Annotated in this window: 36 protein-coding genes and 1 pseudogene; 9 read left to right on the forward strand and 28 right to left on the reverse strand. The window is 65.7% G+C overall.

Annotation, left to right across the window (positions count from 1 at the left end):
- The first annotated feature begins 66 nt into the window (after positions 1–66).
- A complete protein-coding gene (locus tag BMI01S_RS27900) occupies positions 67–990 on the forward strand; it encodes a LysR family transcriptional regulator (RefSeq protein ID WP_028230141.1) in 924 nt (307 codons plus the stop codon).
- Between the two features lie 367 nt (positions 991–1,357).
- On the opposite strand, the gene BMI01S_RS27905 is transcribed toward BMI01S_RS27900, so the two are convergent.
- From BMI01S_RS27905 to BMI01S_RS27940, 8 genes are all read right to left on the reverse strand, one after another.
- A complete protein-coding gene (locus BMI01S_RS27905) occupies positions 1,358–1,747 on the reverse strand; it encodes a hypothetical protein (protein ID WP_042291246.1) in 390 nt (129 codons plus the stop codon).
- Positions 1,748–1,781: 34 nt separating this feature from the next.
- Positions 1,782–2,777 carry a hypothetical protein gene (locus BMI01S_RS27910; RefSeq protein WP_244145288.1) on the reverse strand — a complete coding sequence of 332 codons (996 nt, stop codon included), beginning with the start codon at positions 2,775–2,777 and terminating at the stop codon, positions 1,782–1,784.
- A complete protein-coding gene (locus BMI01S_RS27915; protein WP_081723318.1) occupies positions 2,774–3,196 on the reverse strand; it encodes a potassium channel family protein in 423 nt (140 codons plus the stop codon). The genes BMI01S_RS27910 and BMI01S_RS27915 overlap by 4 nt, the downstream gene beginning before the upstream one ends.
- Complete coding sequence (locus tag BMI01S_RS27920) at positions 3,193–4,239, reverse strand: DUF2955 domain-containing protein (RefSeq protein ID WP_028230143.1); 1,047 nt, start codon at positions 4,237–4,239, stop codon at positions 3,193–3,195. The genes BMI01S_RS27915 and BMI01S_RS27920 overlap by 4 nt, the downstream gene beginning before the upstream one ends.
- Positions 4,240–4,248: 9 nt before the next feature.
- The gene (locus tag BMI01S_RS27925; RefSeq protein ID WP_028230144.1) at positions 4,249–5,373 is read right to left on the reverse strand and encodes an HlyD family secretion protein; all 1,125 of its coding nucleotides are present in this window, start codon (positions 5,371–5,373) and stop codon (positions 4,249–4,251) included.
- Positions 5,370–6,938 (reverse strand): TolC family protein, encoded by a 1,569-nt coding sequence (locus tag BMI01S_RS27930; RefSeq protein WP_028230145.1) that lies wholly within the window; start codon positions 6,936–6,938, stop codon positions 5,370–5,372. Before BMI01S_RS27930 ends, BMI01S_RS27925 begins: the two co-directional genes overlap by 4 nt.
- 65 nt (positions 6,939–7,003) lie before the next feature.
- Complete coding sequence (locus BMI01S_RS27935; protein ID WP_042291251.1) at positions 7,004–8,110, reverse strand: AI-2E family transporter; 1,107 nt, start codon at positions 8,108–8,110, stop codon at positions 7,004–7,006.
- Positions 8,111–8,492: 382 nt separating this feature from the next.
- On the reverse strand, positions 8,493–8,876 hold the full coding sequence (locus BMI01S_RS27940) for a hypothetical protein (protein WP_238327722.1): 384 nt from the start codon (positions 8,874–8,876) through the stop codon (positions 8,493–8,495).
- A gap of 518 nt (positions 8,877–9,394) precedes the next feature.
- On the opposite strand from BMI01S_RS27940, the gene BMI01S_RS27945 reads away from it, so the two are divergent.
- Positions 9,395–10,135, forward strand: a complete 741-nt coding sequence (locus BMI01S_RS27945; protein ID WP_042291253.1) for a type IV pili methyl-accepting chemotaxis transducer N-terminal domain-containing protein — start codon at positions 9,395–9,397, stop codon at positions 10,133–10,135.
- 23 nt (positions 10,136–10,158) lie between these two features.
- A complete protein-coding gene (locus tag BMI01S_RS27950; RefSeq protein ID WP_028211191.1) occupies positions 10,159–11,562 on the forward strand; it encodes an MFS transporter in 1,404 nt (467 codons plus the stop codon).
- A gap of 108 nt (positions 11,563–11,670) precedes the next feature.
- Here BMI01S_RS27950 and cobA read toward each other — a convergent pair whose 3' ends face one another.
- A complete protein-coding gene (cobA, locus tag BMI01S_RS27955; RefSeq protein WP_036044323.1) occupies positions 11,671–12,468 on the reverse strand; it encodes a uroporphyrinogen-III C-methyltransferase in 798 nt (265 codons plus the stop codon).
- 626 nt (positions 12,469–13,094) lie between these two features.
- On the opposite strand from cobA, the gene nirB reads away from it, so the two are divergent.
- The 3 genes from nirB (at position 13,095) to BMI01S_RS27970 (ending at position 20,312) form a co-directional block, all read left to right on the forward strand.
- Entirely contained in the window at positions 13,095–15,659 is a 2,565-nt protein-coding gene (gene nirB, locus BMI01S_RS27960) for a nitrite reductase large subunit NirB (RefSeq protein ID WP_028230148.1), read from the forward strand.
- 30 nt (positions 15,660–15,689) lie between these two features.
- Positions 15,690–16,037, forward strand: a complete 348-nt coding sequence (nirD, locus tag BMI01S_RS27965) for a nitrite reductase small subunit NirD (protein WP_028230149.1) — start codon at positions 15,690–15,692, stop codon at positions 16,035–16,037.
- 96 nt (positions 16,038–16,133) lie between these two features.
- Positions 16,134–20,312 carry a bifunctional nitrate reductase/sulfite reductase flavoprotein subunit alpha gene (locus tag BMI01S_RS27970; RefSeq protein ID WP_028230150.1) on the forward strand — a complete coding sequence of 1,393 codons (4,179 nt, stop codon included), beginning with the start codon at positions 16,134–16,136 and terminating at the stop codon, positions 20,310–20,312.
- On the opposite strand, the gene BMI01S_RS27975 is transcribed toward BMI01S_RS27970, so the two are convergent.
- Positions 20,266–20,568 carry a hypothetical protein gene (locus tag BMI01S_RS27975; RefSeq protein ID WP_028230151.1) on the reverse strand — a complete coding sequence of 101 codons (303 nt, stop codon included), beginning with the start codon at positions 20,566–20,568 and terminating at the stop codon, positions 20,266–20,268. The two genes, BMI01S_RS27970 and BMI01S_RS27975, sit on opposite strands and share 47 nt — an antisense overlap.
- Positions 20,569–20,767: 199 nt before the next feature.
- On the opposite strand from BMI01S_RS27975, the gene cynR reads away from it, so the two are divergent.
- Entirely contained in the window at positions 20,768–21,664 is an 897-nt protein-coding gene (gene cynR / locus BMI01S_RS27980; RefSeq protein ID WP_244145289.1) for a transcriptional regulator CynR, read from the forward strand.
- Between the two features lie 20 nt (positions 21,665–21,684).
- Here cynR and BMI01S_RS27985 read toward each other — a convergent pair whose 3' ends face one another.
- Entirely contained in the window at positions 21,685–23,073 is a 1,389-nt protein-coding gene (locus tag BMI01S_RS27985) for an alkaline phosphatase family protein (RefSeq protein WP_028230153.1), read from the reverse strand.
- A 102-nt stretch (positions 23,074–23,175) separates the two neighbouring features.
- Positions 23,176–23,394: a hypothetical protein gene (locus tag BMI01S_RS27990; protein WP_036018596.1), complete on the reverse strand. Its 219-nt coding sequence runs from the start codon at positions 23,392–23,394 to the stop codon at positions 23,176–23,178.
- Positions 23,395–23,702: 308 nt separating this feature from the next.
- Here BMI01S_RS27990 and ilvD point away from each other — a divergent pair, with 308 nt between their 5' ends.
- Positions 23,703–25,562, forward strand: a complete 1,860-nt coding sequence (ilvD, locus tag BMI01S_RS27995) for a dihydroxy-acid dehydratase (RefSeq protein ID WP_028230154.1) — start codon at positions 23,703–23,705, stop codon at positions 25,560–25,562.
- Between the two features lie 130 nt (positions 25,563–25,692).
- Here ilvD and BMI01S_RS28000 read toward each other — a convergent pair whose 3' ends face one another.
- The 10 genes from BMI01S_RS28000 to BMI01S_RS28045 all read right to left on the reverse strand — a co-directional run bounded on the left by BMI01S_RS28000 (position 25,693) and on the right by BMI01S_RS28045 (position 38,672).
- Complete coding sequence (locus BMI01S_RS28000) at positions 25,693–27,936, reverse strand: NADP-dependent isocitrate dehydrogenase (protein WP_028230155.1); 2,244 nt, start codon at positions 27,934–27,936, stop codon at positions 25,693–25,695.
- Between the two features lie 555 nt (positions 27,937–28,491).
- Positions 28,492–29,316: an alpha/beta fold hydrolase gene (locus BMI01S_RS28005; protein ID WP_028230156.1), complete on the reverse strand. Its 825-nt coding sequence runs from the start codon at positions 29,314–29,316 to the stop codon at positions 28,492–28,494.
- A 384-nt stretch (positions 29,317–29,700) separates the two neighbouring features.
- Positions 29,701–30,015 carry a hypothetical protein gene (locus BMI01S_RS28010; protein WP_028230157.1) on the reverse strand — a complete coding sequence of 105 codons (315 nt, stop codon included), beginning with the start codon at positions 30,013–30,015 and terminating at the stop codon, positions 29,701–29,703.
- Between the two features lie 551 nt (positions 30,016–30,566).
- Complete coding sequence (locus tag BMI01S_RS28015; RefSeq protein WP_028211203.1) at positions 30,567–31,307, reverse strand: aspartate/glutamate racemase family protein; 741 nt, start codon at positions 31,305–31,307, stop codon at positions 30,567–30,569.
- A complete protein-coding gene (locus BMI01S_RS28020) occupies positions 31,304–32,521 on the reverse strand; it encodes an S-methyl thiohydantoin desulfurase domain-containing protein (RefSeq protein WP_028230158.1) in 1,218 nt (405 codons plus the stop codon). The genes BMI01S_RS28015 and BMI01S_RS28020 overlap by 4 nt, the downstream gene beginning before the upstream one ends.
- The gene (locus BMI01S_RS28025) at positions 32,511–34,829 is read right to left on the reverse strand and encodes a sigma-54-dependent Fis family transcriptional regulator (RefSeq protein WP_028211204.1); all 2,319 of its coding nucleotides are present in this window, start codon (positions 34,827–34,829) and stop codon (positions 32,511–32,513) included. Before BMI01S_RS28025 ends, BMI01S_RS28020 begins: the two co-directional genes overlap by 11 nt.
- A 35-nt stretch (positions 34,830–34,864) precedes the next feature.
- A complete protein-coding gene (locus tag BMI01S_RS41110) occupies positions 34,865–35,101 on the reverse strand; it encodes a hypothetical protein (RefSeq protein ID WP_154671146.1) in 237 nt (78 codons plus the stop codon).
- A gap of 646 nt (positions 35,102–35,747) precedes the next feature.
- Positions 35,748–36,782 (reverse strand): sulfonate ABC transporter substrate-binding protein, encoded by a 1,035-nt coding sequence (locus tag BMI01S_RS28035; RefSeq protein ID WP_028230160.1) that lies wholly within the window; start codon positions 36,780–36,782, stop codon positions 35,748–35,750.
- Between the two features lie 160 nt (positions 36,783–36,942).
- Positions 36,943–38,067: a CmpA/NrtA family ABC transporter substrate-binding protein gene (locus tag BMI01S_RS28040; protein ID WP_028230161.1), complete on the reverse strand. Its 1,125-nt coding sequence runs from the start codon at positions 38,065–38,067 to the stop codon at positions 36,943–36,945.
- A gap of 20 nt (positions 38,068–38,087) precedes the next feature.
- Positions 38,088–38,672: an ANTAR domain-containing response regulator gene (locus BMI01S_RS28045; protein ID WP_028230162.1), complete on the reverse strand. Its 585-nt coding sequence runs from the start codon at positions 38,670–38,672 to the stop codon at positions 38,088–38,090.
- A 421-nt stretch (positions 38,673–39,093) separates the two neighbouring features.
- On the opposite strand from BMI01S_RS28045, the gene BMI01S_RS28050 reads away from it, so the two are divergent.
- Complete coding sequence (locus BMI01S_RS28050; RefSeq protein WP_042291265.1) at positions 39,094–40,860, forward strand: SulP family inorganic anion transporter; 1,767 nt, start codon at positions 39,094–39,096, stop codon at positions 40,858–40,860.
- A gap of 29 nt (positions 40,861–40,889) precedes the next feature.
- Here the strand turns inward: BMI01S_RS28050 and BMI01S_RS28055 are convergent, their stop codons facing one another.
- The 6 genes and pseudogenes from BMI01S_RS28055 to BMI01S_RS42610 all read right to left on the reverse strand — a co-directional run.
- Positions 40,890–41,909, reverse strand: coding sequence for an alcohol dehydrogenase (locus BMI01S_RS28055; RefSeq protein WP_028230163.1), 1,020 nt, complete (start codon positions 41,907–41,909; stop codon positions 40,890–40,892).
- 164 nt (positions 41,910–42,073) lie between these two features.
- Positions 42,074–43,240 carry a GGDEF domain-containing protein gene (locus BMI01S_RS28060; protein WP_028230164.1) on the reverse strand — a complete coding sequence of 389 codons (1,167 nt, stop codon included), beginning with the start codon at positions 43,238–43,240 and terminating at the stop codon, positions 42,074–42,076.
- Between the two features lie 493 nt (positions 43,241–43,733).
- Positions 43,734–45,536, reverse strand: a complete 1,803-nt coding sequence (locus tag BMI01S_RS28065) for a chloride channel protein (RefSeq protein WP_028230165.1) — start codon at positions 45,534–45,536, stop codon at positions 43,734–43,736.
- 6 nt (positions 45,537–45,542) lie between these two features.
- Positions 45,543–45,956, reverse strand: a complete 414-nt coding sequence (locus BMI01S_RS28070; RefSeq protein WP_028230166.1) for a MarR family winged helix-turn-helix transcriptional regulator — start codon at positions 45,954–45,956, stop codon at positions 45,543–45,545.
- A 119-nt stretch (positions 45,957–46,075) separates the two neighbouring features.
- On the reverse strand, positions 46,076–47,233 hold the full coding sequence (locus tag BMI01S_RS28075; protein ID WP_028211212.1) for an HPP family protein: 1,158 nt from the start codon (positions 47,231–47,233) through the stop codon (positions 46,076–46,078).
- 287 nt (positions 47,234–47,520) lie between these two features.
- Positions 47,521–47,720 (reverse strand): annotated as a pseudogene (locus BMI01S_RS42610) (hypothetical protein); the annotation flags it as partial.

Below are 47,720 nucleotides of genomic sequence, written 5' to 3' on the forward strand. Positions count from 1 at the left end.
CAGGGTTTATTGTTCTGATAAGCCACCTTATGGTGGATGGGATATGCCGAAAATCAGGATAATCAAATGCATCGCACAGGGATGACGGAACTCCAAGTGGTACTGGCAGTCGCGCGGCGCAACAGTTTCCGTGGTGCGGCGCAGGAACTCGGTATGTCCACCACGGCGGTAAGCAGCGCCGTGGCCGGGCTGGAGGCGCGCCTCAAGGTCCGCCTGTTCAACCGCTCGACACGCAGCGTCGCGCTGACCGATGCAGGGCAGCGTTATGTAGAGCGAATTGCGCCAGCGCTGGCCGAAATCCAGAGCGCCGGTGAAGAGGCGGGCAGCGGGCCGGATATACCGAGCGGCACGCTGCGGATCAACGCACCGCAGGGCGCGGTGCTACTGCTGATGGAATCCTTGATCGGCGAGTACGTGCGGCGCTACCCGCAGGTGCGCGTGGATATCGTGAGCGAGTCGCGGATGATTGATATTGTCGGCGAGGGCTTCGACGCGGGGATTCGCCTCGCCGAGTCCGTGCCGCAGGACATGATTGCGGTGCCGCTGACTGGCGACGTCCGCATGCTGGTGGTGGCAACGCCCGAGTATCTGAAGCTTCATGGCACGCCCATTCATCCGCGCGATCTGCTCGGGCATCAGAGCATCGGCATGCGTATGTCGCACGGCGGCATCTACCAGTGGGAGCTTGAGCGCGACGGCGAGAAGCTGCAGATGGATTTGCCGGTGCGGATGGCGTTCAACGAATTGCCGGTCATCAAGGAAGCGGTGCTGCAGGGACACGGGATCGGTTTTATCGCCGAATGGCTTATCGAGTGGGAACTGGCCTCAGGCGCGCTGGTACCGGTGCTGACGCCATGGTGCCAGCCCTTTGGCGGATTGCGGCTTTACTATCCAGGACACCGCTTCGTGCCCGCGCGTCTGCGCGCACTCATCGAACTGGTTCACGAACTGCGTCCAGCGGGAGCAGTACGCACGCCGGAAAAGCGCTGACCTTAAAATGGTCTCCAGCAGATTGGAGGGCTAGCCCCGGGTCGCCTCCGCCACGCTGCGTCGACGAGCCCCTCGTCTCAGCGATGCACGTGCTCAACCGAGGTGGCAAACGTATTTACATGCGACTCGATTGAGTGTCCGCATTCCGGCTGCGACGGACGCCGCAATCTCCGGTTGACGCTCACGGTTAATGACGCATGGTGGCCGGACTCTGACGAAGAGCATCGTTCGGCGATGCCTCGCCTTGTCACGGTTCCGTCGAACGTGGGTTGGTCGCACAAGCTTTGCCCCCAATGGCCGCAAAACTAAGGCACCAGTCGCACACTCTGGCAGCCCCACGACTGCGCGTTCGCCAAACGCGCAACATCTAGCGGCCCATCCGCCGATCGTAGCTGCGCGAAATCCGCGGGAGCAGCGTGGGGTCGCGCGCGTCGGCGCTGTTGAACTGGACGATCACGCTGCCATCGGCTTGCTGCTGGACGTTCGCCGTCACGGTGCCGCCGTCGCTGGTGCCGGCAATCGCGCCCCTGCCGGGGTCCTGGACCGTGATTGCGAGGCCTTCATCGCGCATGGCGCCCGCGGCGGCGGAAAACGACCGGTCGTAGCTGGCCGGTGTCATGACGACGGTTCCCGGCGGCGGCGCGTAATAAGGGCAGCCCGCCAGTGGCAGCAGGCCGGCGCACGCGCTGGCGAGCATGAGGCGCCGCGCCCAGAGACTGCTCGCCGAATGCAATCGACGCTTACCCGGTATGTCCATCGTCGCTCTCCTCGAATCGATTTTGTATGGCATCCTAAAAGCTCACTGCCAGGCCAAACGACACGCCATGGACGTTGCGGCCAAACACATAGCGCACCATCGCCCGCGTGCGCGTAATGATGATGGGGTAGGTGCTGCTGTCGAGTTCGAGGCCTACGCCCAGTGATGTGAGGTCGTTGAATCCGAGCACCCCGGCGCTGTCGCCGAAATAGTGCGAATAGGCGAACTCCAGCACGTAGCGCACCGGCTTGTCCAGCGCATGCCAGCCGGTTGGCGCGCGCCAGCGCGTCCAGAGGCTCAACTGCTGCGCCGTGGCGGAGCCCTGAACCGCTTCCGCGCTGCCGCCGAAGCTGCGCAGATAGATATCGGTCGCGCGCAATTCCGCGTCGATTTCGTAGTTCTCGCGGTAATGCTCCCAGTCGAGCATCAGCGAGCCGCCGTAGCCATACGCGTCCAGATAACCGTTGTTGAGGAACTGGAGATTGCTGTCCGTGACGTGGTTGATCAACGTCTGTCCGACGCGCAGATCGCTCGATACCCGCCCGAGCGTGCCGTTCAGGATGGGCCGAAACACGAGCTCGTTGGTGAGGCGGAAATCCCAGCCGATTCCCACCGTGCCGCTGAACGTGTTCCACTTCGTGGGCAGCGCCCGCTGGTCGGCGCCGTCGGTCGCGACGAACGTCGGGTCGTAGCGGCTATAGGCGATCGTGCCTTCCATGTACAGGGGAAACGTCCGGCTGAGCGTGAATCCTCCCCCCAGCTGTGTCTGACCGAATCCGGGGTTGCCGGTAGCGCCGTTATTGATCGAAAGCGAACTGGTGGTGACATCCGGTACCGTCGTGTACGACATGATGGACAGCACGGCATCCGCATGCCGCTTGATGTTGCCGCCTATCACGGTCTGGTTCGAGAGTTGGCCGGACACGCTCTGCGCATGCGGTTGCAAAGGTGCAAGCGCCACGAGCAGGGTCAGGGCGGTTCGTGCGGCGTGATCGCGCAATCTGGGCCGGCGGACAGTGGTTTTCGTCATGTTCGATCCCGTCGGGTCTCAATGCCCGTTGCGTCCGGTTGCGTGTGATCGCGCGGCTCGTGCGACGCTTCCTGCACGCCGCGCACGAAGGCTGCCACGATCAGTCCGGTAAACACGACGCCAATCAGCCCAAGCAATACGGCGTCGATGCGCCCGAGCGCAGTGGTCGGCACGACGTCGCCGTAGCCGATGGTGAGGGCCGTGATCGCGCAGAAATACAGGGTCTCGCTCAGGCGCGACGGGGTGCGGTTCAGCGTTTCGACAGCGCCGCCGAAGTAGTACATCAATACTGTCAGGACGACGAATATAACCATCAAGCCCGCCAGGAGCAGCCGCAAGTACCAGATGGTTCTTCCCGATTCCAGCAGGATTTCGCGCGCTCGCGGCGCATGGGGCTTGTCTTTCGCGGCATGGTTCATGGCGTATTCCTCTCACGCGCTGCAGCGCCACGCTGCGCGCGCCACTCGAAGATCTGAAGCATCAGGCACGCGTAAGCCGTGACCGCCAGAAATAACGTCATGCGCACGGCGAACGCGCGGTAGACGTCCTTGCCGGCCGCGCTGTCCTGCACTGACTGACCGAGCAGAATGATCATCGTGACGAGGCCGTTCAGCCAGAAGCCGGGCGAGTAGCGCGTGGGGCTGATGCGAAAGAGCTTGCGTCCCACCATCAAGCCGAACAGCAGCATCCACAGATAGAACATCCCGATGTTCACGAAGAGCCGCAGCGCAAACCAGAACGCGATGGCGAGCAGCCCGCCAAGCGCCGTGGAGCCCAGCAGTTCGCGCGCGGCACCGCGAGCCGACGTCGTGCAGCTCTGCCGGCCGAGGCTCACTGACTTCATGATGATCGGCATGTAGCTGGCCGGATCGTTCATTGCCAGCAGCCAGGCGGGCATCACCACGAGCGCGGCCTGCAGCGCAATGCGCGCGGCGAGGCCCGGCGCCATGACACGCGCGACGGGTTTCGCGCCCGTGGGCGCCGGCTCGGAAAACAACGCGTGGCTCACGATCGAAACGAGCACGGCGAGAAGCACGCCCTTCACGAGTGCGCCCACCACCGTGGCCGCGAGTTCCTGATCGGCTACGCCTGCCGCCGAGATCATCGTCAGGCCCGCCGCGAGGAAGGTCGCCACGAGGTTGTTGCCGCCGCTCAGGCCGAAGCGAAAGGCGAGGAAGAGGCAGAGGCCGACGAGTAGCACGCCCGCGATCGGATAGTAGCGAAGCAAGGGGACGAGCAAGAGGCCGCTGCCCGTCGTCCCTGCCACGACCAGCGCCAGTGCGAGTGCCGTCTTCAGCGAGAGCGGCTGGTTTTGCGTGGCGAGCAGAAAGAGGGCGAATACCGGCGCGATCACGGGAACCGGAAAATCGAGCGCGAAGCTGACAGCGAGTGCGAGCGCCGTACCGGTGGCCACGCGCAGCGCACGCTGGCCGGGAATCGAAAGGCTCGTTAGCGTGGGCATGGGCGCGGCTCAGTAGAGGTAAGAGAGCCAACTCATCACGTGCAGGAACACGCGCCCGAGCGGATTGAGCGGATTGCCGGCACCAGGAAACGCCATCACCTCGGCCTGGCCGCCCACGCGGACGTTGCGCAGCCGCGCGCGCTCGTTCGGGTCGAACTCGACGATCACGGGAAAGCGCTGCGCGGGCCGCAGCCAGTCGCGGCTGTTCTGTACGGTCGGCAAGCTGCCGGGCGGCGTGCTCTGGCCTACGCTCACGCCATAGCCAATGCTCCTGATGCGGCCTTCGAACACCTCGCCCGGCAGCGCGTCGAGCGCGATGGCGACGCGCGTGCCCGGCTGGAGATGGGCCAGATTGTTCTCGGTCATGTCCGCGCTGACCCAGACATCGTGGATGGCGATCAACGTCATCACCGGCGCTCCGGCTGCCGCGAATTGCCCGACTTCGGTGCGCAGGTCGGTGATGACGCCCCCGGAGCGCGCGCGGATACGCGTATTGGCGAAGTCGAGTTGGGCCTTCTCCAGCACGCCCGCTGCGCTGCGCAATTGCGCGTTCTCCGCTTCGTTGCCGCCCTGTTGTTCGCGCGCGCGCTCCACTTCGGCGCGGGCGGCTTCGACCTGGCTTTGTGCCTGAACGTGCGTCGCACGCGCCACTTCCAGCCGGCGCAGCGAGACGGTGCCCTGATCTTCGCGATACAGCCGTTCCAGGCGATCGCTGTCCTGGCGCGCCTTGACCTCGTTGGCGAGGGCCGCGCGCAGCGAGGCTTGTGCCGAGTCGATGCCGGCGGTGCTCGCGCCGATCTGCCGGCGCGTGGATTCGAGGTCCGCGCGCGCGCGGTCGGCGGCAATTCGGTACTGCTCGTTGTCGATCTCGAACAGCACGTCGCCCGCCTTCACCTCCTGGTTGTTGCGCACGAACACGCGCGTCACGCGTCCCGAGACCTCGGCCGCGACCGGTACGACGTACGCCTGGACGCGCGCCTGCTGCGTATACGGCGTGAAGCGATCGGCAAGGAGATACCAGATCAGGCTCACGACGATCAGGACTACGATCCACTTTAGCGCCTTGCCGGAAGGCTCCGCGGCGGGCGGCGCCTGGGGTGGCGCATTCGTGGACGGTTCGGTCGCGTTGCTCATTGTGACGGACCTTCGTGCTGGTTAGAGACAGCAGGCGAACCCGGGGCGCCCGAAACGTTGTGGGCCGCAGAGGGCAGCTTCGATTCGTCGAGCAGATCGCCCCAGTCGGTGCGGTGTTGCATCTGCGCGCGGGTTGCCGGGTCGAGGAGCGGTTGCCCGGTGTACCAGCCGCCCCCCAGGGCCTTGTAAAGCGAGATCAGGCTGCTCACGGCGTTGCCGCGATTGACGACGTACGCGTCCTGCTGGGCCGAGAGCGCGCGCTGCGCGTCGAGCACCCGCTGGAAGTCCGAGTACCCTTCGCGATAGATCGTGTTGGCAAGCGTGAGCGAGCGTTGCGCAGCGTCTTGTGCGTCGTGCAGGATCGTGTCCCGCTGCAGTGCCGCGATAAGCGCCGTTGCCGCGTCGTCGGCCTCGCGCGCCGCCTCGCGCACGCTCTCCTGGTAGGCGACGATCAACTGCTGGAGGCGCGCGTCCTGCACGCGCACATTGTTGGTGATGAGGCCATGATCGAACAGGTTCCACGTGATGCTCGGGCCGCCCACGGCAGCGAGCGTGCTTGGCGCGCCCGTGAGCGAACTGGCGCTCCACACGAGCGAGCCGACCAGCGAAACGGAAGGATACAGGTCGGCCTTCGCGACGCCGATCAGCGCGGACTGAGCGGCCATCTGGTGCTCCGCCGCGCGAACGTCGGGGCGGCGCAGCAACAGATCGGCGGGCACATCCTGGAGCACCGCGCGGTCGATGAGCGGCACGAAGCCCGCCTTGGCCGGCTGCACGTCCAGCTCCGGCAATGGGCCGGGCGGACGGCCCAGCAGCACGCACAGCGCGTGACGCGCCACCGCGATCTGGCTCTCGAATACGGGAATGCTGCTCAGCGTGCCGAGATACTGGGTCTTCGCCTGCTGGAGATCGAGCTCGTCGGTTTCGCCGCTCTTGAAGAGCTTTTGCGTGATCTCGTAGCTGCGCTTTTGCAGTTGCGCGTTTTCCCGTGCGATGCGCAGGCGCGCTTCGGTCGTGCGCAACGTGAAATAAGTGTCCGCGACCTGCGCGTGAACGAGCACCAGCGCGTCCTCGCGGTTGTCTTGTGCGGCGAAGAACGCGGCATCGGCCGATTCGATCGCGCGCGCGAAGCGTCCCCAGAAGTCCAGCTCCCAGCCGATGCTGAAGCCGAGAGCATACTGGACGTACGCGCCCGAGCGCGTGTTGAAGCCATCCTGGCGCTTGCGCGCCGAATACAGTACGTCGGCGTTGGCCTGCTGCACCTGCGGGTAGCGTCCCGCGAGCGCGATGCCCAGTTGGGCCCGCGCCTCGATCACGCGCAGTGCGGAAATCCTGAGGTCGCCGTTGTTCGCATCGGCGGCGGCAATCAGCTGTTCGAGATTGTCGTCGTGGAACACGCGCCACCATTGCCGCGCGTCGGGCTGTAGATCGGACGGTGAGGCGATCTGCGTGACCTGGGCGATCGACGTGCTGCTCCAGTGCTCGCTCCAGCTCTCGCGCTGCGGCTGGAAGTCCGGGCCCACCCGCATGCAGGCGCTCAGGCAGGCCGTGAGGCACGTGCCCAGACAGCAGGCGCCGAGCGGGAGCCAGTGAGGGCGCTCGCGGAGGAACACGTGGGATGCCCCGCGCTTCAAGCCTGCTGTTTTTCTTGCGCGTGTTCGGGTTGGGGCTGGTCTTTCACCCAGCGCCAGAACAACTGATAGCCGACGGCGAGCATCACCGGGCCGATGAAGAGGCCGATCACGCCGCCCGTGACCATGCCGCCGATCGCGCCGATCAGCACCACGGGCATCGGCACCGCGACGCCGCGGCCGAGCAGCAGCGGCTTGAGCACGTTGTCGGCGAGGCCGGCAACGAACTCGTAGACCGAGAAGACGATGGTCGCCGTGCTCACGCCCTGGGTCATGATCACGAAGATGATGACGGGCACGGTGATGAGCGTGGCGGGCAACTGCATGATGCCGATCAGCAGCACGGCAAGCGCAAGCAGGCCGGCGCCGGGAACGCCCATCATGATGAAACCGACGCCGATCAGCACCATCTGGATGAACGCGATGCCCACCACACCCTGAGCGACCGCGCGGATCGTGGCCGTGCACAGGTCGGCGATTTGCGTGCCGTTTTCCGGACCCGAGATGCGCGAGGCGATCATCACCGAGCTGCGGTAGCCGTTATCGCCGTACGCCATCAGAATGCCCGCAACGATCAGGGCTACGAAGAAAACCAGCAGCGCGCCCCCAAGCCCTGTGATGGTGGCGAGCGCAGCGAGACCAGCCGCCTTCAGTTGCGGCGCGAACTGTTGCACGAGACCGGCGACGTCGGTCGAGGCCTGAAGCCAGAAATCGTAAACGCGCTGGCCGACGATCGGCCAACTGGCGACCGAATCGGCGGGCGGTGGAATATGAAACGTGCCGCTCTTCGCGACGCCCATGGCGTGCTCGACCGAATCGGCGACCGCCACGCCCAACAGCCAGGTCGGCGCGAGGATCACCGCGAACGCCACCAGAATGATGAGTGTGGCGATCAGTCCTTCCCTCTTTGGAAAACGGCGTTGTAGCCGGGTCTGGAGCGGATAGAGCGTGATTGCGAGAATCACGGACCAGACCATGAGGTCAAGGAATGGCGCGAAAATGCGAAAGCAGAACATCGCCAGGACGGCAATGAGCGCGGCGCGGATCAGGACATCGAGCAAATCCCGGGACTGCGCCTTCGCCGTTTGTGTAGTGGGCAGCAGCATTGCTCTTCTCCTCGCAGGTCGCCGCGAGGGTCTCCCGCGGGCAAGCCAGGCTCCCCAGGGAGCCTGCGTGAACTATGCGTGACTCCTCTCGCTGTCTGGCGAAGATCCGCCAGAACTTCAGGTAGTACGAGAAACTGACCGCCGGCGCCGCGTTGCGTCTCAATCCTGTTCCCCCATTGCTCGCGGATGCCCGCGATCGACTTCATGATGTTTGCAGTCGCCCGGGTCGTGGGGAACGCGCCGCCGAATTCAGTCTATTACAGGCCGTGAAAAGGGACAATAAACGTGCCGCCGGCATAGGACCGGCAGGCAATCACGTCAAGCGGGCGCTAGAGGCGCTGCCCGCATGCGCGGCGCGAATCGTATGCGCAATTGCTGTGGTTCAATGTCCCGGGCCCCGCGAAGGCACGCAACTGAGCACAAGGCGATCGCCCGCGCCCGCACCGGCGGCCAGCGCCGCGCTGTGGAATTCGCGGCTGCCGCAGCGCCACTCGGCGAGATAGTCATTGCGACAGCCGCCTGATCGCGCGGCGACGATCGACAGCGGATAGCGGCAGGTTTGCAAACCGTCGCAGTGCTGCGCGAGATCGCGCGTGACATTGCCGCGTGGCGCGCCGCAATTGCTGCCGTAGGTACCGGACACGATGACGATCGTCGCGTGGTCCGTGCCCGGGGTGGTGGCAGTGAGCGCCGCGGACGAGATCAACAGCGCACCGAGACCGGTGGCCACCCATGCGCCCGACAGCGCGCTTCCGCTGGGATTCATGATGCCCCTCCCGGGCCGGCGCGGCGTTGAGCGCTTCGCAGACGACGCGCGCGAGCGCCGCTTCCAGCCGACGATTTCATGTTAGCCCGGCCCCCGGGAAGGGCAAGGCAGTGCCCGGCGATGGTGCGAGCGTTCGCTGCGTTGCACCAGCAGTAGTCACCCCAGGCACACGTATGGTGGACGCCTGCGGGGCAGGACCGCGCTCCGCGTGGCGGGCGTCCGACCGGCGAAACCGGCGCCACGGGCGTCGCGGTGGCGCGAGCGACCGCAGGTGAGGTGGATGGCATAGGGATTGCTTTGTAGCCTTCGAGGCCAACGATGGCCTCGACGAAATGCTTAATCGTCCCGCCAGGTGCGGGATCGTTCGATCATGCGGGGCAACGGCGTCCCGAAGCGACACTCCACGGCACAGTGTGCCCGGCGGGTGCGCTTCGGGACGCTTTTTTTTATGCGCCTTGCGGGGCGCAGACGGGTCCGGCGAATCATTGGCGATACCTTTTGCACTACTAAAGACGAACATGCGGGAAACGACACCTGACGTCTCTGCCGAAATTGTCGGCGAACTCATCAACCTGGCCGGGCGTCAGCGGATGCTCTCGCAGCGCATCGTCCTCCATGCGCTGCTCGGCTTGCGCGGAGACGAAGTCGCTGTTGGGGTCGCGCGCGAATGCCTCGACATGTTTACGGCCTCGCACGCGCGGCTCGTCGAGGGCGACGATCATTTTCCTGGTGTGTTCTCCCACGCGCTGCGCGAGCTGTATTTCGGTTCGCGCAAAGCCGACGAGCGGATTCGGGCCTTCATGGAGCTTGCCGCGAACGCGTTCGATAGTCTCGGTCCGGTGCTGGCCAACCGCATTGGCCGTGACAGCGCAAGCGAGAGCGCCATCGCACGGCTCGCGGCCGCCGCCACACCGCTGCTCGAACTGCTGCAAGCGATTACGCAGTCGTACCAGGACGAATTACGCGCCGTCGAAGCCGCTACGGCGAAGCGCCAGGCAGGCATCGTCGACGAGCTTGCCGCCATTTCGATGCGCGCGAACATCGTCGCGCTCAATGCGCGCGTGGCCGCCGCCCGCGCCGGTGACTTCGGCCGCGAGTTCGCCGTGATCACCGCGGAACTCGCCGACGTCATCGGCGAGATGGACCGGCTCGTGCAGGGCGTAGTCGGCAAGCGCGCAAATGTCGAGACGCATAGCCGCACGCCCGAAAGACATTTCGGATTACGAAATCAACGGATGTATGCCCGCGCCGCGGGTTGAGATCCACTACTGGGGAGAACCTCGTGAAAGACCTGGCAAGTTCGCTCAAGAGCGGCAACTGGCGCGCGCTGATTGCATGCTTCCTCTACTTCGACACCGGATTCACGGTCTGGGTGATGTTCGGCCCGCTCGCGCCGTTCATCCAGAAGGACATCCCGATGACGCCGGCCGAACTGGGCCTGCTCGTGGCGGTGCCGGTGCTCGGCGCGGCGATCTTGCGCGTGACGCTCGGCAATCTGTATCAGGCTTATGACGGTCGCCGTGTCGCGCTGCTCGGCATTGCGCTTTCGGCCATTCCGTCTGCCGTGCTGCTGCTGATGCCCGGAACGCCCTCCTATACGTTGCTCCTCGTGCTCGGCGTGCTGCTCGGCGTGGGCGGTGCCAGCTTCGCCGTGGCGCTGCCCATGGCGGGGAGCAACTATCCGCCGAAGGTGCAGGGCCTCGTACTCGGCCTCGCCGCGGCCGGCAATATCGGTGCGGTGCTCGACGGCTTCCTCTTTCCTGGCCTTGCCGCCCACTTCAGCTGGGCGCGCGCCACGGGCGCGGCGTTGCCGCTGCTGGCGCTCGCCGCGACGGCCGTGACCTTCTGGGCTCGCGATCTCGGCCAGAAGTCGGGCAGCGCGGCGCAGGCGTTGCGTGCATTCAGCATCACGCTCGCCGGATTGATCGCGCTCGTGCTCTGCGTGCACGCGGGTGTGTTTGGAGCGGGCAAGACTGGCGTACTGCTGCTGCCCGTGCTTGGCGCGCTGCTCGCCATCGCCGTATTGCCGCGCCACTATCGCGCCGTGCTTGCACAGGGCGACACGTGGGTCGTGATGCTCGTGTACAGCATCACGTTCGGCGGGTTCGTCGGGATGTCCTCCTATGTCTCGACGCTGCTTATTTCGCTCTACCAGGTACCGAAGCTCGAAGCCGGCGTGGTGATGTCGCTGCTCGCGCTGACCGGCGCGATGGTGCGCCCGCTCGGCGGCCTCGTTGCCGACCGCATTTCGGGCGTGCGCGCGCTCGTGGTGCTGCTCGCCGCGATCTCGGCGTGCGATTTCGCCTTCGCGCTGTGGATGCCGCCCTTCGCCGCCGGCATTGCGTTGCTCGCGTTCACTTACGTTTGTTTCGGCCTGGGCAATGGCGCGACGTTTCAGCTCGTGCCGCGTCGCTGGCAGGGCCGCACGGGTCTCATGTCGGGCATCATCGGCGCGGCGGGCGGCATCGGCGGCTTCTATCTGCCGGTCATCATGGGCATTGCCAAGGAAAGCACCGGCAGCTATCAGATGGGCTTCGCGACGTTCGGCGTCATTGCGGCGGCGGCGTTCGGCCTCGTGGTGCTGCACCGTGCGCGCTGGCTCGAATGGGCGCTGCCCCAGGAGCCTGCGACGGCACCCGCGGCGCCTGCCCTGGTGCAGGGGGCGCAGGCAAGCGTGGGCAACTGAGGCGGGAACCGGTCGCAGCGGCCCGGGTTCGAGCGACGGGCCGTTTGCGTCAAACGCGCTTCGCTGCTGTTGCTGCGAAGCGCGAAGCTCGTTCAGGTCAGGAGATGATCAGGCGCTTATCCGCAGCGCATCTTCGAGCGCATCGTACGCGTGCGAGCCGAACGAAGCGGACGTCTGGGCGAACAAAGCCGCCTCGCCAATGGCGTTGCCCACGAGGATGATGGCCGGACTGCCGAGCCCGGCCGCTTGCGCGTGCGCCGCGATGGTGCCGAGCGTGCCCGTTACGCGCCGTTCGTTCACGCTGCCTGCCCACTGGACGACGGCGGCGGGCGTTGCGGTGGAGAGTGTGTTGGCGAGCGTGGCGCACAGCGACTCGATCCGGCTCATCCCCATATAGATGGCGAGCGTCATGCCCGTCGCCGCGAGCGCATGCCAGTCGGGCTCGCTGTGATCGCGCAGATGCGCCGTCACGAAGATCACGCCCTGGCAATGATCGCGGTGCGTGAGCGAGATGCCGAGGCCGGCCGCCGCCGCGAACGCCGAGGACACCCCGTTCACGATCTCCACGCGCACGCCTGCCTCGCGCAACGCCGCGAGTTCCTCGCCGGCCCGGCCGAACAGAAGGGCGTCACCGCCCTTCACGCGCACCACGTGCAGACCGCGGCGCGCGTAGCGCTGCATCAACCGCTCGATGAAGGCCTGCGGCGTGGAGCGGCAGCCGCCCCGCTTGCCCACGCGGATCACGCGGGCCCGCGGCGCGAGCGTGATGATTTCCGGGTTCACGAGATCGTCGAGCAGCAGCACGTCGGCGCTCGCGAGCGCTTTGGCCGCCTTCAGGGTGAGCAGGTCGAGATCGCCCGGACCTGCGCTCACCAGCGTCACCTTGCCTTCTTTGCCCGTCACCATCGTCATCTTCCTTATCGCGTTGCGCGCAACGGCATTACTAGCGCGCCCATAAAAAAATAATGGCGTCCGCTCGTCAGCTTGCGACGAGGGGACGCCATTGTCCGGTTGCATGAATCGCGGCGCTTGCAGCGGCCGCCTGGATTTGCAGTGCCCGACATCGTTGCCGGGCATTCGATGTGGATGCAAGTTCCAGACCACCGGACATGGGCGCGGCGCTGGCCTGCCAGCGGGGCGTTTCTCGACAGACAGCGCCGCGACGGGCACGCTCACGGCGCACAGCGACTGTGCTGCACAGCACCAACCTTGTGCCGGGTTGCATCACGATGCGCAGGCAAGTACGCCGACGGCTGAGGTGCATGAACCCTGCGAGCGCCCGCCGAACAGGGCGTCGCGCGAGATGATCGCAAATTGGCACAGTGCTTGCGTACAGCCTCGTAACAAGTGCCACCGCGAATCAAAGGCGATTCGGCTGCAAGCAGTCGGTGCAGCGCACGGAGAATTTCGTATTCAGGACAACGGCGTCCCCCGAAACCGGCTTCGCGCAAGCTGGAATCGCGGGACGCCTTTTTTTTGGCAGGGTGCTCAGCATGGTGCAAGCAACGGACGCAGTGAAAAGCTCCGCCGCGATGGAGATCGTCGTCGTCGGCCATGGCATGGTGGGCCACAAATTTCTCGAAAGCATGCTCGCGGACGGCACGCTCAACGCACGCGTGACCGTACTCTGCGAAGAGCCCCGACCCGCGTACGACCGCGTACATCTTTCCGAATTCTTCGCGGGCAAGTCGGCGGACGATCTCTCCCTCGTGGCGCCGGGGTTCTTCGATCGCGAGAACGTGCGCCTCGTGCTGGACGCGAAGGCCGTGGCGATCGATCGTGCGGCGCGCACTGTCACGGCGTCCAACGGCGAGACCCTCTCCTATGACAAGCTCGTGCTGGCTACCGGCTCGTCGCCGTTCGTCCCGCCCATCGCCGGCAACGACCGGACCGATTGCTTCGTATATCGAACGATTGCCGACCTCGAAGCCATGCAGGCGCGCGGCGCGAGCGCAAAGTCTGGCGTGGTGGTGGGCGGCGGCCTGCTCGGCCTCGAATGCGCAAAAGCGCTGCACGATCTGGGCCTCGACACGCACGTCGTGGAGTTCGCGCCGCGCCTCATGGCGGTGCAGGTGGACGAAGACGGCGGCCACATGTTGCGTGGAAAGATCGAAGAACTCGGCGTGACCGTGCACACGCAAAAGAACACGACGGCGATCGTCGACGGCGAAACGGCCGCGAACCGCATGCAGTTCGCCGACGGCACCCACCTCGACGCCGACATGATCGTGTTCTCGGCCGGCATTCGCCCACGCGACGAAATCGCACGCGCATGCGGCCTCGAGATCGGCGCGCGCGGCGGCATCGTGATCGACGACCAGTGCAGGACGAGCGATGCGGACATCTACGCCATCGGCGAATGCGCGCTCTGGCAAGGCCAGATCTTCGGCCTCGTCGCCCCTGGTTACGACATGGCGCGCATCGCCGCGAAGGCACTCGCGGGCGAGGCAGCGCGCTTCGCGGGCGCCGACATGAGTACCAAACTCAAGCTGATGGGCGTGGACGTGGCGAGCATCGGCGACGCGCACGGCAAGACGCCCGGTAGCCGCTCGTTTCGTTATGCAGACGAACGCCGCCAGGTCTACAAGAAGATCGTGGTGTCCGATTGCGGCAAGAAACTGCTCGGCGCCGTAATGGTGGGCGACGCGAGCGAATACGGCACGCTGCTGCAGATGATGCTCAACGGCATCGAGCTGCCCGAGTCGCCCGAATTCATGATCCTGCCGCAGGCCGACGGGAAAGCCAAGCCTGCGCTCGGCGTCGAGGCGCTCCCCGATGCGGCGCAGATCTGCTCGTGCAACAACGTTTCGAAGGCCGAAATCTGCGCCGCCGTGCGCGAAGGCGCAACGACCATCGCCGCGGTGAAGGGGGCGTGCAACGCCGGTACGTCGTGCGGCGGCTGCGTGCCGCTCGTCACGCAGGTCATGAAGTCCGAGATGAAGCGTCAGGGTCTCGCCGTCAACAACCATCTGTGCGAGCACTTCCGCCATTCGCGGCAGGAGCTTTATCACATCGTGCGCGTGGAGGGCATCAAGACCTTCGGCGAGTTGCTCGCGAGGCATGGGCGTGGCCTCGGCTGCGATATTTGCAAGCCCGCCGTGGCCGGTGTTCTCGCTTCGTGCTGGAACGAATTCGTGCTGAAGAAAGAGCACGCCAGCTTGCAGGATTCGAACGATTACTACCTCGCCAACATTCAGCGCGACGGCACCTATTCGGTCGTGCCGCGCATGCCCGGCGGCGAAGTGACGCCCGAAGGCCTCATTGCCGTGGGGCAAGTGGCGAAAAAGTTCGGGCTCTATACGAAGATCACGGGTGGCCAGCGTGTGGACCTCTTTGGTGCGCGCGTCGAGCAACTGCCCTACATCTGGGAGGATCTGATCGCCGCCGGCTTCGAATCGGGGCATGCATACGGCAAGGCCTTGCGCACGGTGAAATCGTGCGTGGGCTCGACGTGGTGCCGCTACGGCGTGGGCGATTCGGTGGGCTTCGCGATCGAACTGGAGAATCGCTACAAGGGCCTGCGCGCGCCACACAAGATCAAGTTCGGCGTATCGGGCTGCACGCGCGAATGCGCGGAGGCGCAAGGCAAGGACGTCGGCATCATCGCCACGGAAAAGGGCTGGAACCTCTACGTGTGTGGCAACGGCGGGATGAAGCCGCGCCATGCGGAACTGCTCGCGGCGGACCTCGACCGGGAAACGCTCGTGCGCTACGTCGATCGTTTCCTCATGTTCTATGTGCGCACGGCCGATCGCCTGCAGCGCACGAGCGTGTGGCGCGACAACCTCGAAGGCGGCCTCGACTATCTGATCGACGTGGTCGTGCACGACAAGCTGGGCCTTGCCGCCGAACTCGAATCGGAAATGCAGCTCGTCGTGGACACCTACGAATGCGAGTGGAAGAAGGCCGTGACGGACCCGCAAACGCGCCGCCGCTTCCGTCACTTCGTGAACAGCGACGCGGGCGACCAGCACGTCGCGTTCGTCGAGGAGCGCGGCCAGATCCGTCCGGCCACGCCCGAAGAGCGCATGCAAAATTCGCAGTCCGCACGATACGAAGCGCTGGCGGAGATTCCCGTTGTCGTCGAAACGGTCTGATTCCCTTCTGTCAAAACCGAGGAGCGAGAAATGTCCAACGAACACACCATGAGCAACTGGATTCCCGTCTGCACGCTCGACGACATCGTGCCGAACACCGGCGTCTGCGCGCTCGTGAAAGGCGAGCAGGTCGCCGTGTTCCATGTCCACGACGGCAACGCGCGCGTGTACGCCATCGGCAACTACGATCCCAACTCGCATGCGTCGGTGCTCTCGCGCGGGCTCGTGGGCAGCTTTGGCGAGCGCGTGGTGGTGGCATCGCCAATCTACAAGCATCACTTCGATCTCAGCACCGGCGAGTGCATCGAAGCGCCGCAGCATTCGGTCAACGCATTCCCGACACGTGTGGAAAATGGTCAGGTGTGGGTTGCCGCCTGATTTTCCGGCTGATGGGCCAACCGAAGTGACGAGCGCGCGGCGCGCAGCAAGCGCCGCGTAACCTGATTCTGTTTCCAGCTGATATCGATCGACCGCATGAGCAGCGAGAGCGTAAAAAGCGTTTGCCCGTACTGCGGCGTAGGCTGCGGGATGATCCTGCACGTCGAGGACGGCCAGGTCGCCAAGGTTTCCGGCGACACCGAGCATCCGGCCAACTTCGGTCGCCTCTGCACCAAGGGTTCGTCGGCGCATGTCGCGCTGCGCAAGTCGGGGCGCCTCGAGCGCGCCTTCGTGCGCCATGCGCGCGACGAGGATCCGGTGCCGCTTCCGCTCGATCAGGCGATCACGGAAACCGCGCGCCGCCTGCGCGCGACGCTGGACGTGCACGGCCCCGATGCGCTGTCGTTCTACGTTTCCGGGCAGATGTCGGTCGAGGCGCAATACCTCGTGAACAAGCTCGCCAAGGGCTTCGTGCGCACCAACAACATCGAGTCGAATTCGCGCCTGTGCATGGCGAGCGCAGGCAGCGGCTACAAGCTCTCGCTCGGCGCGGATGGTCCGCCCGGCTCGTACCAGGACTTCGACCGCGCGGATCTGTTCCTCGTGATCGGCGCGAACATGGCGGACTGCCATCCGGTCCTGTTCCTGCGCATGATGGACCGCGTGAAGGCGGGCGCGAAGCTCATTGTCGTGGACCCGCGCCGCACCACGACCGCAGAGAAAGCGTCGCTTTTCCTGCAGATCGCGCCGGGCACCGATCTCGCGCTGCTCAATGGTCTGCTTCATCTGCTGCACAAGAACGGCCATACGGATCAGGCCTTCATTGAACAGTACACCGAAGGATGGGACGCGATGCCCGCGTTCCTCGACGACTACACGCCGGAAAGGGTCGCAGCGATCACAGGTCTGGCCGCCGACGACATTCGCCGCGCCGCGCAGTTGATTGGCGAAGCGCCCGAGTGGATGAGCTGCTGGACGATGGGCCTGAACCAGAGCACGCACGGCACGTGGAGCACGAACGCGATCTGCAACCTCCACCTCGCGACGGGCAAGATCTGCCGCCCGGGCAGCGGACCGTTCTCGCTCACGGGGCAGCCCAACGCGATGGGCGGGCGCGAGATGGGCTACATGGGGCCGGGACTGCCGGGCCAGCGCACGGTGCTGGCGCAGGAAGACCGCGCGTTCGTGGAAACGGCGTGGAACGTGGCGCCCGGCACGCTCCCCACGAAAGTGGGCGGCGGCACCATCGACATGTTCTCGCGCATGGCCGCGGGCGAGATCAAGGCGTGCTGGATCATCTGCACGAATCCGGTTGCGAGCGTCGCGAACCGGCAGACGGTTGTGGCGGGCCTGAGGGCCGCCGAACTGGTCATCGCGCAGGACGCTTTTCTGGACACCGAAACGAATCAGTACGCCGACGTCCTGCTACCGGGCGCGCTCTGGGCCGAAGCCGAAGGCGTGATGATCAACTCCGAGCGCAACATGACGCTCATGCAGCAGGCAGTCGACCCGCCCGGCGAGGCGCTACCCGACTGGAAAATCATCGCGCGCGTGGCCTGCGAGATGGGGTTCGCCGATGCATTCAGCTACGCGAGCGCCGCCGAGGTGTTCGACGAAATCACGCGTTTCGCGAACCCGAAGACGGGCTACGACCTGCGCGGCGCGAGCCACGCGAAGCTGCGCGAAACGCCGCTGCAATGGCCGATCGCGCCCGATGCGGCGAGCGATCGCAATCCGCTGCGCTATGTGAACGACGGCGTGAGCCAGGCGCTCACGGAGAACGCCGACGGCACGCGCCCGCGCATCGCGTTCGCTACGCCGAGCGGCAAGGGCGTGTTCTTTGCGCGTGCTCATGTTGCGCCCGCCGAACTCCCCGATGGCACGTTCCCCATCGTCTTCAACACGGGCCGGTTGCAGCACCAGTGGCACACCATGACGAAGACCGGCAAGGTGCCGATGCTCAACAAGCTCAATCCGGGCCCCTTCGTCGAGATTCATCCCGAGGACGCCGCCGCGCTCGGCATCGCCGCGAAGGACCGTGTGGAAGTGCGCTCGCGTCGAGGACGCGTGGTGCTGCCCGCCGTGGTGACCGACCGTGTGCGTCCCGGCAACTGCTTCGCGCCGATGCACTGGAACGACGTGTATGGCGATGAGCTGTGCGTGAACGCCGTCACGAGCGATGCGATCGACGCCGTTTCCCGGCAGCCCGAACTGAAGTTCTGCGCGGTCGCGCTCTCTCGCGTCGGTGCGCAATCCGCGCCGCGCGAGGCCACGCGCATGCCCGATGCCGCCAATGCCCCGGCTGCGCTCGAAGCGAGCGTGCAGCAAGCCGCCAACCCGTTCCAGGAACACGACATGTCCCGTATCGATGCCTTTTCGACGCTGCTCGGTCTCGACCAGGTCGCCGCGCCGGAGCTGGACGAGGCGCAACGCCTGTACCTCGCGGGCTTCGTCGGCGGCCTGCGCTCGCTGCGGACGACCGAGCCCGCAGGCGTGCCCGTGCTGCCCGCGCATGCGCCGTTTCCCGCACAGACGCGCATATGGCTCGACGGCCTGCTGGCCGGTCTTTTCAGCCGCGCGGAGCCCATCGCGCGCAGTGCCGCGCTCGCGGCGCCGGAAGACAAGCCGCACGGCGTGCGTATCGCCCATACGCGCCCGAAGGTCGTGCTGTTGTGGGCTTCGCAAACAGGCAACGTCGAATCGCTCGTCGAGCGCTACGCGATGCAACTGATGGAGTCGGGCTTCGAGATCCGTACGGCCTGCATGGCGGACTACCCGCTTGCGAATCTCGCGAAGGCACAGTACGTACTCCTGATGACGAGCACGTTCGGCGACGGCGACGCGCCCGACAACGGCGCGGCGTTCTGGAGCGCGCTCGCCGCGGAGAGTGCGCCGCGTCTGGCGGCGCTGCGCTTCTCGGTGCTTTCGCTGGGCGACCGCAACTACGAAGCGTTCTGCGGCCATGGCCGCAAGCTCGACGCGCGCCTCGAAGCGCTGGGCGCGACGCGTCTCATGGAACGTGTGGATTGCGACAGCGAATATCAAGGCACGGCCGATGCATGGCTCGACCGCATCGTCGTGCGCATCAAGGAAGAAGATGCGGCGCTCCACGCGGTGCCTGCCGACGGCTCGATTCCGGAAGTGCTGCCCGGGTGCGCCGCGACGAAGGCGCGCCCGGCCGCCTCGAAACTGCTGAAAAACGTGCGTCTGAACATGCAAGGCGCGACGAAGGACACGCGCTACTTCTCGCTGGCGACGGGCGAGGCGGGCCTCGACTACGAAGCGGGCGACGCGCTGGGCGTGTGGCCCACCAACTGCCCCGCGCTGGTGGACGAGCTGCTCGGGCTAACGCGTCTTGCCGCCGATACGCCGGTTGCCGTGAGCGGCCACGGCGAGATGCGCCTCGGCGAGGCGCTCAGCAAGCACTACGAGATCGCGCGCCCCAACGCCGATGCGCTCGCCTTCATCGCCTCGCGCACGCGCTCCAGGGGCCTCGCCGAGATGCTCGACGAGACGCGCAAGGGCGATCTTCGCAACTGGCTCTGGGGCCAGCAGCTCGCGGACGTACTGCACGAATATCCGGTCGATATGAGCGCGTCCGAACTGCTCGGCATGCTCAAGCGCCTTCAGCCACGGCTCTATTCGATTTCGTCGAGCCCGAAGGCGCATGCGGGCGAAGTGCATCTGACCGTTTCGGCCGTGCGCTACAGCAACGGCCGCCGCGAGCGCAAGGGCGTGGCCTCGACCTTCCTTGCCGACCGCGCGCAAGAGGGCAGCGTGCCCGTGTTCGTGCAGAAGAGCACGCATTTCCGGCCGCCGCGCAATGGCGACACGCCGATGATCATGGTCGGCCCCGGCACCGGTGTCGCGCCGTTCCGCGGCTTCCTGCACGAGCGCCAGGCACGCGGCGACACGGGCCGGAACTGGCTCTTCTTCGGCGAGCAGCACGCGGCAACCGACTTCTACTACCGCGACGAGCTGGAGCAGATGCACAAGGATGGCCACCTCGACCGGCTCGACCTCGCGTTCTCGCGCGATCAAAGCGACAAGGTCTACGTGCAGGACCGCATGCGCGAGCAGGGCGCGCAGCTATGGGCGTGGCTGCAGGAAGGGGCGCACGTGTACGTATGCGGCGATGCGAGCCGCATGGCGAAGGACGTCGATGCGGCGCTAAGGGAAGTGGTGTCCGGGCACGGCGGGATGAGCGCCGACGCTGCGAACGAATACGTCAGTGCGCTCGGACGGGAAAAACGCTACGTGCGCGACGTCTATTGAAGGGGCGCGGCGCGGCTTCGGACAAGCAGCCCCGTGCCGCACGGCCGCCCGCGTGCCACATCTTCAGTGCGCGCGAGCGTCGCGCGCGCGCCTGGTCCACGCACGCAACGTCTTCATCTTCGTTGCCGAGCCCGGCATGGAGACCGCCCCGGCCGCTTTTCGCCGCAACGGGTTCGGGCAACAGGATGGCCACGAGGAACGTCAGGCACGAGCCTGCGAACACGGCCACCACGCTCATCGAGATCGATTCGAACATCCCCTTGCTCCCCGGTAAAATGGTGCCCGGCGGGGACGCCGCGCTATGCGCAACGCAGGCGCTGGCATCTCCGTCATGGCAGTCCATTTTCCGCAGGGCGCGCGCCGGCGTCCAAGACGATATTCGGATTGGAACGATAAGCGCGCCTTATGAACGCATTCGAATCATTTCCGGAGACATTCGGGAGGCAGCTATCTTGATGCTTCGCTCGATACGCTACGTGCTCACCGTGGCGGAGTTGAAGAATTTCACGCGGGCAGCCGAGGTGCTGCACGTCTCGCAGCCGGCGCTCTCACAGCAGATCCGGCAACTGGAAAACGAGCTCGGCGGCGCGTTGTTCGACCGCAGCGGCCGCGCCATCAGCCTCACCGAATTCGGGCGCGCGTACATCGAGCACGCGCGCCAGGCGCTCCTGCATCTCGACGCGGGCAAGCGCGCGCTCCACGAGGTGCACGATCTCACGCGCGGCCTCTTGCGACTCGCCTATACGCCCACCTTCGCCGAATATCTGATCGCGCCGGCGCTGCGTGGTTTTCGCGCTGCACATCCGGCCATCGCGCTCGAAGTGAGCGAGCGGCCGCTGGAAGACATCGAAAGCGGACTCGAGCGCGACGAGCTCGACCTCGGCATTGGCTTCACCGACGTGCGTTCTGACGAAATCGAAGTGCGTCCGCTCTTTGCCGAGCAGATGGCGCTGCTCGTGGCCACGCGCCATCCGCTCGCACGCCGGCGCACCGGGATCACGGCGGACCAGCTGGGGGCGATGCCGCTCGCGCTGTTGAGCCCGGACTTCGTGGTGCGCCGCTTCGCCGACGCATACTTCCGCGCCCACCAGCTGATTCCGCGTGTGATGCTGGAGTCCAACTCGGTGGGTACCGTGCTCAAGCTCGTGAAGGACGGCGCGCTCGGCACGCTGCTGCCTTCAGCGCTGTTGCGCGAGCATCGCGGGCTCGTCGCGTTGCCCGTGACGCCCGCGTTGCCGCAGCGCACCGTCGCGCTGCTCACGCGGCGGCGGGCATCGACCACGCTGGCGGCGAATGCGTTTTCCGATGTGCTGCTCGGCCTCATCGCCCACGAGCACCTTGGCACGGAGTAAGGAGGCCGCCCCCGAACGCGTCACCGTTGCGGCGACGAAAGCAGGTTGTGGAAGAAGTCCACCGCGTGCTGGCGAGTGGGTGTCGAGACGAGCGTGGCAGTCGGGTCGAGCCCGGCGCGGCGCGCCGTGCCGCTCACGAGACTCTTTTGCAGATCGTTGAGCGGGCGCGCGAGATCGGTCGCGATGAAGCCCGAGGCGGGCGGCGTAGCGATGGCCGGCAGATCGGTGCGCGGCGCGTCGAGCGTGAGCAACGGCGCGAGCGTGGGTGCGGCCTCCACGCGCTGGCTCGCGAGCATCTCGGCGGGTGCGATGCCGAGCCAGTCGCGCAGGGTCGCGAGAATCGACGTGTGATCGAAGGGCGTGGCGCCGGGCGAGCGGAACACGGTGCCGGGCGCGATATACGGCGAAACCACGACGGCGGGCACGCGCACGCCAAAGCTGTCGAAGCCGAAGTTCTGATCGCCGGGATCGCTCGCGGCGTCGGGCGGCACGGCGTTGGCGGGAGGCAGCACGTGGTCGTAGGTGCCGCCGTGCTCGTCGTAGGTGATGACGAGCAGCGCTTCGGGCCACGCCGGCGACGTGCTCAAGGCATGCCAGATCTCATAGAGGAAGCTTTCACCGGCGTAGACATCGTGGGGCGGGTGCTGGTCGTTGGGATCGAGCAGGAAGCGCGGTTCGATGAACGAATACTGCGGCAGCGTGTTGTTCTGGCAGGCGGAAATGAAGGCGCTGAAGCGCTGGAAATTCGGCCTGTATTTCGCATCCCATAGCGTCGGGAACATCGTGAGCGTGAGCGAGGGCGCGACGAGTGCGGCGCTGTACACGGCCCAGCTCGCGCCCACGTCGCCGAGCACGTTGAAGATGGTGCGCACCTGCCAGTCGAACGGGTCGGGCGGAGAACCGTTGTCGACATGGCCGTTCGAGGTGCCCGCATGGGCGAATGCGCGGTTCGGCCAGGTCTGGCTCGGCACGGGGGCGAACCAGGCGTCCGAGACGGCGTATGCGCGCGCGAGCGTGGATAGCACCTTCAACTGGTCGGGGCTGTGGCACTGCATGACCTGGCTCGCGTCCGTCGTCGAAGTCGTTTCGTAGTCTTGCACGAAGCCTGACATCGGCGTGGCGCCCGGCGCGTTGCCGAGCAGCTGGATGCGCACGTTCGCGAACGTCTCTTGCGGATCGGGATCGGGCAGCGTGGCGGTGGAGGCGGGCATGCTCGCGGCGATGGTGCCGCCCGCTGTCGTCGGGTTGGACAGACCCGCCTTGAGGCCGTCGAATGGGCGCTCCGCGCTGGCGGCCGGGATGAAGTGCGCGGGGCTGGCACCGTTGCCGTAGAGGCCCCCGAGCATCGTATCGAACGAACGGTTTTCGAACATCACGACGACGACGTGTTTGATCTTCTGCATCGGCATGGGGCTCTCCGTCTCCCGGGTCTGAGGCAGAGTATTGGTGCACGAATGCACGATCGGCAAGGTTCGCGAACACTGAGCAAACGTGCCGATACGCCGCGAACGCTACCGCATCCTCGTGCGCCAGAGTTCGTGCCCTGCGCAGGTCGCGAGAAAAACGCCAAGCAGGATCGCGGCGACCGCCGCCGACTGATCCCCGGTCCCCGCGCCGCCCGCCAAGGCCCGCAGCCAGAGGTGCACTCCCGCACCCGTCGCGGCGAGCCCGAGTGCGAGGCCGGCGATCGCCAGCGTCGCGCGCCGCCGCGCGTGTTCCCAATGCTTCATATTGCCCCCTCGAGGTGCTTACGTTTGCGCGTCTGGAAGACGCCGTAAGGGCACGATACGCCGCCAGAATTCACTCGGCATGGGCCGCCAAAAATGTGGGGCCGTGAGCGCATGCAAAGGCGCGCATGAGGCCGCCTCGCTAACCCGCGCCTACCCGCCTGAACGGGCCCCACCGGCGCACCAGCCGGGCCTGTGGGATAATTACGGTTTGCCCGGAGCGCAGCTCAAGAGGTTGTTCGCGAGGGCGCGCGTGGGGCCTTTATTCCCGTGGCCCGCTTCCTTTCTGCGACTTTTCTTCCACAGCCACAATGCCCGCATACCGTTCCAAAACCTCCACCGCCGGCCGCAACATGGCAGGTGCGCGCTCCCTTTGGCGCGCCACCGGCATGAAAGACGAAGATTTTGCCAAGCCGATCATCGCGGTCGTCAATTCGTTCACCCAGTTCGTCCCCGGCCACGTGCACCTGAAAGACCTCGGTCAGCTCGTGGCGCGCGAAATCGAAGCCGCGGGCGGCGTGGCCAAGGAATTCAACACCATCGCCGTTGACGACGGCATCGCCATGGGTCACGACGGCATGCTGTATTCGCTGCCGAGCCGCGACATCATTGCCGATTCGGTGGAGTACATGGTCAACGCGCACTGCGCCGACGCCATGGTGTGCATCTCGAACTGCGACAAGATCACGCCGGGCATGCTGATGGCCGCCATGCGCCTGAACATTCCGGTGATCTTCGTCTCGGGAGGCCCGATGGAAGCGGGCAAGACGCGCCTCGCGAACCCGGTCACGAAGGCCATCGAAGTCAAGAAGCTCGACCTGATCGACGCCATGGTGATCGCGGCCGACAGCAAGTATTCCGACGCCGAAGTCGCCGAAGTCGAGCGCTCCGCCTGCCCGACCTGCGGTTCGTGCTCGGGCATGTTCACGGCCAACTCGATGAACTGCCTGACCGAAGCGCTGGGCCTCTCGCTGCCGGGCAACGGCACCGTGGTCGCCACGCACGCCGACCGCGAGCAGCTTTTCAAGCGCGCCGGCCGCCGCATCGTCGAACTCGCGCGCCAGTACTACGAACAGGAAGACGAGCGCGTGCTGCCGCGCTCGGTGGGCTTCAAGGCGTTCGAGAACGCCATGACGCTCGATATCGCCATGGGCGGCTCGACCAACACGATCCTGCACCTGCTGGCCATCGCGCAGGAAGCGGGCATCGACTTCAGCATGCGCGACATCGACCGCCTTTCGCGCGTCGTGCCGCAGCTGTGCAAGGTCGCGCCGAACACGAACAAGTACCACATCGAAGACGTGCACCGCGCGGGCGGCATCATGGCGATCCTCGGCGAGCTGGAGCGCGCGGGCAAGCTGCACACCGACGTGCCCGCCGTGCACGCGCCGTCGCTCAAGGAAGCGCTCGAGCAGTGGGACATCACGCGCACCCAGGACGAAGCGGTCAAGACGTTCTACATGGCGGGTCCCGCCGGCGTTCCCACCCAGGTCGCGTTCAGCCAGAACACGCGCTGGCCGAGCCTCGACACGGATCGCGCCGAAGGCTGCATCCGCTCGTACGAGCACGCGTTCTCGAAGGAAGGCGGCCTTGCCGTGCTGACGGGCAATATCGCGCTCGACGGCTGCGTGGTGAAGACCGCGGGCGTTGACGACAGCATTCTCGTGTTCGAGGGCACCGCGCACGTGACCGAGTCGCAGGACGAAGCGGTGGAGAACATCCTCGCCGACAAGGTCAAGGCCGGCGACGTGGTGATCGTGCGCTACGAAGGCCCGCGCGGCGGCCCCGGCATGCAGGAAATGCTCTACCCGACCAGCTACATCAAGTCGAAGGGCCTCGGCAAGGCGTGCGCGCTGCTGACCGACGGCCGCTTCTCGGGTGGCACCTCGGGTCTTTCGATCGGCCACTGCTCGCCGGAAGCGGCAGCGGGCGGCGCAATCGGTCTCGTGCGCGACGGCGACAAGATCCGCATCGACATTCCGAACCGCACGATCAACGTGCTGGTCCCGGACGAGGAACTCGCCCGCCGCCGCGAAGAGCAGAACGCCAAGGGATGGAAGCCGTCAAAGGTTCGTCCGCGCAAGGTGTCGGCGGCGCTCAAAGCCTATGCGAAGCTCGTGATGTCGGCGGATAAGGGCGCGGTGCGCGACCTTTCGCTGCTGGACGACTGAGCCTGAAACGGGGCGGTCCGCATGGGCCGCCACGCGCAAGAAGGTCAAAAAAAATCGAGCCTCCCATGGGAGGCTCGATTCATTTGGGTGCAACGTCCCCCGCGCAACGCACGGGGGAAGGTTCCGGCAATTACTTCGCCGCGGCTTCGATCGCGGCGTTGAACGTCTTGCTCGGGCGCATGACTTCACCGAGCTTCGCGAAGTCGGGCTTGTAGTAGCCGCCGATATCGGCCGGCTTGCCCTGCACTTCCGACAGTTCCGCGATGATCGTCTTCTCGTTTTCGCTCAGCGCCTTCGCGAGCGGCGCGAAGTGAGCGGCGAGTTCCGCATCTTCCTTCTGCGCGGCCAGTTCCTCTGCCCAGTACATCGCGAGGTAGAACTGGCTGCCGCGGTTGTCCAGCTCGCCGGTCTTCGGCGACGGCCCCTTGGCGTTGTCGAGCAGCTTGCCCGTGGCGGCGTCGAGCGTCTTCGCGAGCAGCTTGGCCTTCGCGTTGTTCGTCTTGATGCCGAGGTCTTCGAGCGAGACGGCCAGCGCGAGGAATTCGCCGAGCGAGTCCCAGCGCAGGTGGTTTTCCTGAACCAGCTGCTGCACGTGCTTCGGCGCCGAACCGCCCGCGCCCGTTTCGTACATGCCGCCGCCGGCCATCAGCGGAACGATCGAGAGCATCTTCGCGCTCGTGCCCAGCTCCATGATCGGGAACAGGTCGGTCAGGTAATCGCGCAGGATGTTGCCCGTGACCGAGATCGTGTCGAGGCCGCGGATCACGCGCTCGAGCGTGTAACGCATCGCGCGCACCTGCGACATGATCTGGATGTCGAGGCCGGTCAGGTCGTAATCCTTGAGGTAGGTTTCGACCTTCTTGATCAGCTCGTTTTCGTGCGGACGGTACGGGTCGAGCCAGAACACGGCCGGCGTGCCCGAGTTGCGCGCGCGCGTGACGGCGAGCTTGACCCAGTCGCGGATCGGCTCGTCCTTCACGAGGCACATGCGCCAGATGTCGCCTTGCTCGACTTGCTGTGTGAGCCCTTCGAGCACTTCGCCCGTGGCGTTGTCGACGATGCGCGCCGTGCCGTCCTGCGTGATCTCGTAGGTCTTGTCGTGCGAGCCGTACTCTTCGGCCTTCTGCGCCATCAGGCCGACGTTCGGCACCGTGCCCATCGTGCGCGGATCGAATGCGCCGTTGGTCTTGCAGAAGTTGATGATTTCCTGGTAGATGCGCGCGAACGTGCTTTCCGGAATCAGGCACTTCGTGTCGGCCGGACGGCCGTCGGCGCCCCACATCTTGCCGCCTGCGCGGATCATGGCCGGCATCGAAGCGTCGACGATCACGTCGTTCGGCGCGTGCAGGTTCGAGATGCCCTTGGCCGAGTCGACCATGGCGAGCGCCGGACGGTGCTCGTGGCACGCGTGCATGTCGCGGATGACTTCTTCGCGCTGCGATTCCGGCAGCTTCTCGATCTTCGTGTAGAGATCGACGAGGCCGTTATTGACGTTCACGCCGAGTTCCTCGAACAGCTTCGCGTGCTTGGCGAACGCGTCCTTGTAGAACACGCGCACGGCGTGGCCGAACACGATGGGGTGCGAGACCTTCATCATGGTCGCCTTCACGTGCAGCGAGAGCATGATGCCGGTCTTGCGCGCGTCTTCCATCTGCTCTTCGTAGAAGGCCAGCAGCGCCTTCTTGCTCATGAACATGCTGTCGACGATCTCGCCGGCCTGCAGGGAAACCTTCGGCTTGAGGACGATGGTTTCGCCGCTCTTCGTCACGAGTTCCATGCGCACTTCGCGCGCACGGTCGAGCGTGATCGACTTTTCACCGTGATAGAAGTCGCCGTGCTTCATATGCGCGACGTGGGTGCGCGAAGCCATGCTCCACTCGCCCATGCTGTGCGGGTGCTTCTTCGCGTAGTTCTTGACCGCGAGCGGCGCGCGGCGGTCCGAGTTGCCTTCGCGCAGCACCGGGTTCACTGCGGAACCGAGGCACTTCGAATAGCGCTTCTGGATGGCCTTTTCTTCGTCGGTCTTCGGATCTTCGGGGAAATCGGGGACTTTATAGCCCTTGCCCTGCAGTTCCTTGATCGCGGCGACGAGCTGCGGCACCGATGCGCTGATGTTCGGCAGCTTGATGATGTTCGTTTCCGGCAACTGCGTGAGACGGCCGAGTTCGGCCAGATTGTCCGGCACGCGTTGTTCTTCGGTCAGGAATTCGGGGAATTCGCCGAGGATGCGGCCCGCCACGGAAATATCGCTGGTCTCGACGTTCACGCCGGCCGGCGCAGCGAAGGTGCGGATGATCGGCAGAAACGCGCTGGTGGCAAGCAGCGGCGCTTCATCGGTCAGGGTATAGATGATGGTGGGTTGCTGGGTACTCATCGGCTTCTTGGCGGGTTCTGAAACGGGGTGATGACACCACCGGCTGCGCGCAGTCGGCGAAACACCTTGGATTTTGCCTGATTTTGAGTCGTCCCGGGGCCCAACCATGCAGGTATTTCATATCGTGGAAAGCTGTTGCGCGATGTTAATTGACGAGCCAATCCGCTCGTTTGCCTTGATCGGGCGGCCGCGCGCTGAAAACGTTTTCGCCTCGGAGGCCCGGTTTACAAGGCTTTGCGGGATGTGTTGCGCAATTTTGCCGCAGCGAGGATGCTTTGCAATTTGATGCATCGACTGTTTGTCAAGTTAGTAAACACCCTTATGAAAAGCGGGATGATTCCGGGAGTCTTATATAAGAATTTCGTCCCGACAGCGGTCATGCGCGAGCGGCTTTCCCGGGTCAATTAGTGGGGTATTGGCAGGGTGGGCGGGGTGCCCGTGCGGAAGCCGGGCCGCCGATATCCGATTACGATCGCCTTTCGGTTCGCGCGGCGCGTGAGCAGGTCCGGCGTGCTCGCCTGAGGGCGGCACGCCGGCGGCAGGCAATCAGCCGCGTTACTTGCGGTTCAGGAACTCGAGCAGGTCGGCGTTGACCTGGTCGGCCATCGTCGTGCACATGCCGTGCGGGCCGCCCGGATAGATCTTGAGCGTCGCGTCCTTGACGATCTTCGCGGAGAGCTTGCCCGCGTCGTCGATCGGCACGATCTGGTCGTCGTCGCCGTGCAGGATGAGCGTGGGCACGTCGATCTTCTTGAGGTCTTCCGTGTAGTCCACCTCGGAGAACTCGTGCACGCAGTCATGAAGCGCGAGGATGCCGCCCCACATGCCCTGCAACCAGAACGCATCGATGGTGCCTTGCGAAACCTTCGCGCCGCTGCGGTTGAAGCCGTAGAACGGCACGGCGAGATCCTTGAAGAACTGCGAGCGGTCTTCGATCACGCCCTTGCGGATGCCGTCGAACACGTCCTTGGGCAAGCCGCCCGGGTTCTTCTCGCTCTTGATCATGATGGGCGGGACCGCGCCGATCAGCACCGCGCCCGAGACGCGTTTCGTGCCGTGCCGGCCGATATAGCGCGCGACTTCGCCGCCGCCCGTGGAGTGACCGACGAGCGTGGCGTCCGTTACGTCGAGCTTGTCGAGCAGTCCGGCGAGGTCATCGGCCCAGGTGTCCATGTCGTTGCCTCGCGCCGGCTGTTCCGAGCGGCCGTGGCCGCGGCGGTCGTGCGCGATCGTGCGAAAGCCCTTCTGCGCGAGAAAGAGCATTTGGGCATCCCAGGCATCGGCGCTAAGCGGCCAGCCATGCGAGAAAACGACGGGTCGGCCGCTGCCCCAATCCTTGTAGTAGATCGACGTGCCATCGCGGGTGGTGAAGGTGCTCATCAAAATCTCCAGTTCCGGACTGCAGAATCACGAAGCGGACAGACGCCGACGCGCCGGCGCATGCGCGCGGCCGTTTGCACGGCGTCCAGGGAGGGAAATGCGGGTGGAACGTGCCGGGGCCTGCGCGTCGCGAAAAGAGGCAGGTAAGACACGCGGGTCAGTATAGAGACAATGCTTGCGCTGTGATGCGGGGGTGTGCACGCAGCGTGCGCCGTGCAGTGCCCGCCGATTGCGCCAACGATGGCGTGCAGCGCCGCATCGTCGGTGCCGCACCCATTGGGCCTACGGCTGAATCGCGCGCACAGGTACGTGTATCCGTGTGCATCGCAAGCCTTGCGCGAGCGCGGCGTACGATTCGAATGCGCTGCGCGAGGAGGCCGGTCACTACGTGCCAGGCCTTTCATCGGCCAGCTGGCCCAGCAAATGATTCAGGCGATGGACTTGGGACTGCAGGATGCCCGGCGTCAAGGCAATCTGCTGCACACGGTCGATCCAGTAGCGCCGACCGAATACCGCCATGTCGTCATCGACGGTGATCGCGACTTCGAGGTGCGCGATCGCGCCGTCGATACTCTTGATCGTATAGGGGCTTTCTCCCTGCGCCGATGTCTTCGCGTGCGGGCGCCTGGATCCGCGCTCCGCATTGTGATGCGGGGACTTCACACGTGCGCCAGCGTTCTTTTCAATATCGACGCTCATGGTCTCGCCTTTTTAGCGTGTGCGCCGCGGAGGCTCTTCACCCTTTCGGTGTCACGCATGTGTGCCGGTTCGTTTTCGAGGCAAATCGATCGCCAGCAGTCGGCACATAGTGACTGCTGGCTCTCGAATACCTCGGCCCTCTCGAAATCTGGAAAAGTCATCGCTTATTCTTCTGATTAATTTGGATTACTGATCATGCGAAGCCGGTGCGATGCGCGGATTTACGACGCTCGCGTGGCCGCCGAGCCGCCACGGCAGCGCGGGCCGCATCTGAGGTTCTCGCAGTGCGCAATCGTCTAGCAACGACCGTGCCAAGCCGCCGCGGACGGTATGACGCGGGCACGGCGACGCTTGCTGCGCGCCATAAGGACGATTTCGTCCGGGGTAAGGACAGGGTTTGGACGAAAACGTCCAATCGGCGATGTGGACGCCGCCGATGCGTCGATTCCGGCCATTTCAGCGACAGGCCGCAACGAAAGGTCGAGAGCCGGCGAAAGGGGAAGAGATCCGCCGGCAGTGCCTGCGGCGGATCTTGCCGGCGGGGATGCCGGTTACGAGGCGAGAGGCGAGGACTGCAGGCTGACCTTGCTGTAGGTCAGGCGGCTCGCGCGGACCTGCATACGCACGAGCGACACCAGGAAGCTGAAACCGGCCTGATTGGGATCGATCACCGGTACGTACACACCCAGTTCGTCTCCGAGCAGTGCCGAGACCCGACTGGCGACATCCACGAAGCCCGTGCAGCCGAGCAGGATCGACTGCGCGCCGTCTTCCTTGATCGCTTTCAGGGCGGCCTCGAACGTGCGCATGACTACCACGTCGACATTGTCGAGTTGCGCCACGGGACAGTCGATGGCGCGGATCGACGTGAACGTGTCCGCGATGCCGTAGGTTTGAGGATGGGCGCGCTGCATCGCGACCGTGCTTTGCAGGATCGTGACGATCGAGAAGCGCTGGCTCAGCATCAGCGCAGCGAACGCCGAAGCCGGGAAGCCGCCGATGATGGGAATGTCGATCACCTCCCGCGCCGCCTCGACGCCGCACATGTCGAAGTCGGTCAGCCAGATGCCGTCGAAGCCGTCCTTCTCGATGGCCTGCGCGAGTTCGACCACGGGCATGCCGTTCTGCAACCAGTTGGTACGGTTCTCGATGTCGGGATGTCCCGAAGCGATGTTGCGGATTTCGACGTGCACGTCCGCCGGCACCACCGGCGCGACGGCTTTCATGATGCGTTCGTTGTACTGCGATGTGGCGACCGGTACGAGCACACAGATACGAATCGGCGAATTCACGCAGCACCCCCATGACGAATGGATTGGAGCACTTCGAGCGGCACATAGGGGCCGAGATAGCCGAGCGAATTCAACAGTGCCATGAAACTGTCGAGTATCAGGCCGGGTTGGCGCAGTGCCGGCTCGGCGCGCCATGCGATCAGCGTGACGGGGCGCTTGCCGATCGCGGGATTCAACGACCCGTTGTCCAGAACGAGATCGCCGTTGCTGAAGATCGACTGGCCTTCGCCGTCGACGAAGTACGCCACGCTGTCCGGTGCCAGCACGATCGGTTGCGCTTGCGCGCTGTCCCACGCGATCAACGATTCGTTCTCGTAGATCACCGTGTAGGTGTGCGCCGCGCTGCGAATGCAGACCTGGCCGCCATCGAAGCCGCCGCCCGTTTTCCCCGCCGCCGAAACCAGCTCGCCAGGCTCGGAGATCGCTCGCGCGGCGATGCCGCAGTGCTCGGCGAGATAGCCGATCATCTGCGAAGCGCTGCGGATGCGCCCGGCGCGCACGGCGCGGCCGAGTTCCAGTGCGCGTTTGAGTGTCCCGCGCACGGGGGTGGCGCGATCGATGTCGGCCGGTGTCATGACCCACATCGCGAGGCCGCCGAACTGGCCGAACTCGGGATCGGCCACGATCGGGCGCATCATCTGCTCGACGACTGCGGAGACGTCGCGCTGATGCGACGGACCGCCGTGGTTCCCCTCGCGCGGCGTGACGTCGAGTTCGACGCACAGGCCGCCCTGGCTTACGAGCAGGGCCGGGCGCGGGTCGATTTCCGCCGCGGCGAACGTGAGCATCGGCAGTGACGGCACGGCCCTGCCCGCACCGTCGGCGTCGATCACCGCGAGACCAAGCTTTGCCGCCACGAGCGCCGCAACCGTGAAGCCGAGGGCGCCGCTTTCGGGCGGCATCACATAGGCGAGTTTCGTGGCCTGCGATGCGAGCCGGGTCTGCACGTTCTGCACGGCGGCTACCGGGCCCACCGGAAAGGACGTCTTGTTGATCGCTTCCGGCGCGCCGAGATACGCGACCATGACTGCCGCGCCTTCGGTGGCTTCCTCCACCGACACGACCTTGACCTTGTCAGTGGGGTAATAGTCGCCCGCGACGAAATGTTTGGCGAGGTGACGCGCGGATTCGATCGTCCCACCGCCTCCGCTGCCGAAGAACGCGGCCCCGAGCAGCAGGGGTTCCAGATCTTCCCGACTTAATTCATAGGCCATCTGCGATTCCTTTGTTGTGAGGGTCGAGGGAAACATCGCGCCGGAGTTCGGCGAGCAATACGACTGCGTCGGCAATGCGGGTGGTGGAATCGGGCGCGAGTCCGCGCAGCGCGCGTTCTAGCGTGTCGATCGCTTCGGCGTGGCGGCCGGTAGAGCGGAACAGCTCGGCGAGATAACGCGCAGCATCGACGCGCGCGGGTACCGAACCGAAAGCGAGCGAGGTGGAGAGCGCGGTGCGCAGCCCCTGCTCCGCGGCCGTCAGGTCGCCGAGGGCCCGCTGCGCGCGCGCCCGTGTGACGAGCAGCTCGCCGAGATAGACACGTTCCTGGCGGGCGAGGGTTTCGTCGACGGCGGCGGCGAGGATCGCCTCGCATTGCCGCGCGCGGCCAGCGCGTAGCAGCAGTTCGCCATGCTGCCAGGTCTTGAAGGAGTAGAACAGCGCGCCGCCGTTGCGGAGCATGTGATTGTCGTAGCCGTCGAGCATGACGGCTTCGGCTTCGTCCGCCTGGCCCAGTGCGCTCAGGTGAGCGCCGCGCAAGATCTGGCCGACGCCCCGGTAGAACGCGAAGCCGTTGGTGATCGACACCGATTCGAGTTCGCTCGCGAGCGGCCCGAGCCGCTCCCGGTCTTCGAACAGACAGGCGAGCCACGCGGCGCCCTGGAGGTTGACGGCATGCGCCAATGCGTGCGCGCCCGGCTCCGACGCGCGCAGGATCAGCATTTCCATCGCGCGTCGGGCCTGCGCGAATGCGCCGATCTGATAGGCGCAGAGTCCTTCGAAGGTCAAGGCGAGGCTCGCGAGATCGATGCCCTGCGTGCCGGTGCGCACGTCATTGCGGGCCACGTCGAGCAGATTGCCGCGCGCGAGGCAGGCGAGCGCTTCCTCGCTGTCTCCCAGCCAGAAAAGCGTGTTGGTCATCGCGAAGTGAGCTTCGTCGAGCGAGACCCTCTCGCCGCTGCTCTGGGCGCGCTGGAGCATTTCCTGAGCGGTCGCGCGGGCCTGTTTGAGCTGGAGCGTCGTCAACTGGGTCGTCCAGATGCCGAAGTGGATCGCCGCGATTTCGGCCGGCTGGCAGACGCCTTCCCCGATGGCGAGCGCGGCCGCGTAGCAGGCGGTGGCCTCCGCGTACAGCCAGCCGTGCACGCTGCGCAGGCTCATGCCGAGCAGCCGGTAGGCGTCGAACAGCAGGCGGCGCACCGTATCCTGCTCACGGCTCGTCTGGAGCACGTCGATGCAGCGGCGCAACGGCGGAATCGCCTCGGCGAAGCGCGAGCCTTCGATCAGCGCACTCGCGTTTTCAAGGCATTTATGCGCTTCGCGATGGTGTTCCTCGCGAGATTTCAGGCGGCGTTCGATCGTCTTGCGGCCCACGCCGAGCAATGCGGCGGCCGCGCTCTTGTTGCCGGCGCTGCGCTCGAGCGCGCGGTCGATCAGGAGGTCTTCGGCGGCGGCGAGTTTGTCGCGTCCTTCGAGTTGCAGCAGCATGTCCGCGAGATTCGCGCGCGACACGGAACCGGCCGTCTCGTTGACGAGAAACGGCTCGAGCGTGTCCACGTCGATCAGGGTGCCTTCCGAGAGCACGCTCAACTGGCTGATCAGGTTGCGCAACTGCCGGATATGCCCCGGCCACGTATGCCGGCTGAGGCGCCGGATGGCGCCGGGCGAGAACTCGATGCGGCGCGCGTGCTGCGAGGCGAAATGCGCGACCAGCGCGGGGATGTCCTCGACGCGCTGGTCGAGCCCGGGTACGGCCAGCACCAAGACGGCGAGCCGGTAGAAGAGGTCCTCGCGGAACAGCCCCTGGTGCGCGCGCTCGCGCAGGTCCCGGTGAGTCGCGGCGACCACGCGCCCTTCGAAGCGCAGACTCGACGAGGAACCCACCGGACGGAACGTGCGCGTTTCGAGTACGCGCAGGAGCTTGGGTTGAAGCGCGAGCGGCAGTTCGCCGATTTCGTCGAGCAACAACGTGCCCTTGCCGACCTGCTGGAAAAGTCCCGGACGGCTTTCGCCAGCCCCGGTGAACGCGCCCTTCACGTGGCCGAACAGCTCGGCTTCGACGAGATGCTCCGGAATGGCGCCGCAATTGACGTCGACGAATGCCTGATCGTGGCGCGGACTGCGCGTGTGCACGCGGCGCGCAACCAGTTCCTTGCCCGATCCTGTCGGCCCGATGACCAGCATGGCATGATCGGTGGGAGCGACACGATCGATCATGCGGACCAGTTGGCGAAACGCCGGCGCTTCACCAATAAACGCGTCGTAGTCCGTCTTGTCTCGGGTGAATGGAACGACGGGGGAAGAACTCATTGCCAGGTGGGCTCCAGATAGACCGCGCGTGATGTTCAGTGAGAATCGACCAGAAACTCCGGTTGGACAGGGAAAGTCGATCCAAAGCCTTGCGCATTCTCCCAATTGCCGGCTTTGGCGATGCCCGCAAGCGCATTCCAGCCATGCTGCCAATATGACGTTTCAAAATATCGAACAGTGCGACAGACGGTCCAGATGTATTCAAATGACCGCAAGCGAAGCATTCTGACTGGGGCTGCTGAAACCTGGCGAAACCCCAGGTCGAATTGCATGAGCGTTGTCATTTTTCTGGGGCCGCGGCACGGTGCCCGCTCGCTCATTTGCGGCAGCAAACGACGCGTGACGGGCGTGCAAAACTACATAAAACGGGTATTCACATTCTTTCGCTGAAGCTTTGGTCTCGTTGAATGTGGGCGTTTTGATTTTCAGTCGTCTATTTTACGGCGAAATACTCAGACAAAAGGGAAAGGAAAGCGTAAGCAATACCTGAAATCATCCACCATGCAATTTGCATTTTCGCGAATTCCCTTGCGCCGCTCGCGCAATTCTCTCATGAGCCGATCCGGAAGCGAAATGCTGGCGCGTATGCGAACGCAAGCCGGCGAGAGGATCGCCGACCTTCACGAAAACGTCGATGGCGCCTTCGATCCCGTCGTTGAGATCGTTGAGGATGCAACGCAGTCTTTGCACCCAGTGCGAGGACCGGTGCCATGAATGCGGTTTTGAAGTTCTTGCGCTAGCGAGAAGCGATTTACGCGCGCCGACGAGTGGGGCGTTCCGATCCCTGCATTGGCGGAAAGCGCGCAGTGCGGCTGCGTTGCGCCCGAATTGGCCGATGCGCTGCGGGAGCGCAATCGGCGTGAGAGGCGGCGTTGGGGTGGATGGATGAGTTGCTGCGTAGAGTGAGGAGGGCGTGCCTCAGGTCGCTTGCCAACGCGCGTCGGCGACTACGAGTTTCTTTGGTATCAGTTTGAGATCGGAGAACGTATCGGCAATCTGCTGCTGGTAGGCGAGCGTAGCGGCATCGATGGGCTGCACGCCGTAGCCGGTGCGTTTGAGGGCGACTTCGAGCGTCGATGCGTCGAGGCCGACGAGCGGCGACAACTGGGCCGCGACAGCCGGAATGTTGTCGCGCGCCCACCCGTCCACGGCGCTGACTTCCTCGACGACCGCATGAACGATGGGGGCGTGCACGTTTGCGAAGCTGCGATTCGCAATATAAAACTGCGTGTTGCGCACGAGATTTTCGCCATTCGCGATCGAGCGCGCGTTCGCCTGGCGTTCGATCGCCGCGAGGTACGGATCCCAGATCACCCAGGCGTCCACGCTCCCGCTCGTGAACGCGGCGCGCGCGTCGGCGGGAGCGAGATAAACGGGCTGAATGTCTTCGTACCTGAGGTTCGCCTTCTGCAACGCCTTGACGAGCAGATAGTGCACGTTCGAGCCTTTGTTGAGCGCCACGCGCTTGCCGCGCAGGTCGGCGGGTGTGCGGATCGGCGAATCCTGATGAACGACGATGGCCTCGCCCTGCGGTGCGGGCGGCTCGCTGGCGATGTAGACGAAATCCACGCCGCCCGCCTGCGCGAAAATGGGTGGCGTCTCGCCGACGGTGCCGACGTCCACCGCGCCGGCAGCGAGCCCTTCAAGCAATTGCGGCCCGCCAGGAAACTCGAGCCATAGCACGGTGAAGCCAAGCGGCGCGAGCCGCTTCTCCAGCGTGCGTCGTGCCTTCAGGACAACGAAGTTACCGTATTTCTGGAAGCCGATGCGCAGGACCTTGCCATCTTCCGCGCGTGCGGCGCCGCTTCGAAGCGTCATCGCGGCAGCGCCTGCGAGCCCGGTCGCGCCGCGCAGCGCGGCGGTCGTCGCGGCACCTGCGGCGAGTTTCAACAATTTGCGGCGTGTGCCGTTCGCCGAGTGGCTGTCGTGATTCCCGTGATCGTCGTTCGACATCGTGCTGTTGCCCGTTGAAAAGTTCAGGTTGAAGTGCCGCCATGCGCGGCGATGTGCCTTCCACCTTAATCTGTTTCAGCAACGGCACAACCAAGATATTGTCAAATGCTTATCTGCGGCGCGCGAGGCTCACCGACCCGCTCGGGATAAGCAGCGGCGCTCAGGCCCGGATCGGGAACCCCTCGACATAAGCGACCGGGTCTTCGCCGTCCCACACGCGAGCGTCGACGAACGGCGCTGTGACGACCTCGTGCGGCACGGCAACCCCCATTCCCGCAGCCGCCTCGCGATACAGCGCGGTCTGATTCAACCCGCGCGCAATCTCGCGATAATCGGCGCGCCGCGCAAGCATGCCCCATCGTTCGAACTGCGTAAGAAACCACACGCCTTCCGATTCGCATGGGGCGTTCACGCGGCCTTCCTCGAAGAATTTCATTCCCGGCGCGGGAGCCGCGGCATCCGCTTCGAGCCGCGCTGCGATCAGCGCGGCATCCACCCCCAGCATCTCGGGCCGGGCGAGCCACTGCGCGATCTCGCGGCGATTGCCTTCGCCGTCGAGCCAGCGGCACGCCTCCAGCATCGTGCGCACGAGCGCGCGCGCCGTGCTCGGATAGCGTGCCACGAAGTCCCGCCGGCACGCGAGCACCTTCTCCGGATGGTCCGGCCAGATCCCGCCGCTCGCGATGACGGTGCGCCCCACACCGCGCTGTTCGGCGAGTCCCGGCCACGGCTCGCCCACGCACAGGCCGTCGAGGCGGTCTTCCGCGAGCGCGGCCACCATCTGCGGCGGCGGAATCACCACGCTCTCGATATCGTGCAACGGATGCACGCCTTGCGAAGCGAGCCAGTAATACAGCCACATCGCGTGCGTGCCGGTCGGAAAGGTCTGCGCGAAGACGGGCTTGCGATCCAGCGTCGCGAGCGCGCGCGGCAGCGTGCCGTGTTCGGCGAGCGCGTTCGCGAGACGGTTGGAGAGCGAGATCGCCTGGCCGTTGCGGTTGAGCACCATGAGCACGGCCATATCGGTTTGCGGGCCGCCAAGGCCGAGCTGCACGCCATACACGAGCCCGTAGAGCGAATGCGCGGCGTCGAGCTCGCCGGACAGCAGCTTGTCGCGCAGCGCCGCCCATGAGGGCTGGCGCGAGAGTTCGAGCGTGAGCCCGTGCGCGTGGCCGAATTCGAGCAGCTTCGCGGCGACGAGCGGCGCGGCGTCGGCCAGCGGCACGAAGCCGATCTTCAAATGGGTCTTCTCGGGCGCGGCGAGAGGGAGGGTGGTGGCGTTCATGGGCGGCGCATCGTTCCTGCTCAATCGTTTCGTTCCGGCGCTTGCGTGCCCGCGACGATCTGGCGGGCGACCTCGGCGAGTTTCGCGCTCTGGTTCATCGCGCGCTTGCGCAGCGCCGCATAGGCGGCGGGCTCGGTCAGCTTCTGCTGCTCCATCAAAATGCGCTTTGCGCGGTCGATCAGCTTGCGCTCGGCCAGTTCGTTCTCGGCCTGGGTGAGGCGCTCGCGCAGTTGCGCCTCCTGCGCGAAGCGCGCGAGCGCGACTTCGAGGATAGGAGCCAGGCGCTCGCTCGCGAGCCCTTCCACGAGGTACGCGGTCACGCCGGCATTCACGGCCGAGCGAATGAGCTGCTGATTGGCGTCGTGGCTGAACATCAGCACCGGGCGCGGCGCGGTCGCGTTCATCACCGCGAGCTGTTCGAGCGTGTCGCGCGAGGGCGACTCGGTATCGATGATGATGACGTCGGGCCGCTCGCGCTCGACGACGCGATGCAGCGCTTGCGGTGTCGCGGGCTCGGCGAGCATGTCGTAGCCGAGCGTGGCGAGCGCGTCGCGCAGGTCGCCGATAGGCTTGTCGGTGTCGGTTACGAGCAGTACGCGCAGCATGGGGATGTCGTGATCGTCGGCATGGAGTCTTCGACGGTTGATCGGTGCATGGCGCGCCATCGCTGGGCGCGCATGAGGTGTAAGCAAGGAATGCGCCATCGCACGGATCGGTTGAAAAGCCTTGCGGGAAGGGCGTTTAAGCCCGACGCGCGAAAACGCGTCGGGCAAGGCTGAGTGCACCGCAGCAGTGCTCGGGCTGCCGCGGCGCACCCACTTGGCGCAGCGCTCGCGGGCGATGGACGAGAATGCGCGGATCGAAAGCGCCGCGGAGCGCTTCAGGCCGCTCCCGCCGTGGGTTTGCCTGGCACACGGTGGTTTCACTATTGTGACGAGCACATTTCAACTATGCTTTCTTTCGCACGCCTGTCGGCTCCAGGATCCCAGCGCCAGCATTCCCACGACAACTAACCGGCCCATGGAAATGGAAAGACCTGTCTCCTCACATGGACAGCCCGCAAGTGCAAACGCAAACCGGTCATGGCTGCGTTGGCTGCCGGGCGTCACATTGCTCAAGACCTACCAGAGCGCCTGGCTCTTCAACGATCTGGCCGCGGGGCTCGTACTCACCACGATGCTCGTGCCGGTCGGCATCGCCTATGCGGCGGCGTCCGGGGTGCCTGGCGTCTACGGCCTCTATGCCACCATCGTTCCGCTGCTCGCCTATGCCGTGTTCGGGCCCAGCCGCATTCTCGTGCTCGGCCCCGACTCCGCGCTGGCGGCGCCCATACTCGCCGTGGTGGTGCAGGTCGCGGGAGGCGACCCGGCGCGCGCCATCGGCGTGGCGAGCATGATGGCGCTGGTATCCGGCGTCGTCTGCGTCGTCATGGGACTGCTGCGCCTCGGCTTCATCACGGAACTGCTCTCCAAGCCCATTCGATACGGCTACATGAATGGCATCGCGCTGACGGTGCTCGTCAGCCAGTTGCCGAAGCTCTTCGCGATCTCCATCGGCGAAGCGGGGCCGATACGGGACTTGTTGAACCTGGGCCAAGCCGTTCTGCACGGCGAAGCCAACTGGTACAGCTTTGCCGTGGGTGCGGGGAGCCTCGTGCTGATCCTCGTGCTCAAGCGCTTCGACAAAGTGCCCGGCATTTTGATCGCGGTGATCGTGGCGACGCTTTCGGTGAGCCTTTTTCATCTCGACCGCCTCGGCGTGAAGGTGCTGGGCACGATTCCCCAGGGCTTGCCGGGTCTTTCGCTGCCTTGGGTGGCCGACGCGGACCTGGTCAAGATCGTTCTCGGCGGCGCGGCGGTCGCGCTGATCGCCTTCGCCGACACGAGCGTGCTTTCGCGCACCTATGCGGCGCGCTTTCATGCGCGCGTCGATCCCAATCAGGAGATGGTGGGTCTGGGCGTCGCCAACTTCGCGGCGGGCCTGTTTCAGGGCTTTCCGATCAGCAGCAGCGCGTCGCGCACGCCCGTCGCCGAAGCCGCCGGAGCCCGCACGCAACTGACCGGCGTGGTGGGCGCGCTCGCGGTGGCCGCGCTGCTCATGGTCGCGCCCAATCTGCTGCGCTATCTGCCCAACAGTGCGCTCGCCGCCGTGGTCATTGCCGCCGCGCTCGGGCTGTTCGAGATCGCGGATCTCAAGCGCATCTACCGCATTCAGCAGTGGGAGTTCTGGCTGTCGATCGGATGCTTCGCGGCCGTTGCGGTGTTCGGCGCGATTCCCGGCATCGGCATGGCCGTGCTGATCGCGGTGATCGAATTTCTCTGGGATGGCTGGCGGCCCCATTTCGCCGTGCTCGGCCGCGTGGAGGGCCTGCGCGGCTATCACGACATCGAGCGCTACCCGGAAGCCGTGCGCGTGCCGGGGCTCGTGCTGTTTCGCTGGGACGCGCCGTTGTTCTTCGCGAACGCCGAGCTGTTTCAGGAGCGCCTGATGGAGGCGGTGGAAGCGTCGCCCACGCCGGTGCGGCGCGTCGTCGTGGCGGCGGAGCCGGTCACGAGCGTGGACGTCACCTCGGCCGACATGCTGCGCGAGCTGACCCAGGCGTTGAGCGAGCGCGGCATCGCGCTGCACTTCGCGGAGATGAAGGACCCGGTGCGCGACAAGCTCAAGCGCTTCGATCTGCTCGAGCTCATCGGTGCCGATCGTTTCGATCCCACCGTAAGCAGTGCTGTCGATCGCTATGTCGAGGAAACCGGCCTCGCGAAGGACGAAGGCGGGAGGCAAGACGGGCGCTAGCACGAAGCCGGCGAGGGGCCGGCCCCGCGTCAGGCGCCGGGCCTGAGCACTACGCGAAAGCGCGCCTTGCCGCTCATCATGCGCTCATAGGCCTCGGCTGCGCGCGAGAGCGGATATTCCTCGATCATCGGCTTCACGCCTGAGAGCGCGCTGAACGCGAGCGTTTCCTGCGAGTCGGCCGCGGTGCCCGAAGGCCAGCCCTGCACGGAGTGGCGGCCCATGATGAACTGCGTGATCGGCACTTCCACGGGCTCCTCCGACACGCCAACCATGATCAGCTTGCCGTTGAGGCCAAGGCCGCCCAGCGCCGCGCTCATGGCCTTGCCGCTCGTGGCCGTGGCGAGGATCACGCGTGCCCCGCCCAGCGCGAGCAATGCTTCGGCGACGTTCTGCGCGGCGCTGTCGATGTAATGATGCGCGCCGAGCTGCTTCGCGAGCGGCGCCTTGTCCTGCCCGCGTGCGATGGCCACCGTGACGAAGCCCATCTTCCGCGCGTACTGCACGCCGAGATGGCCGAGGCCGCCAATGCCGAGGATCGCGACGACGTCGCCCGCGCGCGCGCCGCTGTGGCGCAGTGCGTTGAACGTGGTGATGCCGGCGCACAGGAGCGGCGCGGCGTCGACATCGGAGAGGTCGCCGGGCATGCGCGCGAGCGCTTCTTGCGGCGCGACCATGTAGTCGGCGTAGCCGCCGTCGTAGCTGATGCCGGGTATCTGCCCGTTCTTGCAAAGCACGAAATCGCCGTGCCGGCAGTGCTCGCAATGCCCGCAGTGGCCGCCGTGCCAGCCCACGCCGATGCGCTGCCCGACCTGCCACTCTTCCACGCGCGCGCCGAGCTTTTCGATGACGCCCGCAATCTCGTGGCCCGGCACGCGCGGAAACTGCAGGCCCGACCACTGGCCTTCCTTCGTGAGCGAATCGCTATGGCAGATCCCGCAGGCCTGCACCTTGACGAGGACGTGTCCCTCGGGCGGCTCCGGAATATCGCGCTCGACCAGTTCGAGCGGCGCGCCCGGTTCTGCTACCTGCACTGCATGCATCTTTGCCATCGTCTGCTCCCAGGAGTGAGGTTCCCGCCGGTGTTGCCGTGGCGACGTGCTGCTACCGCGACATTGTAGGACGCCGATGCGCATCGTTCGTGTTGCGCGGCGCAGGCCCGGGGGCGTTGCGGGAGACGTTTGCTAGCGTTTGGACGTTGTCGATGCCGATCCGCTCAGCCTGGCTGCGCGAGGCCGCATGCGTCGACTTCCGGCGCCGTCACGACCCGGTTGCGTCCCGTCGCCTTTGCCATGTAAAGCGCCGCGTCGGCCCGCGCCAGGACGCCCGCGAGCGTGTCACCGGGCGTGAGGCCCTCGATCCCGGCGCTAAACGTGCAGCGCACACCTTCGCTGGGCGATCGTTCGATCGCAAGCCGCAGTTCGTTCGTCAACCGCGCAGCTTCGGCCTTTGACGCGTCGACGAACACGATCGCGAACTCCTCGCCGCCGAGACGCCCGAAAATGTCGCGCGGCCGCAGCCGCGCGGACACGACCGATGTGACGTGCGCAAGGATTCGATCGCCGACCGCGTGGCCAAAGCCGTCGTTGACGGCTTTGAACCTGTCGATGTCCAGAATGGCGATCGACAGCGGCTTGCCCTTTGCCAGCGCTTCGCGTAGCGAGACGTTCGCCGTCGCCATGAACGCACGCCGCATGAGAACGCCCGTCAGCTCGTCGACATTCGCGAGGCGTTCCATCCTCCGGGCGAGCCGATCGTGCGCGAGCATCACGATGCCGGTCGACATGCACGGCAACGTGACGATCGCCAGCCCGAGAAACAGAACGTTCCAGGGCGACGGTTGCAGCAATGTCGTGTGCGGCAGGCCGAACGCCACCGCGACGGCTCGCGTGACGTGAAATAGCGCGCCCAGATACGCGGCCGCGGCCACGAACCGGTAGGGATAGCGCGCACCGTCACGCGGCGCGTGACGCAGAGCCAGCGTACCCACCGCGATGCGCGCGTAGGCGAGGCAGATGGATACCAGCGTGACCCTCGCATCGACGTTCGGCGACACGCACGTGAAGTACACCAGCGCCACGAAGATGGCGACGAACGCGGCCGACTCCTCGTGGCGGGCGGCATCCTTGCCGAAAAACTGACGCGTGCCCTGCACGAGCAACAGCACCGCCGTGAGCGTGATGAGCGAGACGCCGACCATCACGAACTGTCCCGGCGCCGCGCCGACGATCAACACCCACGACGACGCAGCGGCCAACAGCGCGTGGGCCGCGCACCAGCGGCCTATGCCCGGCACCGCGGTCCGAATCAGCGAACCCAGGATGGCGACGCTCATCAGGCAAGACACGATCACGATACCTATCAGAGCGAGGGGGCTGAGCATGAGATCGGGGTAGAAAAGAAAGACAAAGCAGGATAAACGAGACGGCATTCGACGCATGAAAGCAAAACGAAATCGAATGAAGTCGCCGATATCGCTGCGGCGGCGAGCGATTATCGTATCGCATGTGCGTGTCGGGAAAATACGCGGAGATCAACGCCGGTATTGGCATCGCTGGAAAGATGCGCCGCCGGGCACAAATGTTCCGGCCACGCTGCTTCGTCTCGCGGATCATGCGTGCCTCGAAAAGGCGGCAGCAGGTTCGATACAAAAGTAGCGCTGATCGTGCGGGAGAATCTCGCGGTCCGGCACAAACGCGATGTGACCGCGTTCCTCGCAACGGGCGTTGCGGCGGGGGGCTACGCGCTCTGGTAGTCGGGCGGAGAGTCGCAACTAACAGCCAAGTCCGCAGGCGCGCCGCGAGCGCAGCGGCCTGCGGCGCGCGCGCCACGATGAACGAGCGGGCAGAGCGCCCGGCATCGCCTCGTGGGCTTCGTTACCCCGCCTTGCGGACCGGCGGGAAGCGGCGCCTGCTGTTGCCCATCGGAATGCGGCGGAAGCGTTCCCTTTTGTGCTCTTCCTCGAAATGCGAGAGCGACAGCTTGACGAGGTCGCTGCGCGAGACGATGCCCACGAGCCGCCGCGATTCGCTCCCGGCCACCACGGGCAGGCGCTCGAGCCCGTGAATCGCGAGACGCGTGGCGATCTGGCGGCAGGTCTCCTCGGGCAGCGCCATATCGGGGGAACGTTGCGCGAGCAACGACTCGAGCGGTGTATCGAGTTCCCTCGTCGCGGCGCTTGCACGCACGGCGTCGAGCATCGCGCGATCCACCATGCCGAGCACCGCGCCGTCGCGCACCACCGGAAAGGCGCGGTGTTGCTGGTTCGCGCCGAAGTAACGCTCCAGCGCCTCGCGCACGGTGACGTTCGCGTCGATGGTGTCGACGTTGCGTGTCATCACTTCATCGACGTAATGGCGTTCGAGCGGATCGACGCCGTACTCGCGATAGATGTGATAGCCGCGCCGCGCGATCTTCTCGGTCATGATCGAGCGCTTCATGACGACCGCCGCGAAGCCGTGCGCGACGAGCGTGGCCGCAAGGAGCGGCAGCAGCGAGTTGGTGTCGTGCGTGAGGCCGAATGCGAACACGATGGCCGTGAGCGGCGCGCCGAGCGTGGCGCCGAGCGTCGCCGCCATACACACGAGTGGCCAGAGCGTCGGGTCGCTGCCGGGCAACACGTGGGAGAGCACCACGCCGAGCCCCGCGCCGAGCATGAGCAGCGGCGCGAGCACGCCTCCCGAGGTGCCCGAGCCGAGCGCGACGACCCATATCACGGCTTTCACCACGAGAATCGCAATGGCGGCCTGCAAGACGATGTGCTGATGGAGCAGGTCGCCGATCACGTCGTAGCCCACGCCGAGCGCACGCGGTTCGATGAATCCGCCGATGCCCACCACGAGCCCGCCGATGGCGGGCCACCACGACCAGTGCAGCGGCAGACGGCCGAACAGATCCTCGATCTTGTAAAGCGCGGAGGAGAGCCCCGTGGCGAGCGCGCCCGCAAGCAGCCCGGCAACGAGGCAGGAAAATAGCGCGGTGCCATGCGGCGGCAAGGTCTGCATCGGGAAGAGCGGCGCGGTGCCGAAGAACGCCGAGCGCGCAAAACCCGCCACGGCGCAAGCGAGCGCCACGGGCAGGAAGCTGCGCGGGCGCCATTCGAACAGCAGCAGTTCGACGGCGAGCAGCACGGCCGCGACCGGCGTGCCGAACACGGCTGTCATGCCCGCCGCCGCGCCGGCCACGAGCAGCGTCTTGCGCTCCGCCGACGTCACGCGCACGCACTGGGCAAGCAGCGATCCGATTGCGCCGCCCGTCATGATGATCGGACCTTCCGCGCCGAACGGGCCGCCGCTGCCGATCACGATGCCCGACGAGAGCGGCTTGAGGATGGCCACCTTCGGTGACATCCTGCTCTTGCCGAAGAGGATGGCCTCGATGGCTTCGGGAATGCCGTGGCCGCGAATCTTCTCGGAGCCGAAGCGCGCCATCATGCCGACGATCAGCCCGCCGATCACGGGTACGACGATGACCCAGGGCCCCAGCGTGTTGAGCGCGGGCGAGCGATCGGCGAACGAGAACTGGCCAAAGAAGAACAGGTTCGTGAACCAGTGGATCAGGCTCAGCAGCACGAACGCCGCGAGCGTGGCCAGTGCGCCGATCACGGCGGCCAGCGCGCTGATGCCGGGCAGGCGTGCGTTCGCCGAGAAGTCGCGCTTGTGGGAATCGTCGGAATGCATGGTCTTTTATAGATCGATACGCGGAACGGTGAATGCGCCCTCGAGCGACTTCAATTCGGCGCGATGCAGTGCGGCGAGGCGCGCGAGCAGTTTCTCGCCGGCGGGGAGCAGATGCACTTCCACCTGGCGGCGGTCGCGTTCGCTCACGCGGCGCTCGACGAGCTCGATCGCCTCGCAGCGCGTGACGAGTGCGACCACGCCGTGATGCTGCGCCTGCAGGCGTTCGGCCAGCTCGCCAATGGTCGCCCACGAGCGGCCTGGATAGCCCTTGACGTGCAGCAGCAGCAGGTATTGCAGCGGCGTGATGCCTTCGGCCTGCGCGGCCTGCTCCGAGAAGCGCTCGAAGCGCCGCATCTGATAGCGAAACTCGGAGAGCTGTTCGAAGTCGGACTTCTCGAGGTCGCGCGCACTTTTTTTCATCGGGAGTCCATAAACGTTTGAACCTCCTAATATATCACGACATGATATTTGTCCCCGAAAAAACGCGTCATAGCAGGCTCGCGGCCGGGTGCGCGCGTGCGCATCCGGCCGTGAAGCCGTCAGGCGGGCGCTTGCTGCGGCGTCTTCGCCTGTTGATAGAGTCCCGAGATCAAGTCGGCCTGCGTGATGATGCCGGCGAGCCGGCGCTCGCTGTCGACCACCGGCACGTGATGGTGCCCGCGACCCGCGAAAATGCGCACCAGTTCCACGATTGGCGTCGTGCTCGCGACGGTCAACACGTGGGTGGTCATCAGCGTGGCGACGTGCTCACCTGCCTCGGCGTGCGGCCGGAACGCACGTGAGATCGCGTAGAGCATCAGCCGCAGCGGATGGCGCTCGCGCCCGTCGTCGACCAGGTCGGCGCGGGTCACGATCCCTTTCACGTGACGTTGTGCGTCCACGACGGGCAGCGCTTTGACATCGTGGCGCTTGAGCAGCGAGCGCGCTTCGCCGACGGTCGTCGAGGGCGTGATGCTCACCACGTTGGCCGACATCACGTCTGCACAGGTCAATTCGCCGAAGCTGCGGGCGTACGCGCGAATCTCGGCGTCGTGCAGGATGGTTTCCAGGTCGTCGGTGTCGATGTCGAGCATTTCGTCGCGCTCGCGCAGCACCGCTTCGAGGTCGCCGCGCGTAAAACCGGCTTGCGCGGGCGCGGGCCCGGGCGCCCTTGGACGGCGGGCGGCGTGGGGATAGCGATGCCCCGTGGCGGCGTGATAGACGAGCGCGCCGCCAAGCAGCAGGAACGACTGCAGCGCCACGGGCACGAACACGAATTCATAGCCGAGCGCATGGACGGCGGGGCCGCCCAGCACGGCCGTGAGCGCGACCGCGCCCGAAGGCGGATGCACGCAGCGCAGCGTGAACATCGTGACGATCGCCACGGCAATGGCCACGGCGGCGGCCGGCACGGGGTCGTGTATCCACATTGCCGCGGTCACGCCCACCGTGGCGGAAACGAGGTTGCCGCCGATGATCGACCAGGGTTGCGCGAGCGGGCTGGCGGGCACGCCAAACAGCAGCACGGCGGATGCGCCCATGGGGGCGATCAGGTAGCGCACGGCGGGATCGCCCCCCGTCAAGCGGTGGGCAAGCGCGCCGGTGAGGGCGATGCCGACCAGCGCGCCGCCGCCCGAGCGCAGGCGCTCGCGCCACGTGACGGTGGCCCTGGAGGGGGAGAAGCGGGTGAGCCAGCGGAGGACTTTGAAGCGTGACACGATCGGGAGCGCAGATGAGAACGGAAGCGGGAACGTCCCTTGGCGGGCGTCTCACGGACGGCTCGGCGCCGCCCGAAGAGCCGCGATTATATCGCAACGTGATATATATCGCGGCTCTTCATCGCGGCGAAGTACGTTGAGCACGCCGTCTGGGGCGCGATATTCGGGGACGCTGCGCTGGCCGTCGACGGGGCGACGGCGCACGGGTACGGGATGGCAGCGTCGCCGCAGCGGTCGGCGACGCTTGTCAACGCTGGCCAGTCGATATTGGCCAGCGTCAACCCGCGCTAACCAGCATGAGGGGGCTGCCCCGCGAAACGCGGCGAAGGGGCCGCGTTGGGATGGCTATCGGGGTGGTGGTGATGGCCGGCATTCGCATTGGCGTTTGCGTTCGCGTCTGCCTTGCGGCCCGGCGCGGGCGGCGGGCGGTGCTGCGCGGTGTGTGCCGGCGGGCGCCCGCCCGGCGGCGGGCGGGAGCCATGCGGCT

The organism is Paraburkholderia mimosarum LMG 23256 = NBRC 106338, assembly GCF_000739815.1.
Lineage (GTDB): Bacteria > Pseudomonadota > Gammaproteobacteria > Burkholderiales > Burkholderiaceae > Paraburkholderia > Paraburkholderia mimosarum.

What these genes read in the sequence shown, in the direction of transcription:
- BMI01S_RS27900 (WP_028230141.1), top strand. Translation starts at nt 67, where the DNA reads ATGCATCGCACAGGGATGACGGAACTCCAAGTGGTACTGGCAGTCGCG.
- BMI01S_RS27905 (WP_042291246.1), bottom strand. Translation starts at nt 1,747, where the DNA reads ATGGACATACCGGGTAAGCGTCGATTGCATTCGGCGAGCAGTCTCTGG.
- BMI01S_RS27910 (WP_244145288.1), bottom strand. Translation starts at nt 2,777, where the DNA reads ATGACGAAAACCACTGTCCGCCGGCCCAGATTGCGCGATCACGCCGCA.
- BMI01S_RS27915 (WP_081723318.1), bottom strand. Translation starts at nt 3,196, where the DNA reads ATGAACCATGCCGCGAAAGACAAGCCCCATGCGCCGCGAGCGCGCGAA.
- BMI01S_RS27920 (WP_028230143.1), bottom strand. Translation starts at nt 4,239, where the DNA reads ATGCCCACGCTAACGAGCCTTTCGATTCCCGGCCAGCGTGCGCTGCGC.
- BMI01S_RS27925 (WP_028230144.1), bottom strand. Translation starts at nt 5,373, where the DNA reads ATGAGCAACGCGACCGAACCGTCCACGAATGCGCCACCCCAGGCGCCG.
- BMI01S_RS27935 (WP_042291251.1), bottom strand. Translation starts at nt 8,110, where the DNA reads ATGCTGCTGCCCACTACACAAACGGCGAAGGCGCAGTCCCGGGATTTG.
- BMI01S_RS27940 (WP_238327722.1), bottom strand. Translation starts at nt 8,876, where the DNA reads ATGAATCCCAGCGGAAGCGCGCTGTCGGGCGCATGGGTGGCCACCGGT.
- BMI01S_RS27945 (WP_042291253.1), top strand. Translation starts at nt 9,395, where the DNA reads ATGCGGGAAACGACACCTGACGTCTCTGCCGAAATTGTCGGCGAACTC.
- cobA (WP_036044323.1), bottom strand. Translation starts at nt 12,468, where the DNA reads ATGGTGACGGGCAAAGAAGGCAAGGTGACGCTGGTGAGCGCAGGTCCG.
- nirB (WP_028230148.1), top strand. Translation starts at nt 13,095, where the DNA reads ATGGAGATCGTCGTCGTCGGCCATGGCATGGTGGGCCACAAATTTCTC.
- nirD (WP_028230149.1), top strand. Translation starts at nt 15,690, where the DNA reads ATGTCCAACGAACACACCATGAGCAACTGGATTCCCGTCTGCACGCTC.
- BMI01S_RS27970 (WP_028230150.1), top strand. Translation starts at nt 16,134, where the DNA reads ATGAGCAGCGAGAGCGTAAAAAGCGTTTGCCCGTACTGCGGCGTAGGC.
- BMI01S_RS27975 (WP_028230151.1), bottom strand. Translation starts at nt 20,568, where the DNA reads ATGTTCGAATCGATCTCGATGAGCGTGGTGGCCGTGTTCGCAGGCTCG.
- cynR (WP_244145289.1), top strand. Translation starts at nt 20,768, where the DNA reads ATGCTTCGCTCGATACGCTACGTGCTCACCGTGGCGGAGTTGAAGAAT.
- BMI01S_RS27985 (WP_028230153.1), bottom strand. Translation starts at nt 23,073, where the DNA reads ATGCCGATGCAGAAGATCAAACACGTCGTCGTCGTGATGTTCGAAAAC.
- BMI01S_RS27990 (WP_036018596.1), bottom strand. Translation starts at nt 23,394, where the DNA reads ATGAAGCATTGGGAACACGCGCGGCGGCGCGCGACGCTGGCGATCGCC.
- ilvD (WP_028230154.1), top strand. Translation starts at nt 23,703, where the DNA reads ATGCCCGCATACCGTTCCAAAACCTCCACCGCCGGCCGCAACATGGCA.
- BMI01S_RS28000 (WP_028230155.1), bottom strand. Translation starts at nt 27,936, where the DNA reads ATGAGTACCCAGCAACCCACCATCATCTATACCCTGACCGATGAAGCG.
- BMI01S_RS28005 (WP_028230156.1), bottom strand. Translation starts at nt 29,316, where the DNA reads ATGAGCACCTTCACCACCCGCGATGGCACGTCGATCTACTACAAGGAT.
- BMI01S_RS28010 (WP_028230157.1), bottom strand. Translation starts at nt 30,015, where the DNA reads ATGAGCGTCGATATTGAAAAGAACGCTGGCGCACGTGTGAAGTCCCCG.
- BMI01S_RS28020 (WP_028230158.1), bottom strand. Translation starts at nt 32,521, where the DNA reads ATGGCCTATGAATTAAGTCGGGAAGATCTGGAACCCCTGCTGCTCGGG.
- BMI01S_RS28025 (WP_028211204.1), bottom strand. Translation starts at nt 34,829, where the DNA reads ATGAGTTCTTCCCCCGTCGTTCCATTCACCCGAGACAAGACGGACTAC.
- BMI01S_RS41110 (WP_154671146.1), bottom strand. Translation starts at nt 35,101, where the DNA reads ATGCAATTCGACCTGGGGTTTCGCCAGGTTTCAGCAGCCCCAGTCAGA.
- BMI01S_RS28035 (WP_028230160.1), bottom strand. Translation starts at nt 36,782, where the DNA reads ATGTCGAACGACGATCACGGGAATCACGACAGCCACTCGGCGAACGGC.
- BMI01S_RS28040 (WP_028230161.1), bottom strand. Translation starts at nt 38,067, where the DNA reads ATGAACGCCACCACCCTCCCTCTCGCCGCGCCCGAGAAGACCCATTTG.
- BMI01S_RS28045 (WP_028230162.1), bottom strand. Translation starts at nt 38,672, where the DNA reads ATGCTGCGCGTACTGCTCGTAACCGACACCGACAAGCCTATCGGCGAC.
- BMI01S_RS28050 (WP_042291265.1), top strand. Translation starts at nt 39,094, where the DNA reads ATGGAAAGACCTGTCTCCTCACATGGACAGCCCGCAAGTGCAAACGCA.
- BMI01S_RS28055 (WP_028230163.1), bottom strand. Translation starts at nt 41,909, where the DNA reads ATGGCAAAGATGCATGCAGTGCAGGTAGCAGAACCGGGCGCGCCGCTC.
- BMI01S_RS28060 (WP_028230164.1), bottom strand. Translation starts at nt 43,240, where the DNA reads ATGCTCAGCCCCCTCGCTCTGATAGGTATCGTGATCGTGTCTTGCCTG.
- BMI01S_RS28065 (WP_028230165.1), bottom strand. Translation starts at nt 45,536, where the DNA reads ATGCATTCCGACGATTCCCACAAGCGCGACTTCTCGGCGAACGCACGC.
- BMI01S_RS28070 (WP_028230166.1), bottom strand. Translation starts at nt 45,956, where the DNA reads ATGAAAAAAAGTGCGCGCGACCTCGAGAAGTCCGACTTCGAACAGCTC.